Genomic DNA, 56,746 nt, shown 5'->3' with positions numbered 1-56,746 from the left:
CGGGCGACGGCGGCGGTGAGGCGGCCTTCGAGCTGAAGTCCTCCGTGGAGTCGCCGCACCTGGGCTGCGGGGCCCGCAGGACGGCGTCCGGGGCGGTCAAGCCGTGCTGGCTGGTGGCGGTGCCGCGCGGCTCGCACCACCCCGACGGCCGCGTCGTGGAGGGCTCCGGCCACCCCGTCTCGTCCCTCTCGCGGACCAACTGGGACCAGCGCCTCGCCTTCCGCCTCGACTTCCTGCCCGTCGGCGACAACTGCGCGGCGGACAAGGCCGAGCGCCGCACCATCGGCTCGGAGCTGGTCACCGACGCGATGACGTCCTGGCAGAGCGCGCTGTGCCGCGGCGGCACGCACCGCTTCACGTTCACGCAGTCCGGCGAGGGCGAGGCGCGCTCCGCGGTCACCTCGCCGGGCGGCAGCTCGCCGGGGCTCGCCTTCACCGTGGACCCGGTGCGCGCCGAGGAGGGCGCGGCGCCCGTGGTGCAGGCGCCGGTGGCGATCAGCGGGCTTACGGTCGGGATGTTCTGGATGTACGAGGACAAGGACGCGCAGGGCGCGCCGCGCCCGTACCAACTGCACGGCGTGCGCCTGAACCAGCGGCTCCTGGCGAAGGCCCTCACGCAGTCGTACGTCGACAGCGTCCGGTATCTGCGCCAGGGCGTCGACGAACCGGCGAGCGTCAAGGGAAATCCCCGGAAGATCGGCCTCGACCCAGAATTCCAGAAGCTCAACCCGGACCTCAAGGCGCTCGCCAACTGGACGCAGGCGCCTCTCGGTCTCCTCGTCTCCACGGAGAATTCGGACGCGACCCGGTTGCTCTGGCGCTATCTCGCGCAGAACAAGGACGCCCGTGAATTCCTCCAGGGAAAGCCCGACCCCTGGGGAATGAAGGTGAATTCCCACTATCCGGAACTCGGCCTGGACAGACAGCCGGCGGACTTCTACCCGAAGGCCGACGCGACGGTCTCCCGGGCGCCGTGCGGCGACGGCAGCCAGAGCCTGCCGTACGGCGGGCAGGACATCGTCCCGTACGCCACGGACATGCACAGCGCGGCCCTCAAGATCCGCCGCGGCTTCGGCGGCGAGGCCTACTTCTGCGTCCAGGGCAGCAACTCCCCGCCCAAGCTGTCCAACGACCGCCCGTCGTCCGACCAGTCCAAGCAGTACGGCATCGTCGACAACGCCTCCGCCGTCCGCTACCAGCTCGACATCGCGTCCCTGCCCAACGCCGACGGCCAGTACGTGAAGCCCACCACCGACGCCCTCCTGAAGGCGGTCGCGCGGATGCCCGGTTCGGGCGTCGCGGGCGTCAAGGCGCCCGACCCCGCGAAGGCGAGGGCGGGCGCGTATCCGCTGACGGCGGTGGTGTACGCCGCGTCGTCCACGGACCAGCCGAAGGACCTGCGTACGGACTACGCGAAGGTCATCCGGTACGCGGCCGGGGCCGGGCAGAAGCAGGGGCCTGAGGTGGGTCAACTTCCGTATGGGTACGCGCCGTTGCCCGCGGGGATGCGGGCGCAGGCGTTGGGGGCGGCCAGTGCGTTGGAGCGGGGTGTGGCGGCTGGGCCGCCCGGTGGGGAGGCCGACGGTGGTGGCGGTGGAGGTGGTCCGGGCGGGGGTGCGGATGGTGGCGGGGCCGGTGGGGTCGGGGGTGCCGGTGGGGACGCGGGCGGCGGCGCGGGGAGTGGGGCGGCCGGTGGTGCGGGCGGCTCCGGTTCCGCCGGGCCCGGCGGGGCCGACCCGGACTCCGCCGACACGGCCACGCCCACCGCGCCGAGCAGCGACGACCCCGGCAAGGAGACCGTCGCCAAGTCCGGCGGCCTGACGCCCTCTGCGGTGCTCGGGCTCGTCCGGTGGGTGCTGCTCGGGGTGCTGATCGCCGGGGGCGTCGCGGCGCTCGCGGGGCCGGTGCTGCTGCGGATGTCCGCGCGGCGGGCAGCGGCGGACGGGGGCGGTTGAATTCCGTAGGAGTCGCCTCGGTCAGGATCCATTAACCAAAGCAGCGGCCGAAATTGGTGGCCCGCGCGATCCCCGGTAGGCAATCGTAATGACTGCCGGTCGACGGGCCGGTGAGAGAGCAGTTCAGTCCCGGATCTGAATTCCGCATTCTGCTTGGCCGTCCATCATCTCCACTCTCTTGCTTGTTCCGTTTCCACGGAGGAGAAAGAAATGAACGTCAAGTCCCGTGTTCGTATCGGTGCAGTCGTCGGTGCCGCCGCCCTCGGCCTCGGTGTGCTGACCGCGCCGTCCGCCATGGCCGACCCGACCGGCTTCCCGACCCTGGCCGGCACCGGCTCCGACACCACCCAGGACGTCACCAACGCCATCGCGACCCGCGTCGGCGGCAGCCCGCAGCTCATCGGCTCCTGGGACGCGACCGGCACCTCGCCGATCAAGACCCGCGCCACGGGTTGTTCCCTGCCCCGCCCCAACGGTTCGTCCGCGGGCATCGACGCGCTCCGCGCCGACCTGGACGCGAACACCAAGTGCCTTGACTTCGCCCGCTCTTCCAGAGGCCCCGCCGACCGCACCAGCACCCGCCTCACCTGGGTGCCGTTCGCCAAGGACGCCGTCACCTTCGCCGTCCGCTCGGACTCGGCCCTGCGCACCGCCGACCTCACCCCGGCCCAGCTCAAGTCCGTCTTCAACTGCACCACGAAGACCCTGAACGGCGTCACCCTCACCCCGCTCCTGCCGCAGGCCCAGTCCGGCTCCCGCACCTTCTTCCTCGGCCAGATCGGCCTGCCCGAGGCGGAGGTCGGCTCCTGCGTCGGCTCCATGCAGGAGCACGACGGGCGCGCCCTCGACAGCGCCGGGGACATCGCGCCGTACTCGGTGGCGCAGTGGATCGCGCAGACCAACGAGGTCGTGCCCGACATCCACGGCGTCACCGTGCTCAACAAGGTCGGCGGGGTCGCCCCGACCACCGCCGGCAAGCTCAACCCCGCCTTCCCGTTCGCCCGCGACGTCTTCAACGTCGTCCCGACCGCCAAGCTCAACGACGCCACGGTCAAGGACGTGTTCGTCGGCTCCACGTCCAAGGTCTGCGCCCAGAACTCCACCATCGAGACGTACGGCTTCGGCAGCCTCGGCACCGGCTGCGGCGCCACGTCGGACCCCGCCCTGAAGGGCGAGCGCTGATCAGCGCCACCACCTCACCGCACACAGCCGGGCACCCGCGGGGTGCCCGGCCCTGCGGCGTACCCGTCCACCACCACATTTCCCCGGGGGGAAGAACCCGATGAAACGCCTCGCACCACTCAGATCACCGGCGTCGCTCCTGCTGTGCTGCGCCCTCGTCCTCGGCGCGCTCGCCGCCGCCCTCGCCCTGAGCCCCCCGGCACACGCCGCCGGCCAGATCGGCAAACTGTCGCTCGGGAAGACCAGCGGAAGCACCAAAGACACCCCGATCACCCCGAAGGTGACCGGTGACGCGCCCTGCCCGGCCGAACAGAAGGACGCCGTACGGCTCGTCGTCGTCAACCCCGCGACCGGGGCGGCCCTCAGCCTCGGGCAGTCGGCCGCCGGTGACTACTCCTCCGGTCCCGTCTCCGCGGACCTGCCCGACTCGTTCTCGCTGGAGGACCGGCTGGCGTCCTGGGCGGAGCCCGGGCAGCGCGACGGGACGTACCCCCTGCAGCTCCGCTGCGTGAATCTCGAGGACCCCACCCTGCCCGCCACCTACTTCGGTCTCGCGATCACGGTCAAGGGCGAAACCTGGGAGGTGCCGCAGGCGCAGGCCACGTCCCTCGCGCTCACCGCCTCTCCCGGCAACCACCCGGTCGCCGGGAGCGAGGTGAAGTTCACCGCGTCGGTGACGCCCGCGGACGCCCGCGGCAAGGTGACCTTCTCCACGACCCGGGGTGACGCCACCAAGGAACTCGGGCAGTCGGTCGTGAGCGACGGCAAGGCCGAGGTCAAGACCAACGCCCTTGACCAGGGCGACCAGCGCATCGTGGCCACGTTCACGCCGGACGACGCGGGGGCGCACACGCCTGCCACCGGCACGATTCCGACATACACCGTCGATCCCTCGGGCAGCAGCACGCCGCCGCCGTCGTCCCCCGGGCCCGATCCCTCCTCGCCCGCCGAGCTCGAAGTCGTCGACGCCGACGGGAATCCGCTCGAACCCAATCCGAAGCTGGAGCCCGAGCAGACTGTGAAGATCACCGCGCGCGGTTACGCCAAGGACGCGGAGGTCAAGGTCACTCTTGCCGGGAGTGAGGCGAAGTTCGACGGGGCGAAGGCCGGGGGTGACGGGGTCGTCAAGGAGTACGCCTTCACCGTGCCCAAGGGGATCAAGGACGGGGACCATACGTTGGCGCTGGCCTCCGGCGGCGAAGGTGGGCACCGGGTTGAGTTCCCGTTCACCGTCGGGGAGGAGCCTGGGCCCGGCGGGCCTTCGGGGGATCCGAGTGGTGAGCCCACTGGGCCCGGTGGGGGTGCCGGGGGCGGCGGGGACGGTGGTGACACCGGTGGTGGCGGTGCCGGAGCCGGTGGCGGTGACGGTGACGTGGGTGGTGCCGGAGGTTCCGGTGACGGGGCCGGGGGTGGTGGGTCCATGGCCTCCACCGGGGCGCAGGTCGGGGCCCTGGGGCTTGGGGCGCTTGCCCTCGTCAGCGCTGGGGCCGCGCTTGTCTTCCACGTGCGGAGGAAGGGGTTGCTCGCCTTTGGCGGGGGTGCCTCGCGGCACGGCTGATCCCCGGGTCGGCGACAGTCGGCCTTCGGCCTCGTCCTCAATCGCCGGACGGGCTCAAATACCTGCCCCCGGAGGCTGATTGCCCCGGAAGAGGAGCGCCCTCATGACCGTGCTCGCCCCACCACCCCCCGACCCGGGAGCCGTCGAGTCGCCACCCCCGCCGGACGTCCCGGTGCCCCCGGGCGGCACCGGTGAGCGGCCCTCCCCGGCCCGGCCGGGGGTCGCCCTCGCCGGGGTCGCGTGCTGCGTACTCGCCGCCCTCCTCTTCGGCTTCGCCGCCAACCTCACCGTCGTCGGGCATCTGAAGCACGCCCGGGATCAGCAGACCGCCTACGACGAGCTGCGCAAGCAACTCGCCCTCGGTACCGCCCCGGTGGGCCAGCGCACCTTCGACGGGAAGGCGCTGAAGCCGGGCGCGCCCGTCGCGCTGCTGCGCATTCCCGCCCTTGATGTGAAGGAGGTCGTCGCCGAAGGGACCAGCTCCAGCGTTCTCATGTCCGGGCCTGGCCACCGCCGCGACACCCCGCTGCCCGGCCAGGCCGGCACCGTCGTCCTCATGGGGCGCCAGTGGGGCTACGGCAGCCCCTTCAACAAGCTGCACAACCTCCCCGTACAGACCCGCTTCGAACTCACCACGGGGCAGGGCAAGTCCGTGTACGAGGTCACAGGGCTGCGGCGCGCCGGCGACGACCTGCCCGCGCCCCTCGGGCAGGGCCAGGGCCGCCTCACCCTCATCACCGCCACCGGCGGCCCCTACACCCCCGCCGGCATCCTCCGCCTCGACGCCAAGCTCCTCACGCCCGTCCAGCCCAGCCCGCCCCGCGAGATCCGCTCCGGCTGGATCCCCGAGTCCGAGGAAGCCCTCGGCACCGAGGACGACGCCTGGCTCGCCGTCTTCCTGTGGACCCAGGCCCTGCTCGCCGCCGCCCTCCTCGCCGTGTGGGTGCGGCGCTCCTGGGGGCGGTGGCAGACCTGGATCTGCGCCCTCCCTGTACTCGGCGCCCTCGGCCTCGCCGACGCCCAGGCCCTCACCGCCCTGCTCCCCAACCTCCTCTGACGCCGGCAGTAAATGTTCTCGTACGCAATGGAGTTGAGCCCCATGGCCACGTCCGCCTACACCACCCCTGCCGCCCGCCCCCGCGTCCTGCGCACTCCCGCCCCCGCCACCCTCGAAGCCGAGGACGTCTCCGCCTGGTTCGCCGCCCACAAGGTCCTCGACCGGGTCTCCCTCACCATGCCCGCCCGTCAGGTCACCGCCCTCATCGGGCCCTCCGGCTGCGGCAAGTCGACCTTCCTGCGCATCCTCAACCGCATGCACGAGCTGATCGGCTCCGCCGCGCTCGCCGGGCGCGTACTGCTCGACGGCGAGGACATCTACGACCGCGGCCGCCGCATCACCCACGCCCGCCGCAGCATCGGCATGGTCTTCCAGAAGCCCAACCCCTTCCCCGCCATGTCCCTGTACGACAACGTCCTCGCGGGCCTGAAACTCAACGCCATCAAGGCCACCCGCGCCGGCAAGGACGACCTCGTCGAGGAGTGCCTCACCAAGGCCGGGCTGTGGAAGGAAGTGAAGGACCGGCTGCGTCAGCCCGGCGGCGCGCTCTCCGGCGGCCAGCAGCAACGCCTGTGCATCGCCCGCTCGTTGGCCGTCCGCCCCCGCGTCCTCCTCATGGACGAACCCTGCTCCGCCCTCGACCCCACCTCCACCCGCCGCATCGAGGAGACCATCGACGAACTCAAGGACGAGGTCACCATCGTCATCGTCACCCACAACATGCAGCAGGCCGCCCGCGTCTCCGACACCTGCGCCTTCTTCCTCGCCTCCCACGGCACCCCGGGCGTCATCGTCGAACACGGCCCCACCGACATGATGTTCAACGCCCCGGAGGACCCCCGCACTTCGGACTACGTGAACGGGCGGTTCGGGTGAGGGGGGTGTGGCATTCCAGTTCGGCGGCTGTCGCCGCCGTGGCCGTGTTCCTGGCGCTGGCCGCGTGTGCGCCTGATGGAGGGGGCGGCAGTCGTACGAGAGCCGGGGAGGCCGCCGCCAACTCTCCTGTGGATACGTTCACTTCGGCGCCGGAGGTGGATGGTTCGGCGATCCCTGACCGGCCCGCCTCCACCGCGTCGCCCAGCCGTCCGCGCGACGCGCCCCCGCCCCGGCCACGTACCCCTGGACGCCTCACTCCCGCCCCGTCCCCCGACAGCCGCGTCAAGGGCCCCGACCTGTCCCGCCCGGCCCCGGCAGGCACCCCCAGGCCGCAGGCCCCGACGCGCCCCCCGATCGAGGACCGACCCAAAGCATCCAAGGACTCCGGCCCGGAACCCGCCCCGGGACGCCCCGTGTTGCGCATCGGCGACTGGTCGTCCGCTGTCGCCCGCGGCGGGCAGGGCGACGTCGACGCCTGCGAGCACGCCGTGCAGTGGGCGGGGCCGGACATCGGCAAGGAGAACGGGTACCGGATGCGGACGGTCGTCATCGTCGGGCACGACTACTGCCGCGGCTTCGACCGGTTCGCGCTGCTGCGGGTCGGATCCACCGTCAGCCTGGAGACGGCGCGCGGGACTTGGACGTACAAGGTGTACGCGAACCACGTCACGCCGGGCCGCGGCGCGCCCGCAGCCGGGCTCTACTGGGGCGACCTGACGCTCCAGTCGTGCGTAGGACCGGACACGGGATTCAGCTACCTGATGCGGGTCTGACGCGGCGCCAGGAGCGTCGCCCGAACCGCACACGCAGCGTCGGCCGTGCCCGGCCCGTGCGGCGCCCGCGCGAGGGGGGTCGGCGGAGCGCCAAGGTGCCGTCGCGCTCCCCAAGGGGGGCGAGGGGAGCGACAGGCAGCGCTTCCATAGTGACGTACAGAGGTTCGAGTGCGGAAGCCGGGGGGCGTGCGGCGCCCCAACTCCCCGTGAATCAGCTCCCATTGGCTCCGAGCGGGAGCGGTGTTCGCGCAGGTCACGGTGGGCCGAGCCAGACCAGGAGCATGTGGCCGCCGAACGCCGCGGATGTCAGTGCCGCGCCTGACAGCACCGCGACCGTCACTCGCGTACGTACCCGTGCGAGGGCGAGGGCGAGGGGAAGCAGGAGGGGGAAGGCGGGGAGCAGGAAGCGGGCGCGTGGGAAGTAGACGCCGCTGGAGCCCAGCACGATCGCGGCCAGCAGGCCCGCGTACACCAGGAGCGGCAGCGGCTGCCCGCCCCCGGCCAGCGACATCGCGAACAACACCAGCGCGCTAAATAGAACGATCGTTACAATCACCAGGAACAGTTGCGGGCGCTCCACCAGGAACAGCTGCTTCATCCAGCGCAGGGTGCCGATGCCGCCGTCCCACTCGTTGTGCCACAGCCTCTGCACGGCGAAGTAGCCGTCCCAGCGGCCGAGTCGGGCGCCCACCCAGCCGACGTACGCGAGCCAGCCGAGCGGCGCGAGCACCGCGCCCGCCAGGACGCGGGGCTCGAAGCCGCGGCGCAGGGCGAGCAGCGCGGTGATCGACACGGCGGCCGCGACCGCCACCCCGGTCGGGCGCGTCAGGCCCGCGAGCGCGGCCAGCGCCCCCGCCCACAGCCAGCGGCCGGTGAGCACCGCGTACAGCGACCAGGCCGCGAGGGCCGTGAACAGCGACTCCGTGTAGCCCATCCACTGCACGAGCGACACCGGCAGACACGCCCACAGCACCACGAGGAGCACGCCCGCGCGCCGCCCGTGCAGCCGGTCGCCGATCTTGAAGATCCCCCACGCCGCGAGGAACGAACACCCCACCGCGATCGCCAGGCCCACCCCGCCGCGCGGCGCCGGAAGCAGCGCGTCGCCCGCCCGGATCAGCAGCGGGAACAGCGGGAAGAACGCCAGGTTGTTGGTGTCGAAGGCATCCCCGAGCGTGTCCGCGTACCCGTTCGCGGCGATCTTCAAGTACCAGTCGCAGTCCCAGGATTCGGCCAGCAGATGCCACAGCCCGCGGTGCTCGCGGTGCGCCCAGACGGCGAGCACGAGGACGCCCAGGGCGCGCACGGCCGCGTACGCGAGGAGGGCGGGCGCCGCGTGCCGCAGCGCGGAGAGCAGTCGCCGCCGCGTGGCCGAGGGCCGCGCCGCCGAGCGGGAGCGGCGCGAGGCGGGGACGCGGGACGGCGCGGCGGGCGTGGCTGCGGAAGGGGCGGAGAGGGGTCCGTACGGCACTGCGGCTCCCGGTACGTGAGGGTGCGCTACCGGTCGAACCTTCCTGAGGGACCGGCAGCGCACCGGGGAGCTGCGTCAGTTGTCGTACGGGAACCACCCGATCGGGTGGGTCGGAGGGGCGGGAATCGCGGAGCCACTCGTACGGGTGGCTCCGCCCGTCCGTGGCGCGGACGGCCGCGGGTCAGATGCCCGCTGCCGCCGCGAGGTCCCGCTTCAGGGCCGCGAGCAGCTCCGCCGCCCGCTCGTGGGCCTGGGGCAGCCCGGACCGGTCACCGACCGGCACCACGACCTCCAGGTAGCACTTGAGCTTCGGCTCGGTGCCGCTGGGGCGGACGATGACGCGGGCGCCGTCGAGCGTGTACCGCAGCCCGTCCGTGGGCGGCAGCGTCTCCGTGCCCTTGGTGAGGTCCTCGGCGCGCGTCACCGCGAGGCCCGCGAGGCGCTCCGGCTGCCGCTCGCGCAGCCGCCGCATCGCGGCCGCGATCAGCGACAGGTCCTCCACGCGCACCGAGAGCTGGTCCGTGGCGTGCAGCCCGTGCTCGACGGCCAGGTCGTCCAGGAGGTCGAGCAGCGTCAGGCCTGCCTCCTTGAGCTCCGAGGCCAGCTCCGTGATCAGCAGCGCCGCCGTGATCCCGTCCTTGTCGCGTACGCCCTCGGGGTCGACGCAGTAGCCGAGCGCCTCCTCGTAGCCGTACCGCAGGCCCTCGACGCGGGCGATCCACTTGAAGCCGGTCAGCGTCTCCTCGTACGGCAGGCCCGCCGCCTCGGCGATCCGGCCGAGCAGCGACGACGACACGATCGACTCGGCGAAGGTGCCCGTCGCGCCCCGGCGGACCAGGTGTGCGGCGAGCAGCGCGCCCACCTCGTCGCCGCGCAGCATCCGCCAGCCGCCGTCGCCCGCCGGGACGGCCACCGCGCAGCGGTCCGCGTCCGGGTCGTTGGCGATCACCAGGTCGGGGCGCGCCTCGCGGGCCGTCGCGAAGGACAGGTCCATCGCGCCCGGCTCCTCCGGGTTCGGGAACGCGACCGTGGGGAAGTCCGGGTCGGGCTCCGCCTGTTCCGCGACGAGCACGGGCTCGGGGAAGCCGGCCCGCGCGAACGCCGCGAGGAGCGTGTCCTTGCCGACGCCGTGCATCGCCGTGTAGACGGTGCGGGCGGTCCGGGGGGAGCCGGATGCCAGGACGGCGTCCGTACGCGCCAGATAGGCCTCCAGGACGTCCTCGCCGAGGGTCTGCCGGCCGCCGTCGGGCCGCGGTACGTCGTGCAGGCTGCGCACCGCGTCGATCTCGGCGGCGATCTCGCCGTCGGCCGGGGGCACGATCTGCGAGCCGTCGCCCAGGTAGACCTTGTAGCCGTTGTCGCGCGGCGGGTTGTGGCTCGCGGTGACCTCCACGCCCGCGACCGCGCCCAGATGCCGTATGGCGAAGGCGAGGACGGGGGTGGGCAGGGGGCGCGGCAGGACGGCGGCGCGCAGGCCCGCGCCGGTCATCACGGCGGCCGTGTCCCGCGCGAAGTCCGCCGACTTGTGGCGCGCGTCGTAGCCGATCACGACGAGGCCGTTCGTGTGGCCCTTGGCCTTCAGGTACGCGGCCAGGCCGGCCGCCGCGCGGATGACCACGGAGCGGTTCATCCGCATGGGGCCCGCGCCCAGCTCGCCGCGGAGGCCCGCGGTGCCGAACTGGAGGGTGCCCGCGAAGCGGGCCGCCAGGTCGTCGGCGGCCGCCGGGTCGCCGGGCGCCGCGGCGAGCAGCTTCGCCAGCTCCTCGCGGGTCTCCTGGTCCGGGTCCTCGTCGAGCCAGGCCTGCGCCCGCGTGATGAGTTCTCCGTGGTCCTGCACGTGTGGTCAGCCTCTCCGTGAGGTTCTCGCTGTTCCGGCTACTGGCGGCTTACCCGACCGTCAGATGCGGCCGAGCACCTGGCCCAGGAGCTCACCCATCCGCGTGGCGGAGTCGCGGCCCGCCTGGAGGACCTCCTCGTGGTTGAGGGGCTCGCCCGTCATGCCCGCGGCGAGGTTCGTCACCAGGGAGATGCCGAGCACCTCGGCGCCCGCCTCGCGGGCCGCGATGGCCTCGAGGACGGTCGACATGCCGACGAGGTCCGCGCCGATGGTGCGGGCCATGCGGATCTCGGCCGGGGTCTCGTAGTGCGGGCCGGGGAACTGCGCGTACACGCCCTCTTCGAGGGAGGGGTCGATCTCCTTGCACAGCGCGCGCAGGCGCGGCGAGTACAGGTCCGTGAGGTCCACGAAGTTCGCGCCGACGATCGGCGACGTCGCGGTCAGGTTCAGGTGGTCGCTGATCAGCACGGGCTGGCCGGGGCGCATGCCCTCGCGCAGGCCGCCGCAGCCGTTGGTCAGCACGATCGTCTTGCAGCCCGCGGCGACGGCGGTCCGCACGCCGTGCGCGACGGCGGCCACGCCACGGCCCTCGTAGTAGTGCGTGCGGCCCAGGAAGACCAGGGCGCGCTTGGCACCGACCTTGAAGGAGCGGATCCGCCCGCCGTGGCCCGCGACGGCCGGCGGCGGGAAGCCGGGCAGCTCGGTGACCGGGAACTCGGCCTCGGGGGCGCCGAGCGCCTCGACGGCCGGCGCCCAGCCGGAGCCCATCACGAGGGCGACGTCGTGGGTCTCGGCGCCCGTCAGCTCGCGCAGGCGCGCGGCGGCGGCGTCGGCGGCGGCGTACGGGTCGCCCTGGATGTCGTCCGGAATAACTGAAGCGTTCACGCCGACGAGGGTAGCCGGTTACGCCCTACGCGCGTAGATGACGATGCCCACGGGATCCAGATCGTTGCCTTGTCGTTTCCGACAAACGGCCGCGTGTGCCCTCGCGGGACGCCCCAGTCCCGCCCCTTTCCCGAAACCAGGGGCTGCCGCCCCTGGACCCCGCTGATCGGCGCTCCGCGCCTCGTCCTCAATCGCCGGACGGGCTAGAAGGCGACTGGGCTGGGCGGCAGCCCAAGAAGGGCGGGTGGGTGGGGAAAAAGCCCGCCCGGCGTTTGAGGGCGAGGCGCGGAGCGCCGAAAAGGCAGGGGGAGAGGGGGCGCAGCCCCCATGGGGTGGGCGTCAGCAGGGGCGCTTGCGGAGCCCCATGACGTAGTCGTGGGGCGCCCCCGCCGATTCGGCGGCATCCGCGATCTCCCCGAGGTAGCGAGCGGACGGCAACCCACCCTCGTAACCATTGAGGACATACACCCAGGCCGCCTCCTCGCCCTCGAGGGTGTGCACACGAACCCGCATACGCCGGTAAATGTCGAGTCCGACACCTTCCCACCGGTCCATGGAGTCCTCGTCCATCGGAGCGATGTCGTACAGCGCGACGAACACCTGCGACCGAGGCGCCTCGACGATCGTCGCGAGCGCACCCTCCCAGCCCATGTGCTCGCCCCCGAACGTCAGCCGCCAGTCGTTGAGCCAGCCGGTCGCGCGCAGCGGCGAGTGTGGTGCGCGGCGCGTCATCAGCCGCGCGTCGAGAGTGCCGGCGTACGCGGCGTAGAGCGACATGGAGTCGAGGGTACGGCAGCCGGGTGTACCCCTCTCGCCGCAGTCGTCACTCCCGTGGTCACCGGCACGGCCGCCGCCACGGAGGGCCCCGGGGGTACGGGCCGCCCTGCCGTACGGGACAATGGAGTACGTGACTCGGATCGTGATCATTGGTGGCGGACCCGGCGGATACGAGGCGGCCCTGGTGGCAGCCCAGCTCGGCGCGGAGGTGACCGTCGTCGACTGCGACGGTCTGGGCGGAGCGTCGGTGCTGACCGACTGCGTGCCGTCGAAGACCCTGATCGCGACGGCCGAGGTGATGACGACCTTCGACTCCTCGTACGAGGAGCTGGGCATCATCGTCGAGGACGACACCCCGCACATCGACCAGGCGGCCCGCGTCGTCGGCGTCGACCTGGGCAAGGTCAACCGGCGTGTGAAGCGGCTCGCGCTCGCGCAGTCGCACGACATCACGGCGTCCGTGACGCGGGCCGGCGCCCGCGTGATGCGCGGCCGCGGCCGCCTGGAGGGCCAGCAGGCCATGGACGGCTCCCGCAAGGTCGTCGTCCGCGCCGCCGACGGCACCGAGGAGACCCTCGTCGCCGACGCCGTCCTGATCGCGACCGGCGGCCACCCGCGCGAGCTGCCCGACGCCCAGCCCGACGGCGAGCGCATCTTCAACTGGACGCAGGTGTACGACCTCGACGAGCTGCCCGAGGAGCTCATCGTGGTCGGGTCCGGCGTGACCGGCGCCGAGTTCGCCGGTGCCTACCAGGCGCTCGGCTCACGGGTCACGCTCGTGTCGTCCCGCGACCGCGTGCTGCCCGGTGAGGACCCGGACGCCGCCGCCGTCCTGGAGGACGTCTTCCGGCGTCGCGGCATGAACGTGATGGGCCGCACCCGCGCCGCCTCCGCCAAGCGCGTCGGCGACCGCGTCGAGGTCACCCTCGCCGACGGCCGCGTCATCTCCGGCTCGCACTGCCTGATGGCCGTCGGTGCCATCCCCAACAGCGACGGGATGGGCCTGGAGGAGGCCGGGGTCAAGGTCAAGGAGTCCGGGCACATCTGGACCGACCGGGTGTCCAGGACCTCCGCCCCCGGTGTGTACGCGGCCGGTGACGTCACCGGCATCTTCGCCCTCGCGTCGGTCGCCGCCATGCAGGGCCGCATCGCGATGTACCACTTCCTGGGCGACGCGGTGACCCCGCTGAACCTGAAGACGGTCTCGTCGAACGTCTTCACCGACCCCGAGATCGCGACCGTCGGCTACAGCCAGGCCGACGTCGACGCCGGCAAGATCGACGCCCGCGTCGTCAAGCTCCCGCTGCTGCGCAACCCGCGCGCGAAGATGCAGGGCATCCGCGACGGCTTCGTCAAGATCTTCTGCCGTCCCGGTACGGGCATCGTGGTCGGCGGTGTCGTCGTCGCGCCGCGCGCCTCGGAACTGATCCACCCCATCTCGATCGCGGTCGACAACAATCTGACGGTGGAGCAGATCGCCAACGCCTTCACCGTGTACCCCTCGCTTTCCGGCTCGATCGCCGAAGTGGCGCGCCAGCTGCACACCCGAAAGGTCAACGGCGAGGCCTGATCCAGGCGGTCGCTCACCCGGCGCAGGTCACAGCCTGTTGCCGCCCATTCGCGCGGCATAGTCGGGGAGAGTAACCCCTATACCACTTTCACCCCTGCCGTGCGAACAACTTCTGTAATTCGGCGCAAACTGCTGAAAGCAGACGGTCGTTGGGGTTACTGTCAGTTTCGTGTTCGCTGCAGAACGTCGCCAATTGATCCTCGAAATGGTGCGGGCCAACGGAGCGGTGTCGCTCCGTGAGCTCGCCCGCGTCGTCCAGACCTCCGAAGTGACCGTACGGCGGGACGTGCGCGCGCTGGAGGCAGAAGGACTCCTCGACCGCCGGCATGGCGGTGCGGTATTGCCGGGCGGATTCACGCGGGAGTCCGGCTTTCCGCAGAAATCACATCTCGCGTCCGCCGAGAAGACGGCCATCGCCGATCTCGCGGCGGGTCTCGTCGAAGAGGGCGAAGCCATCGTCGTCGGGGCGGGTACGACCACGCAGGAGCTGGCCCGCCGGCTCGCGCGGGTGCCCGGCCTGACCGTCGTCACCAACTCCCTGCTGGTGGCACAGGCCCTGGCACACGCCAACCGGGTGGAGGTCGTCATGACCGGCGGCACCCTGCGCGGCTCCAACTACGCACTCGTGGGCAGCGGCGCCGAGCAGTCCCTACAGGGGCTGAGGGTGTCGCGGGCGTTCCTGTCGGGCAGCGGCCTGACCGCCGAACGCGGCCTTTCCACCTCCAACATGCTGTCGGCGAGCGTGGACCGCGCGCTCGTACAGGCCGCCGCGGAGGTGGTGGTCCTCGCCGACCACACCAAACTCGGCACCGACACGATGTTCCAGACGGTGCCGACGGACGTCATCACGCGTCTGGTCACGGACGAGCCGCCCGCGCACGACGACCGCGCGGCGACCGAACTGCAGGCACTGGCGGACCAGGGCGTGCAGATCGCGGTCGCCGGAGCGTCGGCGGGCCCCGGCCAGACCCCCGGAGTCGACTCCGTCCCAGCGGGCCGGCAGGCACGGCGGGACGTGCCGCTGCCCGGCCAGCGGCGGGGACACGGGGGCCATGGCGCGGGGCCCGGCACCGGGCCCCAGCTCCGCAGCGCGTCCGTACTCGGCGAGCAGCCGGCCGGGGAGCGGGCGGCACGGGTGGCGGATCTGCGCCGCCGTTAGTCCCGGTACGCGGCTGTCGAAGAGTCCGCCTTCAGGCCGCGCAGTGTCAACGTCAGGAGGCGGTCCGCCAGTTCGGGGTCGTCAGGGGACTCCTCGGCCGCGAGCGCGATCGCGTTCGTGAGCTGCATCAGGTCCTCGATCGACACGCCCCGGCGTACGGCGCCCGCCTCCTGCGCGCGTGCCAGGAGCCGGGTGCCTGCCTCCCGCATCGGGCGGCTGCACCTGGCAAGGGCGGAACTGTCGTCCCGCGACGCCGACATGAGGGCTCTCGCGAGGCCCCGGTACTCGCCCGCGTGCGTGATGATCGCCCGTAGCCACTCCACCAGGGCCGTGCACGGCTGTGGGGCGTCCAGGAGGGCGTGGGAGCGGGTGAGCAGGTCGCTCACCGCGTCCTCGAAGACGGCGCTCAGCAGCGCGTGACGGGTGGGGAAGTGGCGGTACAGCGTGCCGATGCCCACGCCTGCGCGGCGGGCGACGTCCTCCAGGGAGGTGTCCGTGCCGTGCTCCGCGAAGGCGGCTCGCGCCTCGCACAGAAGCCGCTGGTAGTTGCGGCGGGCGTCAGCACGCATGTGGTCGTCTCCTCGCGGGGCGCCCCGGTCCCGCCCTTTCCCGAAACTGGGGCTCCGCCCCAGACCCCGCTCCTCAATCGTCGGAGAGGCTGAATCCTCGCCGGTGCGGCTGGGTTTTAGCCCGTCCGGCGTTTGAGGACGAGCCGCGAAGCGGCGATGAGCGGGGGTCCAGGGGGCGGCAGCCCCATGGTTTCGGGAAGGGGCGGGATTGGGGAATGTCTCAGTCCTTGATCTCGCAGATGACGGCGCCGGACGTCAAGGACGCCCCCACCTCCGCGAGGAGGCCCTTGACCGTGCCGGAACGGTGGGCGTTCAGGGGCTGCTCCATCTTCATGGCCTCGAGGACGACGATGAGATCGCCCTCGTTGACCTCCTGGCCCTCCTCGACGGCGACCTTGACGATCGTGCCCTGCATGGGCGAGGCGAGGGTGTCCCCGGACGCCGCGGGCCCGGACTTCTTCGCCGCACGCCGCTTCGGCTTGGCGCCCGCCGAAAGCCCCGTACGCGCGAGGGACATGCCCATACCGGCCGGCAGGGAGACCTCGAGCCGCTTGCCGCCGACCTCGACGACGATCGTCTCGCGGTCGCCGTCCTCCTCCTCGGCGTCGCCGCCGACGGGGGCGAACGGCGGGATGTCGTTGACGAACTCGGTCTCGATCCACCGGGTGAAGACCGTGAACGGCTCGTCGGAGCCGGTCAGTTCGGGCGCGAACGCCGGGTCGGCGACCACCTTGCGGTGGAACGGGATGGCGGTGGCCATGCCCTCGACGTCGAACTCGGCAAGGGCGCGCGCGGCCCGCTCCAGGGCCTCCTTGCGTGTGCGGCCCGTGACGATCAGCTTGGCGAGCAGCGAGTCCCAGGCCGGGCCGATGACCGAGCCGGACTCGACACCCGCGTCGAGGCGGACACCGGGACCGGACGGGCCCTCGAACTTGGTGACGGTGCCGGGCGCGGGCAGGAAGCCCCGGCCCGGGTCCTCGCCGTTGATGCGGAACTCGATGGAGTGACCGCGCAACTGCGGGTCGCCGTAGCCCAGTTCCTCGCCGTCGGCGATCCGGAACATCTCCCGGACCAGGTCGATCCCGGCGACCTCCTCGGTGACCGGGTGCTCCACCTGGAGGCGGGTGTTGACCTCCAGGAAGGAGATCGTGCCGTCCACGCCGACGAGGAACTCCACGGTGCCCGCGCCGACGTAGCCCGCCTCGCGCAGGATCGCCTTGGACGCGCGGTACAGCTCCGCGTTCTGCGCCTCGGAGAGGAACGGCGCCGGGGCCTCCTCGACGAGCTTCTGGTGGCGGCGCTGCAGCGAGCAGTCACGGGTGGACACGACGACCACGTTGCCGTGGCTGTCGGCCAGGCACTGGGTCTCCACGTGCCGCGGCTTGTCCAGGTAGCGCTCCACGAAGCACTCGCCGCGCCCGAAGGCCGCGACGGCCTCACGCACGGCGGAGTCGTACAGCTCCGGCACCTCTTCGAGGGTGCGGGCCACCTTCAGACCGCGGCCGCCACCGCCGAACGCCGCCTTGATCGCGATGGGCAGGCCGTTCTCCTCGGCGAACGCCACCACCTCGTCGGCGCCCGAGACCGGGTCCGGCGTGCCCGCGACCAGCGGCGCGCCCGCGCGCTGCGCGATGTGCCGGGCGGCGACCTTGTCGCCCAGGTCCCGGATCGCCTGCGGCGGCGGGCCGATCCAGATCAGTCCGGCGTCCAGGACGGCCTGGGCGAACTCCGCGTTCTCGGAAAGGAATCCGTAGCCCGGATGGACCGCGTCCGCCCCGGAGTCCTTGGCCGCGGCGAGGACCTTCGCCATGTCCAGATAACTGGTGGCCGGAGTGTCACCGCCAAGGGCGAACGCCTCGTCTGCGGCCCGCACATGCAGTGCGTCCCGGTCGGGGTCCGCGTAAACGGCAACGCTCGCGATCCCGGCATCCCGGCACGCCCGGGCGACCCGGACAGCGATTTCGCCACGGTTGGCGATGAGCACCTTGCGCACGATGGCTCCCTCCTTGAAACAAGCCGAGTTTAGGGACTGCCGACACGACCTCACGACCCGTCCCCAATGGTGAGCTTGCCCACACGGAGCGTGATTCGAGGTCGACTCGTTCCCCGAAATCCCTTGTCGCACCGTGGTACGCAGGGTCCCTTCCCGGCAGCGTAGCCCTCCGGTGTGGTCAAGGTCTCTGTGAGGCCGCGCTGCGGCACGCGGCCATTCTTTGTGGAGTCCCTACGAATGGCCCAATGATTCTTTGCCCTCGGTACGACCCTTGTCCCGCGGTTTACCCGTTAGTAGCGTGCCCGTGTCTAGTACGTACTAGGGGTAACAGCCGTCAGTGGAGAGTGGGTGGACGCCGTGGCGCGCAGGCCGGTGGCGTGGGTGGGCGCGGTCGTGCTCTGGGCGGAGGCGGTCGGGATCGCGCTTCTCAACTGGTTCCTCGGCCTCGTCGTCGACAAGCAGGACATGTCGATGGGCGGGCTCGACCCGCGTGCGATGAGCGTCGGCGCGTGGGTCGCGGGCGGCCTCTTCGGGCTCTACCTCGCGCTGTGCGGCCTCGCGCTCGCCCGCACCGCCGTCCGCGACCGGGCGCCCGGCAGGTTCGCGAAGATCCTGCTGATCAGCGCCGCCGTCGTGCACGGCCTGCTCGGCGCGTTCGCCGTCGGCCTGGTGGGCTGGGTCGCGTTCCTCTTCATGATGGTGGTGCTCGGGCTCATCGTGCTGACGCTGATGGCGTACGACAAGCAGGAGGCCGAGGGCGGCGGCGGGACCGTGCTCTCTACTTCGCCCACAACTCCGTGATGCCGACGCCCAGTTCCGCGAGGAGGCGGCGCAGCATCGGCAGGGACAGGCCGATGACGTTGCCGTGATCGCCGTCGATGCCGTCGATGAACGGTGCCGAACGGCCGTCCAGGGTGAACGCGCCCGCCACGTGCAGGGGTTCGCCGCTCGCCACGTACGCCGCGATCTCCGCGTCGGACGGCTCGCCGAAGCGCACCACCGTCGACGCCGTCGCCGCCACGTGCTTGCCGGACAGCGTGTCGTATACGCAGTGTCCGGTCTGCAGGACGCCCGCGCGGCCCCGCATGTCCTTCCAGCGGGCCGTCGCCTCCTCCGCGTCCGCGGGCTTGCCCAGCGCCTGGCCGTCCAGCTCCAGGACCGAGTCGCAGCCCACGACCAGGGCGCCCTTGGTGTCCGGCCGTGCCGCCACCACTGACGCCTTCGCCACCGCGAGCGCCTTCGCGAGCTCCGCGGGGGTCGGCGCGCTCACCGCGTCCTCGTCCACACCGCTGACGATCACCTCGGGCGCGAGTCCCGCTTGCCGCAGGAGGCCGAGCCGGGCGGGGGACTGGGAGGCCAGGACGAGACGCCGGGTGGGGTGATCAGTCATGCGGTCAGGGTAGCCGCGGGCCCTGCCGGGGGCTCAACGGACGCCGGCAGGGCGCCGCGCCTCAGATCACGCCCAGGATCACCATCGCGACGACCATCGCCAGGGCGAGCAGGACTCCTGCGCGGCGCATCTTCGCCTGCATGTCCCGCATGTCCTTGGGCGGGTCGTTCTCCGGGTCGGACCACAGCATGCCTTCGATGGTGCGGTCGCGCCGGAGCGCGCGCCTGAGTACGCGTACTCAACTTCCGGCGTGGGGCATTCCGGTTCTGCCCCTTCCGGTATGCCTCGTACCGGTACCGCTCAGCCGGGCCAGTACGTGCGGCCCCACGCCGCCGGGCCCGGCGCGGGCATCCGCTCCCGGGCCACCCGGGCCGGGTCGGCCCACGCGTCCGGGAGCCGGGGCGCGCCGGACGGCGTGTTCGCGGCCGCCGCGGCGCGCGCCTGGACCACCGCCAGGGCGGCGGCCAGCTCCTCTGGGGTCGGGTTGCCTCGTACGACCTTGATCACGAAGTGGCTCCTCGGGGGGACTGCCCGGGCTAGAGGGGGATGTTGCCGTGCTTCTTCGGCGGCAGGGACTCCCGCTTCGTACGCAGCTGACGCAGGCCCCGCACCAGGTGCGAGCGCGTCTCCGACGGCAGGATCACCGCGTCGATGTACCCGCGCTCCGCCGCCGTGTACGGGTTCAGGAGCGTGTCCTCGTACTCCTGGATCAGGCGGGCGCGCGCGGCCTCCTGGGCCTCCGGCTCGCCCGCCGCGGCGATCGTGCGGCGGTGCAGGATGTTCACCGCGCCCTGCGCGCCCATCACCGCGATCTGCGCCGTCGGCCAGGCGAGGTTGAGGTCGGCGCCCAGGTGCTTGGAGCCCATCACGTCGTACGCCCCGCCGAACGCCTTGCGGGTGATGACCGTGATGAGGGGGACGGTGGCCTCGGCGTAGGCGTAGATGAGCTTGGCGCCGCGGCGGATGATGCCCGTGTGCTCCTGGTCCACGCCCGGCAGGAAGCCCGGCACGTCCACGAACGTGATCACCGGCACGTTGAACGCGTCGCAGGTGCGCACGAAGCGGGCCGCCTTCTCGGACGCGTCGATGTCCAGGCAGCCCGCGAACTGCATCGGCTGGTTCGCCACGATGCCCACCGGGCGGCCCTCGACGCGGCCGAAGCCGGTCAGGATGTTCGGCGCGAACAGCGGCTGCGTCTCGAAGAACTCCGCGTCGTCCAGGACGTGTTCGATCACCGTGTGCATGTCGTACGGCTGGTTCGCGCTGTCCGGTACGAGGGTGTCCAGCTCGCGGTCCTCGGGCGTCGGCTCCAGGTCCGCCTCCTCCGGGAACGCGGGGGGCTCGCTCAGGTTGTTCGACGGGAGGTACGACAGGAGCGACTTGACGTACTCGATCGCGTCCTTCTCGTCGCCCGCCATGTGGTGCGCCACGCCCGACGTCGCGTTGTGCGTGCGCGCGCCGCCCAGCTCCTCGAAGCCGACGTCCTCGCCCGTGACCGTCTTGATGACGTCCGGGCCCGTGATGAACATGTGCGACGTCTGGTCCACCATCACCGTGAAGTCCGTGATCGCCGGGGAGTAGACCGCGCCGCCCGCGCACGGGCCCACGACCAGGCTGATCTGGGGGATCACGCCGGACGCGTGCGTGTTGCGGCGGAAGATCTCCCCGTACATCCCCAGGGCCATCACGCCCTCCTGGATGCGCGCGCCGCCCGAGTCGTTGATGCCGACCACCGGACAGCCCGTCTTCAGCGCGAAGTCCATCACCTTCACGATCTTCTGGCCGAAGACCTCGCCGAGGGCACCGCCGAACACCGTGAAGTCCTGCGAGAACACCGCCACCGGGCGGCCGTCCACCGTGCCGTAGCCGGTGACCACGCCGTCTCCGTACGGGCGGTTGTTCTCCAGGCCGAAGTTCGTCGAGCGGTGCCTCGCGAACTCGTCCAGCTCCACGAAGGAGCCCTCGTCCAGGAGCAGCTCGACCCGCTCCCTCGCGGTCAACTTCCCCTTCGCGTGCTGCTTTTCGACCGCCCGCTCACTGCCCGCGTGCTTCGCCTCGTCGATACGGCGCCGCAGGTCGGCCAGCTTTCCGGCCGTCGTGTGGATGTCGATCCCGGAGGGCTGGGGTTCCGGATGCTGCTGGGGCTGCGCTGACTGCTTGTTGGGCTCTTGCGGCTCGGACATCGGGGCGCGGCTCCCTGCCTGCTCAGAGGGGACGGTGACGGCTCACGGCTGCTGGCTACTGACTCGTAGCGTATCGGCGTGGATACGCCTGTGCAGTGCGGCGTTTACCACACCTAGGGTGGCTTGCATGACGCCGCCCAATGACTCATCCGACTCATCGCCCGACGTACCCAAGGACTCGGCCGCGGGCTCCGGTGACGCTTCCAGCCGGTGGTCCGACCTAGACCGGCCCCCCCTCGACGCCGGCGCCCTGCGTCGCGCCCTGATCCGCGAGGGGGGCCTGTGGACCTCCCTCGACGTCGTCCCCGACACCGGCTCCACCAACACCGACCTCGCCGCCCGCGCGGACTCGCTGCCCGAGGGTGCCGTCCTCGTCGCCGAGCAGCAGAGCGCCGGGCGCGGGCGGCTCGACCGGCGCTGGAGCGCGCCCCCGCGCTCCGGGCTCTTCTTCTCCGTCCTCCTCAAGCCGGACGACGTGCCCGTCGAACGGTGGGGGTGGCTGCCGCTGCTCACCGGTGTCGCCGTCGCCGCCGGTATCTCCCGCACCGCCGGTGTCGACACCGCCCTGAAGTGGCCCAACGACCTCCTCGTCACCGTCGGCGGCGACGAGCGCAAGGCCGGCGGCATCCTCGCCGAGCGCGCCGGGTCCGTGGGCGGCGGCGGGGTCGTCGTCGGCATCGGCGTCAACGTCACGCTGCGCGCGGACGAGCTGCCGGTGCCCGGGGCGGGGTCGCTGGCGCTGGCCGGGGCGGTGAGTACGGATCGGGATCCGGTGCTGCGGGCCGTGCTGCGGGAGCTGGAGCGGTGGTACGGGGTGTGGCGGGCCGCCGGGGGTGACCCGGGGGTCGCTCGGCTTCAGGAGGCTTACGCGGCGGGGTGTGCGACGTTGGGGCGGGTCGTGCGGGCGGAGTTGCCCGGGGGGCGGGACGTCACCGGGGAGGCGGTGGCCGTCGACGGGGACGGGCGCTTGATCCTGGCCACGGAGGAAGGTGTCCGGGAACCGGTGAGCGCAGGCGACGTGGTCCACCTGCGCCCCGCCGGGGGCTGAGGCCGACTGCCGCCCTCGCCCCTTGCCGGGTGGTCCGCCTTCCCCCCCGGCCGGGTGGTTCGCCTCCCCTCCTCGGCCGGGTGGTCCGTCTCCCGCCCGGTGGGTGGTTCGCCTTCCGCCCGGCTGTGGGGCGGGGCCGCGCCGGTATGTCCGTGCTCGCGCGTGGGGTGCCGGAGGCGTTGTCCTGTGCGTACGGCGTGGTGGGGCGGCTGCGCGCGGACATACCGGCACGTCCCCTCTGGTTGGTTGGCGGCTTTCCCTCCGGTGGGGGTTGCGCCGCCTGTGGTTCGGTTGTGGGGCGGGGCCGCGCCGGTATGTCCGTGCTCGCGCTGGGGCGCCCTAGACATTGCCTGTGCGTACGGCGTGGTCGGGCGGGCTGCGCGCGGACATACCGGCACGTCCCCTCCGGTTCGTTGGCGGCTGCGCCTCCGGTGGGGGTTGCGCGTCCGGCGTTCGGTCCTGTCCGCCGTCCCACGCCGCGGCTGGGGCGGGTTCGCCTCTCCCGGGGTCCGTTTCCCGCTGTGGGCACAGCCCAGGTCGGCGGGGGGATGTGAGGGGAAGAGGTGGGCATTGCCCTGGGCCGGCAGGGAGTTTGAGGGGTGCGGTCGGGTGGGGGTCAGCGCGCCGGACGGAGTCGGGAGTGAGCTGCGGCACACCTGCCGTAAAGTTGGCGCCGGTCGATATCTGACCGCGGCAGATCGGAAGGGCAGCAGGCGTGACCGTCGACGACACCGGCTCCGGCCAGGGCGCACACCCCGCCCCCGACGGTGACCCCCGCCCCGCGACAGCGGGCACCCCTCGTTCCACGGAATCCGGCGTCCCCGGTGCGGGGGAATCCGGCGTCCCCGGTGTTGGGGAGTCCGGAGTCCCTGGTGTTGGGGGATCCAGCGTTCCCCGTGTTGGGGGATCCGGCGTTCCCGGTGCCGGGCAATCCGGCGCCCCCGGCCCGGTGGGATCCGGTGCTTCCGGCTCGGAGGGAGCCGGTGCTTCTGGCTCAGAGGGATCCGGCGCCCCCCGCCCCGCGGGATCCCGCACCTCCGGCTACGTGGAATCCAGCCACCCCGGCCCGGAGGGCCCCGGCTCCGAGAAGCCCGACGATCCCGAGCTCGGGGAAGACAGCAATCCCCTCGCCCTCCGCCTGGAGCAGTTGATCCTCGGCGCGGACCGGCGCTACACCCCCTTCCAGGCGGCCCGCAGTGCCGGTGTCTCCATGGAGCTCGCCTCCCGCTTCTGGCGGGCCATGGGCTTCCCCGACATCGGGCAGGCCAAGGCCCTGACGGAGGCGGACGTGCTCGCGCTGCGCCGCCTCGCAGGCCTCGTGGAGGCGGGGCTGCTCAGCGAGGCCATGGCCGTGCAGGTGGCCCGGTCCACCGGGCAGACCACCGCCCGGCTGGCCGAATGGCAGATCGATTCGTTCCTGGAGGGGCTGACCGAGCCTCCGGAGCCGGGCATGACCCGTACGGAAGTGACGTATCCGCTGGTCGAGCTGCTGCTGCCGGAGCTCGAGGAGTTCCTTGTGTACGTGTGGCGGCGGCAGCTCGCCGCGGCCACCGGGCGGGTTGTTCAGGCCGCTGATGATGAAGAGATGGTTGATCGGCGGCTTGCTGTCGGGTTCGCCGACCTTGTCGGTTTTACGCGGCTCACTCGACGTATGGAGGAAGAGGAGCTCGGCGAGCTTGTCGAGGCCTTTGAGACCACTGCGGCGGATCTGGTTGCGGCGCATGGCGGGCGGCTCATCAAGACCCTCGGCGACGAAGTCCTGTACGCCGCCGACGACGCCGGCACCGCCGCGGAAATCGCCCTGCGCCTCATCGAGACCATGGCCAACGACGAGACCATGCCCGAGCTGCGCGTCGGCATCGCCTTCGGGACGGTCACCACGCGCATGGGCGACGTGTTCGGCACGACCGTGAACCTCGCGTCGCGGCTCACCTCGATAGCGCCCCGCGACGCCGTCCTCGTCGACGGAGCGCTCGCGGAGGAGCTCGTGCGGACCGGCGACGCGCCCGCCTCCGAGACCGAGGCCGCCGCCCTCGCCGAGAAGGCCGAGAAGGAGGGCGAGGAGCCGCCCGCGTACCGCTTCGCGCTGCAGCCCATGTGGCAGCGGCCCGTCCGCGGGCTCGGCATCGTCGAACCCTGGCTGCTCGCCCGCCGCGGCTGACGCGGCGGGTACCCATCGGCCCGCGCGGCTGACATGATCGCCGGGTAACGGTCGTTAACCGGAGGTGGAGGGGTCATGGGCGAGCGTCGGTACGGGGACTTCGTGGAGGTGCGGCGGCACGGGTACGTGGCCGAGCTCGCGCTGGACCGGCCCAAGGCCATGAACGCCGTGTCCAGCGCCATGGCCCGGTCCATCGGCGAGGCCTGCGCCGCGCTCGCCGATGACCGCGACGTACGCGTCGTCGTGCTCACCTCCACGCACGAGCGGGCCTTCTGCGTGGGCGCCGACCTCAAGGAGCGGAACTCCTTCACGGACGCGGAGTTGGTGCGGCAGCGGCCCGTCGCACGCGGTGCCTACACGGGCGTGCTCGAACTGCCGATGCCCACCATCGCCGCCGTGCACGGCTTCGCGCTGGGCGGGGGCTTTGAGCTGGCTCTGTCCTGCGACGTCATCGTCGCGGATCCGACCGCAGTGGTCGGGCTGCCCGAGGTGTCCGTCGGGGTCATTCCCGGTGGCGGCGGTACGCAGTTGCTGCCTCGGCGGGTCGGGACCGCCCGCGCCGCCGAGCTGATCTTCTCCGCGCGGCGCGTGGAGGCCGCCGAGGCCAAGGAGTTGGGCCTCGTGGACGTGGTGGCGGGGGCCGGTGAGGACCGGGACGAGGCGCTCGCGCTCGCCGCGCGCATGGCCGCCAACTCGCCCGTCGGGCTGCGCGCCGCCAAGCGCGCGCTGCGGCTCGGGCACGGGCTCGACCTGCGCGCGGGCCTTGAGGTCGAGGACGCGGCCTGGCGGTCGGTGGCCTTCTCCGGGGACCGGGCGGAGGGCGTCGCCGCGTTCAACGAGAAGCGGAAGCCGGAGTGGCCCGGGGAGTAGTCGGGCCCGCGGCGACGGGGGCGGGAGCCCCGTGACCTCGGGGTTTTCCGCCCCTGCATCTCGCTTTGCGTGAAATGTCCGTAACCTGGAGCAATGGGTGAGGACGTCCGGCTGCGCGCCGTCGTGGCCCTGGCGCAGGGCATGGCCGCCGCGCACACTCCGCGCGAGTCCTGGCGGGCCGCCGCCCAGGGTGCGCTGATCGCCCTGGGCGGGAGCTTCGCCGCGCTGTCCGTGTGGGAGCGCGAGCGGGGGCGGCTGCGGGTGCTCGCGAACGTGGGTGAACGGGCCGCCGGGGAGGAGGAGTTCCCCGAGAACGAGGCGTACCCCGTGAACCAGTTCCCGGAGATCACCGAGTTCCTGCACGAGCGGTGGGCGGGGGGCGGGGAGCCGCACGCGTGGGTCGAGACGGCGGGTGGGCCGGGGCCCGGGCCCGGTGACGGGGGGCGTGCGGGGTACTGCCATCAGCGGGTGGCCGCGCTGCGGCGGCGTGGGCGCGGGTGCTGTGTGGTGGCGCCGATCGTGCTGCACGGGCGGGCCTGGGGTGAGCTGTACGTGGCCCGGCCCGTGGGGGAGCCCGTTTTCGAGCGGGCGGACGCGGATTTCGCCTCCGTGCTCGTCGCGGTGGTCGCGGCGGGTATCGCCCAGACCGAGCGCCTCGAGGAGGCGCGGCGGCTCGCCTTCACGGACTCCCTGACGGGTCTCGCCAACCGGCGCGCGGTGGACCTGCGGCTCGACGAGGCCGTGGAGCGGCACCGGGCCGAGGGGGCCGTGGTGAGCCTCGTCGTGTGCGACCTCAACGGCCTCAAGCGGGTCAACGACAGCCTCGGCCACGCGGTCGGCGACCGCCTCCTCGAACGCTTCGGGTCGGTCCTTTCGCTGTGCGGGGCGATGCTGCCGGGCGCGCTGGCCGCGCGCCTGGGCGGTGACGAGTTCTGTCTCCTCTCCGTGGGTCCCTCGTCGGACGAGGTGGTACGGGTCGCCGATGAACTGTGCCTGCGGGCGGGCGAGTTGGAGCTCGGCGACGGAGTCGCGTGCGGGGTGGCGTCCACGGGCGACCCGATCGGCGCCGTACGCTCCGCCCGCCGCCTGTTCCGCCTCGCCGACGCGGCCCAGTACCGCGCCAAGGCAGCGCGCGCCCGGGTCCCCGTGATCGCCGGCCGTGAGGGCGCCGACGACCCGGTGATCCGCCTCGCGGACTCGGCCCGCCCGACGGGGGCGGGGGAGCGCCGCCGGTTCCGGGGCCGGTAGCCGCCGGAGTGCCGGAAACGGGCGGGCGGGTGGGAGAGCGGTGCCGCGCAGTGGCGGGGGAAACAGAGGGGCAGACGGACTCGTGACACGAGGCGATTCAGTGCGTAGGCTCCCTGAATATGGATATGCAGACCGTGGTGCTGGGAACCACCGGCACAACCGCAGAGGACGTCGTAGCCGTCGCAAGACACAACGCCCGCGTCGAACTCGGCGAGGACGCCGTGACCGCCCTCGCCGCGGCCCGCGAGATCGTGGACGCGCTCGCGGCCAAGCCGGAGCCCGTCTACGGCGTCAGCACCGGCTTCGGCGCCCTCGCCACCCGGCACATCGGCCCGGACCTCCGCGCCGCGCTGCAGCGCAACATCGTCCGCTCGCACGCGGCGGGAATGGGCCCGCGCGTGGAGCGCGAGGTCGTGCGCGCGCTGATGTTCCTGCGCCTGAAGACCGTCTGTTCGGGCCACACCGGCGTACGCCCTGAGGTCGCGCAGACCATGGCCGATGTGTTGAACGCCGGCATCACGCCGGTCGTCCACGAGTACGGCTCCCTCGGCTGCTCCGGCGACCTCGCCCCCCTGAGCCACTGCGCGCTGACGCTGATGGGCGAAGGCGAGGCCGAGGGCCCGGACGGAGAGCTGAAGCCCGCCGGGGAACTGCTCGCCGCGCACGGCATCACCCCGGTCGAGCTCCGCGAGAAGGAGGGCCTCGCCCTCCTCAACGGCACCGACGGCATGCTCGGCATGCTGGTCATGGCCCTCGCCGACCTCGACACCCTTTACAAGTCCGCCGACATCACCGCCGCCCTCAGCCTGGAGGCGCTCCTCGGCACCGCCAAGGTGCTCGCCCCCGAGCTGCACGCCATCCGCCCGCACCCGGGCCAGGCCGCCTCCGCCGCCAACATGCTCGCCGTGCTTGCCGGTTCGGGCCTGACGGGCCATCACCAGGACGACGCGCCCCGCGTGCAGGACGCGTACTCGGTGCGCTGCGCCCCGCAGGTCGCGGGGGCGGGCCGGGACACGCTCAGCCACGCCCGCACCGTCGCCGAGCGCGAACTCGCCTCCGCCGTCGACAACCCCGTCGTGCTGCCCGACGGCCGCGTCGAGTCGAACGGCAACTTCCACGGCGCCCCCGTGGCGTACGTACTCGACTTCCTGGCCATCGCCGCCGCCGACCTCGGCTCGATCGCCGAGCGCCGCACCGACCGGCTGCTCGACAAGAACCGGTCGCACGGCCTGCCGCCGTTCCTCGCGGACGACGCGGGCGTCGACTCGGGCCTGATGATCGCCCAGTACACGCAGGCGGCGCTGGTGAGCGAGATGAAGCGCCTCGCCGTGCCCGCCTCGGCCGACTCCATCCCCTCCTCCGCGATGCAGGAGGACCACGTGTCCATGGGGTGGTCGGCCGCGCGCAAACTGCGTACGGCCGTGGGCAATCTGGGGCGGATCATCGCTGTTGAGTTGTACGCCGCCACACGCGCGATCGAGCTGCGCGAGGGCCTGACCCCGGCCCCCGCGAGCCGCGCCGTCATCGAGGCCGTCCGCAAGGCCGGCGTCGAGGGCCCCGGCCCGGACCGCTACCTCGCGCCCGACCTCGCGGCCGCGGACACCTTCGTACGCGAGGGTCGGCTGGTCGCAGCCGTGGAGCCGGTCACCGGGCCCCTGGCCTAGGGCCCCACTCCTCAGGCGCGCGGCACCGGCTCCGGCTCCGGTTCGTCCGGAGCCGGGCCGCCGCCGGGCCCCTCCTCCGCCGCCAAGTACTCCTCGCTGATCTCCCGCGGCCCGAACGGCCACACCTTCTCCCGGCGGGCCCACACCAGGAACGCCACGCAGCCGAGCGCGACCCAGGCCAGGGACCACTCGATGGGGTGGCGGCCCGGGGAGTTCTTGTCGGCGTAGCCGTAGATGACCAGCCAGCCCGCCAGGGCGATCAGGCTCGGGAGCGGGTAGAGCCACATGCGGTAGGGGCGGCGCAGGTTCGGCTGGCGGCGGCGCAGGACGGTCAGGGCGAGGATCTGGGCAAGGGCCTGCACCAGGACCATCACCGCCGTGAGGAGTTGGATCAGGGTCGCCAGGTCCGTGTGGCGGCCGAGCAGGAAGCCCGCCGACGTCACCACGCCCATCGTCGCGAGGCCGAGGGTGGGGAAGCGGTGGCGGGGGTGGAGCCTGGCGTACGGGCGGAAGAAGACGCGGTCGCGCGCCGCGTCGTACGGCACCCGGGAGCCACCGAGCAGGCCCGCGAAGACCGACGCGAACGCCGTGATCAGGATGAGGACCGTGATCACGTTCGCGGGGCCCTTGCCCCAGGTCTCCTCAAGTACCGCCGACGCCACGGACGTTGAGGCGATGTCGCCGGGGTCCGTCATGCGGTGCCAGTCGATGACGCCGAGCGTGCCGATCTGGAGCAGGAGGTAGATCGTCATGATGCCGAGGATCGAGAAGACGATCGCGCGGGGGAGTGTGCGGCCGGGGTTCTTGATCTCGGCGCCCATGTAGGCGGCCGTGTTGTAGCCGAGGTAGTCGTAGATGCCGATGGTCAGGCCGCCCGCGAAGCCGATCCAGAAGTGGTTGCTCGTCAGCTCGAAGGCGTCCGAGGGGTACGTGAACGCCATGTCCGCGTCGAAGTGCGTGAGCGAGGCGAGGATGACAAGGCCGACCGAGACGATCATGACGACCCACATCACCGCCGTGATGCGCGCGATGTGCTCGATGCCGCGCCACAGCAGCGCGATGACCAGGGCGATGACACCGAGCCCGATCAGGTCGCCGGTGGTCCGGCCCATGTCGGGCGCCAGATAGCCCAGGTACTGCACGAAGCCGACGATGCCCGTGGACATGCCGATGGGGATGAAGAGCATCGCCGTCCACACGAAGAGGAACGGCATCAGCCGGCCCGTGCGGTACTGGAACGCCTGCCGCAGATAGACGTAACTGCCGCCCGAGCCCGGCATCGCGGCGCTCAGCTCCGCCCAGACGAGCCCGTCCGCGAGCGCGAGCAGCGCGCCCGCCACGAACCCGGTCACGGCCTGCGGCCCGCCGAACGCCGCCACCATCAGCGGGATCGTCACGAACGGGCCGATGCCGCACATCTGGCTCATGTTGATGGCGGTGGCCTGGAAGGGGCCTACCCGGCGGACGAAGCCCCCTTCGGGAGAACCTTTGGGGGAAGGCGAGTTGGGCGGTGGGCGGTCTGCGGGCGGTGCTCCGGACATGGGGCCTCCTCCTCGACGTGGGCGATATAGTTAAGGAGGCTTACTTAGTGCGTCAAGGGGCCCGCCGGGAAAGGTTCGGTAAGGGGATCGGCATGGGGAACGGTCCGGTGTTCGGTCGTCTGCGGGAGGATGGCGGCATGCCCGTCCGACATGTGGGCGAGGTGTCCGCCGAGGGCCCCGCGCCGACCTGGAACCGCTCGCGCCTGCGCGCGGCCAACGAACGCCTGCTGCTCGACCGCCTGCGCGCCGGCGGCGCCGCCTCGCGCGCCCAGCTCGCCCGCGAGACCGGCCTTTCCAAGCCCACCGTCTCCAGCGCGCTCGCCGCCCTGGCGGAGTCCGGCCTGGTCCGCGAGGCGGGCACGCGCGCGCCCGAGCGCGGGCGGACGGCGGTGTTGTACGTCGCCGACCCCACCGCCGGACACGTCCTCGGCGTCGACGTCGGGCGCGGCTGGCTCCGCGTCGCCCTCGCCGACCTCGACGGCACGGTGGTGGAGCGCGCCGACGTACGCAACCGGGCCCGCAGCTCCGGCGCGCTCGTCGACCTGATCGCGGCCACCTGCCGCGAGGCCGTGGCCGGTTCGGGCGTCGGGGACGCGGCGGTCGTGCACGCGGTGCTCGGCACGCCGGGGGTGTACGACGCCGAGCGGCGCCGCGTTCGCTTTGCCAACCACCTGCCCGGCTGGGGCCGCGCGGGCCTCATCGACGGACTGCGCGCCCAGTTGGGCGGCGTACCGCTCGACGTCCACAACGACGCCAACCTCGCCGCCCTTGGCGAGTACACGTTCGGCGTCGGCGCGGGGAGCCGCCTCTTCGCGTACATCATGATCGGTACGGGCCTCGGCATGGGCGTGGTGAGCGAGGGGCGGCTGTTCACCGGGGCGCGCGGGGGTGCGGGTGAGATCGGCTTCCTGCCGTGGCCGGGGCGGCAGAAGCCGGACACGCTGGAGGACGCGGTGTCCGGGGTGGCCGTCGTCGAGGCGGCCCGGCGCTTCGGCATGACCGGCCAGCTCTCCGCGAAGATCGTCTTCGACGCGGCCCGAGCCGGAACTCCCGCCGCTCGCAAGGCGGTTGGCCTGGAGGTCGAACGCGTTGCCTACACGATCGCCGCGGCGGCCGCCGTCCTCGACCCCGACCTGGTCGTCCTCGGCGGCGGCGTGGGCCAGGGCCTGGATCTGGTCCTGGAACCGGTCCAGGAGACCCTGCGCACCTTGACCCCGCTACGCCCACGCATCGCGGCGAGCGCCCTCGGGGAGGACGCGGTGGTGCTCGGCGCGGTGGCCACGGCGCTGGGGCCGGCGCGGGGTGTGGTGTTTTCGCGGCGGGGTGGGGGCTAGTTCAGCTGGTTCGGCGCAGGGCGGTTATGAGGGCTTGGAGTTGGCGGGGGCCGGTGGTGAGGGTGACGTCCGGGGCGTCGCTTTCGCGGAGGTGGATGGTGCCGTCGGGGGAGGCGGCGACGTAAACGCAGTTCGAGGAGTCCGGGCTGTAGGTGGACTTCTGCCACTGGAGGTCGGTCATGGGGGCCTCGTCAGGTGCTCTGGGCGATGCGGTGGATGTGGTCGCGTGACTCCGCGGGGTCGAGTGCGCCGTCTTCCATGCGGTCGATCACCGAGCGGTACTTGCTCAACTGGGCGGACGCGTCCAGGAATTCGCAGCCATGATGCGTGTCCAGTTGAACCGTGTCGAGCTGCGGAACCGGCCCCTTGACGTAGTCGATGGGTTGTCCCGTGCCCGGGAAGCAGCCTTTGCCGAACGGGATGACCCGCACGGTGACGTGTTTCAGCTCGCTCATGTCGATGATGTGCTGGAGCTGATCGCGGATCACGGCAGGACCGCCGTATCCCATGCGCAGGGCCGACTCGTGGATGACGGCGCTGTAAGGGGGCGGGCTGTCGCGGTGCAGAATGCCCTGCCGTTTGACCCGGTGCGTGACGCGGTGCTCGATCTCGTACGGCCGCAGGGGCGGGACCGCCTGCTGGAAGAGGGCGCGGGCGTGGTCCGTGGTCTGTAGCAGCGCTGGAATGTGGACCACGAGGGCGGCGCGCAGGCCGACAGCATGGTGCTCCAGCTCGGCGAGGTCGATGAGCCCCACCGGCAGGTGCTCCCGGTACTCGTCCCACCATCCGCGCTTGCGGCCACCGGTCATCGCGGCCAGGGCGTCCACGAGTTCGTCGTCCCCGCAGCTGTAACTGCGTGCGAAGGTGCGCACCCGATCGGCGCTGACGGGGTACCGGCCCGTCTCGATGCTGCTGATCTGCCCCTGCTTGAGGCCCAGGCGGGCCGCCGCGGCCGTCGCCGTCAGGCCCGCGTGCTCGCGGAGCTTGCGCAGTTCGCTCCCCAAGCGCTGCTGCCGCAGCGTGGGGCTGGTGCTGGGCGGCACGTGTGCCCTCTCTCCTGGACCTGCCTCGCGGTCACTCACACGAGGGAAAAATGAAGCGTCACGTCAGTTCGGTATCAAGTATCACATCAACTGCCCTACGGTGGTGCCCACTTCGCTCAACCAGCCCCCGGCGTCAGCCGGATGAGCACCGTGCCCCCACCTCCCAGGAGCCAGCCATGGCCACCGTATCCCCGCCGCAACCCCCAACTCCCGCCCCCGCATGGACGTACGCCCTCCACCTCCCCCACGACCCCCGGTCGCCCCGCATCGCCCGAGCCACCCTCCGTACCGTCCTCTCCGCCCACGGCCTCTCCGTACTCAACGACGTCGCCGAGCTGCTGACATCGGAACTGGTCACCAACGCCTACCGGCACAGCCGCGGCCCCGCCGCCCTGCGGCTGCGCGAGCTGGACGGCGGGCGCGGCCTGCGCGTCACGGTGTGGGACACCGACGCGCACATCCCGCCACCGTTCGACCGGGGCGAGCGGGGCCGGTGCGGGGCCCTACGGCCGGTCCCGCCCACCCCGGCAGGGGAGGCCGACGGCGGCCGGGGTCTGTTCCTCGTGTGTCACTACGCGCACGCGTGGGGCGGCTACCTGCTCGGGGACGACCTCTTCGGCCGGGGCGGAAAGCTGCTCTGGTTCGAGCTGGGGGCCGGTCGGCCCGGCGAATGGGCGGTCGCGGCGTGAGCGCAGTGATCCAGCCCTCCCCGGGCGAAGCCTTCGAGGACATGCTTCGCCTCGTCGAGGAACTCAATACACCTGACGGCTACAAGGCCGAGCTCATCCGGGGGAAGATCGTCGTGTCGCCGTGGTCCAGGTTGTGCTGCAGGAAGCCGATACAAGCTTGATACGTACGGGCGTGTGGTGCCCGTCTACCTCGTCCTCGACATGCAGGCGGAGGAGATCACGGCCTTCTGGGGCCCGTCGCCGAAGGGGTACCGGTCCCGCACCACGGTGCGGTTCGGGGACACGCTGCACATTCCCGAGCCCTTCGCCTTCGACCTGGACACGGCCGACTTCGCCGCCCCGGCCACCGGGGCAACGGCCCCCCAGTAGCCGCCCCCGGCTACCCCTCCGCCCCATCCCGTCGTACCGAGTACAGAACGAACCCCGCCCCCAGCCCGAGGAACGCCGTCCCCCCGGCCACGTACGGAGTCGTGTCGGTGTCCGCGCCCGAGTCGGGCAGGTGGGTGGCGGTGGCCGTCTCGTGGGGCGGGGCGGCCGCGAGGTGGGAGGGGGCGGCTGAGGTGTGGGAGGGGGCGGTCGAGGTGTGGGAGGGCGCGCCGGCCGGGGCCGGCGATGCTGTTGCCTTGGCGGAGGGGACGAACCACAGGGCGCCGAGCAGGGCCCCGGCTGTGGCTGCGGTCAACAGCGTGCGACGTGCGGTCATCGGGAAACGGATCCCCCTTGTGGAGCTGGCGAATTGGCCGTCTGGGGCGAGCCTAGTGAAAGGCGCGGGTCGCGGGAAAGCTGCGGCGGGAGGGCGCCGTACGCTCCGGCTTATGAGTGCAGACGAGACATCACGCTTTGTGCGCCTCCGCGTCGAATTGGTGGTCGAGGTCGACGGCTCCGAGGAGTTGCGCGGCACCGCCCTGGCCCGCATCGCGGAGGACACCCACATGCCCGACGACGAGCGCGCCCACGCCCGCGCCGCCGTGCGGGAGGACGACGCGGAGGCCCTCGCCTACCTCGTCGACCCCGTCGATCTGATCGGGGACGTGCCCGGAGTCGAGCTGACTCAGGCCTCATGGAGCAGCGAAGTGATCGATTACGATCCCGATTCGCCGGATTGGGACCCGGACGAGGATGATGGCGCCGAGGACGACGACATGCACGGCGCCGCCGAGTACGAGGAGGTCGGCGCCAAGCCCTAGTCGCGGTGGCGCCGACAGCGTCCCGGGAAGCTCCATAGGAATTCAGGGGCCCCGGGCGGCAACCGCCGCCCGGGGCTCAGTCGTCTCCTGGATGCGCGGTCGTCCCGGCCGTACCGCCGACGTGGCGTTCCCCACATCTTCGGCGGAAATGGAACGGGACGCACCGGCAAGGCGTTAGGCGGGGATGCGGGGGGACCCGCGGGGTCTTGGGGATTCGGCGACGATGGAGAAGCGTGTAATGACGGACAGTAAGCGGCGCAGGGGTCTGATGGCCGTGTCCGCCCTGGTCGGCGGGGTGCTTGTGCTCTCCGCCTGTAGCGACGACGGCGGCGACAAGGACGGCTCGGGCAGCGGCAAGAAGTCGCAGAACCAGGTCGACGAGGCAGCGGCGGAGAAGACCTCCGAAGCCAAGATCGCGATCGCGCCGAAGAACGGCTCCGACAACGCGGGCATCAACAAGGACGCCAAGGTCACCGTGAGTGAGGGCACGCTCACGAGTGTCGTCATGAAGGCGGAGGGCGGCGCCGCCGTCGCGGGCGACATATCCGCGGACAAGAAGAGCTGGCAGCCCGGCGGCCAGCTGGAGCGCGCCACCACGTACAAGATCGCGGTGACGGCGAAGGACTCCGAGGGCCGCAAGGCGCACGAGAACTCCTCGTTCACCACCGTCTCGAAGGCCAACAGCTTCATCGGCAGCTTCACGCCCGAGGACGGCTCCAAGGTCGGCGTGGGCATGCCGGTGTCGATCAACTTCGACAAGGCGATCAGCAACAAGAAGGACGTGCAGTCCAAGATCCAGGTTTCGTCCAGTAGTGGTCAGGAAGTCGTCGGGCACTGGTTCGGGGGCAACCGGCTCGACTTCCGGCCCCAGGACTACTGGAAGGGCAACTCCACGATCACGCTGAAGCTCAACCTGGACGGCGTCGAGGGTGCCGACGGGGTCTATGGGGTTCAGCAGAAGACCGTCCAGTTCAAGATCGGCCGCAACCAGGTCTCCGTCGTCGACGCCAAGACCAAGCAGATGAAGATCATGCGGGACGGGAAGGTCGTGAAGACCATTCCGATCTCCGCCGGCGCGCCGGACAACAAGACGTACAACGGCAAGATGGTGATCTCCGAGATGTTCAAGGAGACCCGGATGAACGGCGCCACCGTCGGCTTCACGGACAGCGACGGCAAGGGTGAGTACGACATCAAGGACGTGCCGCACGCCATGCGCCTGTCCAGCTCCGGCACCTTCATCCACGGCAACTACTGGGGCTCGTCGTCGATCTTCGGCAACGTGAACACGAGCCACGGCTGCATCGGCCTGCGGGACGCCAAGGGCGCGAACGACAAGTCGACGCCGGGCTCCTGGTTCTTCGAGAACTCGATCACCGGTGACGTCGTGGACGTACGCAACACCGGCGACAAGGTCATCGCCCCGGACAACGGCCTGAACGGCTGGAACATGAGCTGGGCCGAGTGGAAGGCGGGCTCGGAGGTCTGACCGGCGAGCGCCTCTGGCCTGTGTGAAGTGGCCCGTACCCCACAGGGGTGCGGGCCACTGCCGTGTCCGCTGTGTTGCGGCACCATGTTGAACCGGCCAACAACACCAACTCTGCACTTCCGTCCCATAGTTGAACAGATATCGTCCCCTTCGACATGCTGCGTGACTCAGAGCTTTCACCTGAGGGGGAAACTTGCTCGGACAAGTGCGGAAAGCCCAAAGACCGGTCACCGCGCGGCGCGCGGCCGCGGCCGGTGTCGCCACCGCCGCCGCCGTGGCGCTCGCGGCGGGCATGACCAGCCCGGCGCAGGCGGACCCGGACCCCGTCCGCCCGTCCGGCGCGAACGCGGACGAGGTCAGGGTGCCGGTGCGCCACCACATCACCCTGCTCACCGGCGACCGCGTCACGGTCGGCGCCTTGGGGCGGGTCACCGCGTTCGACCCCGCCAAGGGCCGTGAACGCATACCCGTGCGGACCAGCAACCGCGACGGGCACACGCTCGTCATACCCGCCGACGCCCAGCGCCTGATCGCCGACGGCACGCTCGACCAGCGGCTCTTCGACGTCACGGAGCTGAGCAAGAAGGACAACCGCACCGCGCAGAAGCAGGGCCTGAAGGTGATCGTCGCCTACAAGGGCGCGGCCGCCGGAGCCAAGGCCGAGGTGCGCGACGCGGGCGGCACCGACGTACGCCGCACCCTCAAGACCCTCAACGCCGACGCGGTGACCACCCCCAAGCGGGACGCCGCCAAGCTGTGGCAGGCCCTCACCGCCGAGCGGGCCGGGGCGCGCACCACCGCCTCCGGTATCAGCCGCGTCTGGCTGGACGGCGTGCGCAAGGCCACCCTCGACAAGAGCGTGAAGCAGATCGGCGCGCCGAAGGCCTGGGAGTCCGGGTACGACGGCAAGGGCGTGAAGATCGCCGTCCTGGACACCGGCGTCGACGCCACCCACCCCGACCTCAAGGACCAGGTCGTCGCGGCGGAGGACTTCACGCCCTCGCCCGACACCAAGGACCGCGTCGGGCACGGCACGCACGTCGCCTCGACCGCGGCGGGCACCGGCGCCAAGAACGCCGCGTACAAGGGCGTCGCGCCCGGCGCCAAGATCCTCAACGGCAAGGTGCTCGGCGACACCGGCTCCGGCGACGACTCCGGGATCATCGCGGGCATCGACTGGGCCGCCGCCCAGGGCGCCGACGTGGTGAACCTGAGCCTCGGCGGCGGCGACACCCCCGGCGCCGACCCGCTGGAGGCGGCCGTCGACAAGGTCTCGGCGGAGAAGGGCATCCTCTTCGCCATCTCCGCGGGCAACTCCGGCTCGCCCGGCTCCATCGGCTCGCCCGGCAGCGCGGACTCGGCGCTCACCGTCGGCGCGGTCGACGACAACGACAAGCTCGCGGACTTCTCCAGCGAGGGCCCGCGCGTCGGCGACGGCGCGATCAAGCCCGACGTGACGGCGCCCGGCGTCGACATCACGGCGGCCGCCGCGCCCGGCAGCGAGATCGAGAAGGAGGTCGGCCAGAACCCCGAGGGCTATCTGACGATCTCCGGTACGTCGATGGCGGCCCCGCACGCCGCCGGCGCCGCGGCGCTGCTCAAGCAGCAGCACCCGGACTGGAAGCAGCCCGAGCTGAAGGGCGCGCTCACCGCGTCCACGAAGGCGGGCAAGTACACGGCGTTCCAGCAGGGTTCGGGCCGTATCGCCGTCGATCAGGCCATCAAGCAGACCGTGATCGCCGACCCGGTGTCGGTGAGCTTCGGCACCCAGCTGTGGCCGCACACCGACGACAAGCCCGTCACCAAGAAGGTCACCTACAAGAACCTCGGCAAGGAAGAGGTCACCCTCGACCTCACCGCCGAGGCCAGCGACCCGACGGGCAAGCCCGCCCCCGAGGGCTTCTTCACCCTCGCCGCCAAGAAGGTGACCGTCCCCGCGGGCGGCACCGCCTCCGTCGACCTCACTGCCGACACGCGCCTGGGCGGCGCGGTCGACGGCGCCTACTCCGCGTACGTCGTCGCGAGCGGCGGCGGCCAGAGCGTCCGCACGGCCGCCGCGGTCGACCGCGAGGTCGAGTCGTACGACCTGACGGTCAAGCACATCGGCCGTGACGGGCAGCCGGCGAAGTACTACAGCACGGGCCTGTTCGGCATCTCCGGGCTCGGCGCGGAGCAGTCCATCCCGGTGCAGGACCCGTCCGGCACCGCCAAGGTCCGTGTCCCCAAGGGCGGTTACGTCCTCGACTCCGGCGTGTACGTCGACCCGCAGGACATCACCAAGGGCGCCGACTGGATCTCGCAGCCGAAGCTGGACGTCACCAAGGCGGCCACGGTGACGGTGGACGCGCGCACCGCCAAGCCGATCGACATCTCCGTGCCGTCCTCGGCCGTCAAGTCCGAGTTCGCCGCGCCGTCGTACGAGGTCACCGCGGGCGACGACGCCTACGGCTTCGGCTGGTGGCTGGACGCGTACACCGGGCTGCGCAGCGCGCACCTCGGCCCGCAGGTCACCGACGGCTCGCTGCTCCAGAAGTTCGAGGGCCACTGGTCGCGCGGCGAGAAGGCGGAGTACAGCACCGTCGCGGGCGGCGTCGTCAAGAAGCTCGCGACCGGCTACACCAAGGACTACAAGGAAGCCGACCTCGCCACCGTGAAGGCGGGCCTCGGCGCGTCCTCCAGCGGCAAGACCGCCGCGATCGCCGCGTTCGGCAGGCTGCCCGGCAGCTTCAGCTCCACCGGCATCACCGTGCCGCAGAAGGCGCCGAGCACCCGCACTCTGTACGTCTCCACGGCCGACAAGGTCACCTGGAGCCTGGAGTACGAGCAGCGCGCCGGCACCGACCCGGACGGCTGGCCGATCGTCGACGCCTCGTACACGCTCGGCAAGCCGCAGGCGTTCACCGGCGGCAAGACGTACACGAAGACGTTCAACACGGCCGTCATCGGCCCGCGTATCGGCGGCGACTACGGGGTGGTGCGCGAGGGCAACAAGATCGCGGGCTTCCTGCCGGTCTTCGCCGACGGCCAGACGCACGCGGGCGGCTCGACGACCACCTCGGTGAAGACGACGCTGGCCCGCAACGGCACCCAGATCGGCGAGAACGACGACCCGCTGACCGGCGACAAGCCGTTCACGGTCCCCGCCGGTGACGCCGAGTACAAGCTGGCCACGTCCGTGAAGCGCAGCGTCGCCGTGTCCGCGGCCTCCACGCGGGTCGACGCGAGCTGGACGTTCCGCTCCAAGAAGACGGACGCCGCCACGAAGCTCCCGGTCTCCGGGGTGCGCATCAACGCGGCCGTCGGCCTCGACAGCCGGGCCCCCGCGGGCAAGAAGCAGTCCGTGCCGGTGACGGTGCAGGGCGCGGCGGCGGGCGCCAACCTGAAGTCGCTCTACGTGTACGCCAGTTACGACTACGGCCAGCACTGGGGAGAGCCGCTGAAGGTGACGAACGGCAAGGTCGAGGTCACCAACCCGGACAAGGGCAAGGCGATCTCGTTCCACGCCAAGATCACGGACAAGAAGGGCAACAAGTCCACGGTCTCGATCTACAACGCGTATTACGGGAAGTGACCTTCCCTCCGCGGGAACTGCGCCTGTTCCTGCGGACAGTTGAAGGAGTGTGAGGAGCGGCTCCCGAGGCCTGACGGGCTTCGGGAGCCGCTTCTTGTGTACGCGACTCGCATGCGAGGCAAGGCACACACTTCGACTGCAGGGGGAAATCTTGCGTCAGCACAGGAAGAAGGCGTACGCGGTGGCGGTTGCCGTCGCGCTGGGGGCGGGGGTGGTCGGGCCCGCGTCGGCGGGGACGGACGGCGGGGCGGACTCCCGGGGCCCCGGACGGGCGCCCGCGCAGGCCGGGTCCCCGCACCGCGCACAGCTCGGCCCCGCGCACCGCCTCACCCTCGTCACCGGCGACCGCGTCACCGTCGACTCCAAGGGCCGCATGATCGGCTTCACGCCCGCCAAGGGGCGCGAGCGGATACCCGTGAGCACCCGGACCGTGCGCGGGCACGCGCTGGTCCTGCCGTACGACGCCGAGCGGCTCATCGCCGAGGGCAAGGTCGACCAACGGCTCTTCGACGTCACGGAGTTGACGAGCAAGGCGAACCGGAAGGCCCAGGGGAAGGGTCTGAAGCTGATCGTCGGTTACAAGGGCACCGCGCGCGGCGCCAAGGCCGGTGTCCGCGCGGCCGGTGACACGGCGGTCCGCCGCACCTTCTCGTCCCTGAACGCGGACGCCGTGACCACGCCCAGGAAGGACGCGGCGGCGCTCTGGAAGACCATCACAGGCGGCAAGCGGGGCAATCGCGGCATCGCGTCCGGCGTCAGCCACGTCTGGCTGGACGGGACACGGAAGGCGAGCCTCGACAAGAGCGTCAAGCAGATCGGGGCGCCGAAGGCCTGGCAGGCCGGGCTCGACGGCAAGGGCGTGCGGATCGCCGTCCTTGACTCGGGCGTCGATGCCACCCACCCGGACCTGAAGGGCCGGATCGCCGACGAGAAGAACTTCACCGCGTCCCCCGACGCCAAGGACCGCGTGGGGCACGGCACGCACGTCGCGTCGACCGCGGCCGGCACGGGCGCGAAGTCGGGCGGCAGGTTCAAGGGCGTGGCCCCCGGAGCCGAGGTCCTGAGCGGCAAGGTCCTCGGCGACGACGGCTACGGCAGCGACTCCCAGGTCATCGCGGGCATGGAGTGGGCGGCCGCGCAGGGCGCCGACGTCGTCAACCTCAGCCTCGGCGGCGACGACTCCGTCGGCGTCGACCCGCTGGAGGACGCCGTCAACAAGCTCTCCGCCGACAAGGGCGTCCTGTTCGCCGTCGCGGCGGGCAACGAAGGCCATCGGGGCTCCGTCGGCTCGCCGGGCAGCGCGGACGCCGCGCTCACGGTCGGCGCCGTCGACGGCAAGGACAAGCTCGCGGACTTCTCCAGCGAGGGCCCGCGCGTCGGCGACGGCGCGGTCAAGCCGGACGTGACGGCGCCCGGCGTCGACATCACGGCCGCCGCCGCGCCCGGCAGCGAGATGGAGAAGGAGCTCGGGCAGAAGCCCGAGGGCTATCTGACGGCGTCCGGTACGTCGATGGCGACCCCGCACGTCGCGGGCGCCGCCGCCCTGCTCAAGCAGCGCCACCCGGACTGGAAGGCGGCCGAGCTCAAGCGGGCCCTGACGTCGTCCGCGAAGGCGAGCAAGTACACGCCGTACCAGCAGGGTTCGGGGCGTATCGCCGTGGACAAGGCCGTCGATCAGACGGTGGTCGCCGACCCGGTGTCGCTGAACTTCGGCGCGCCTAAGTGGCCGCACACCGACGACAAGCCGGTCGCCAGGAAGGTGACGTACAGGAATCTCGGCACGAAGGACGTCACCCTCGACCTGTCGGTGACCGCCACGGACCCGAAGGGGCGCCCGGCTCCGGACGGCTTCTACACGCTCGGCGCGAAGAAGGTGACGGTGCCCGCGGGCGGGCGCGCGACGGTCGGCCTGACGGCGCACACCAGGCTCGGGGGCTCGGGGCGCGGTACGTACTCCGCGTACGTCGTGGCGAAGGGCGGCGGCCAGACCGTGCGCACGGGGGCCGTGGTGCAGCGGGACGGGGAGTCGTACGACGTGACGTTGAAGTACGTCGGGCGGGACGGCAGGCCCGCGAAGTACTTCTCGTCCGGCCTCTTCGGCCTGACGGGGCCCGCCGCCGAGGAGCTCTTCTTCCTCAGCGACGTGTCCGGCACGGTCAAGATCCGGGTGCCCAAGGGCGGTTACTACCTCGATACGCAGATCTACGGGGACCCCGACGACACCGCCAAGGGCGTCGACTGGCTCGCCCGGCCGAGGCTGAACGTCACCAAGGACATGACGCTGAAGCTGGACGCGCGGGTGGCGAAGCCGGTGGACATCACGGTGCCCGACAAGGACGCCAAGCAGGTCCTCGCCTATCCCCAGTACGTGGTGCGGGAAGGCTTGCAAGAGGGTGTGTTCGTCGAGTCCTACGCCCATCTGCGCACCGCACACCTCGGGCCCGAGGTCACGGACGGCTCGCTGGTTCAGCAGTGGTCCGGGTCCTGGGTCAAGGGCGACGACGAGCAGTACGACATCCTCGTCGGCGGCAAGGTCGAACGGCTCGCGACCGGCTACGCCAAGCACTTCAAGGACAGCGAACTCGCCACGGTGAACGCCCGGCTCGGGGCGTCGGCCGACGGCAAGAAGGCCGTGGCGACACCCACGGGATGGCTGCCCGACGGCAGCGGCCGCGGCTCCGGCTGGTCCGTCCCGCAGCAGGCCCTCAGCACGCGCAAGTTCCACCTGTCGACGGCCGACAAGGTGCAGTGGGACACGGACGTCGACCAGGTGATGGAGGATGAGGACGGTGGGCTGACCTCCGAAGCGACGTACTTGGTCCACCCGCCGGCGACGTACAAGGCGGGCAGGACCTACACCAGGACGTTCAACACGGCCGTGTTCGGACCGCGCATAGGCGGTGACCTGGGTATCTACCGCGAGGGCAACGACATCACCGGCTCCCTGCCGGTGGTCGCCGACGGTGACGGGCACGAGGGGGAGTCGGACTTCTCCTCGGTGCGGACGACCCTGCACCGCGACGGCCGCAAGATCGGCGAGAACAAGGACCCGCTGACCGGTGGCGAGTCCTTCAAGGTCCCTGCGGCGGACGCCGAATACCGCCTGTCCACGTCGGTGCGGCGTGACCCGCGCGTGGCGCCCGTCTCGTCCCGCGTCGACGCGAGCTGGACGTTCCGCTCCAAGAAGGTGCGGAAGGAGACCCTGCTGCCCGCGTCGACCGTCCGCTTCACGCCGAAGGTGGGCCTGGACAGCCGGGCGCCCGCGGGGGCGACCCGGTCCGTGCCGGTGACGGTGCAGGGCGCCGCCGCGGGCGAGAACCTCAAGTCCCTTTCCGCGTACGTCTCCTACGACAAGGGCCGCACCTGGAAGAAGGCCGCGGTGCGCGACGGGAAGATCTCCGTGACGAACCCGGCGAAGGGCAAGTCGGTCTCGTTCCGGGCGAAGGTCGAGGACAAGAAGGGGAACAGGGCGACGGTGGCGATCTACGACGCGTACTTCGGGAAGTAGCCGTTCCTAATCGTTCCCGCGCCCGGCGCCGAAGGGACTGTCGATCACATAGCGCCAGTACCCGTCGGCGCCGCGGCGTCCGGCTCGTACAGCTCGCGTACGGCGTCCGCGTCGCCGCTGTTGAAGCGTTCGGCGAACGCCGACGGGACGTCCTCGGGGCGCTGGGGCAGGATGAAAGTGCTCATGAACGGCACAGTAGGAGGAGCGCTCGTGGCTCACCGAACGGTAAGGAACGTGCTCGCGGCCCCGCGGGAGCCGCACCCTGGCCTGCCCGACGACCCCCGTGCCCGTGTCACCGCGCCGAGTCCCGACTGCCCCGTCGAGGTCACCTTGGCGGCACTGCGGGGGCGCTGGACGACGCTGGTGGTGCGCGAACTGCTCGCGAGTGACGTGTACGCGTACAGCGAACTGGCCTCCGCGCTACCGCAGTTGTCCGACAAGGTACTTGCGGAGCGACTGACGCAGCTGACCGCCGCCGGGGTGATCCGGCGCAAGCGTACGCCCGGCTGGCCGCCCACCGTCACCTATGAACTCACCCCGCACGGCAGGGAGCTGGGTCCGGTGCTCCAGGCTCTCTGGGACTGGGGCACGGCCGCTGCCGCCGCGACGACCGAGGAAGCCGGCACCCCATGAGCAACCACACAGTGGAGTACATCCGCTACCGCGTCCCCGCCGACCGCTCCGCGGAGTTCCTGGCCGCGTACACCCGCGCCGCCGTGCCGCTGGCCGCGGCCCCGCAGTGCGTGGACTACGAACTCACGCGCTGCGAGGAGGACTTCGAGCACTTCATCCTGCGCATCACCTGGACGTCCACGAAGGACCACCTGGAGGGCTTCAGATCGTCGGAGCACTTCAGGGACTTCTTCGCGCACATCCGCCCGTACGTCGAGAACATCGAGGAGATGCGGCACTACACGCCCACCTCGGTGCGCGGCTCCGGGGCCGCCACGCCGACGCTGTACGCGTGGGCGGGCGGCGAGGAGCCCTTCGCGCGCCTGACGGAGGTCTTCTACGAGAAGGTCCTCGCGGACGACCTCCTCGCCCCGGTCTTCGCGGGCCTCGCCCCCGAGCACGCGGCGCACGTCGCCCAGTGGCTCGGCGAGGTCTTCGGCGGCCCGGCGGTCTACTCCGAGGAACACGGCGGCGACGACGGCTCCGGCGCCCACGCCCACATGGTCGCCAAACACTTCGGCAAGGGCATCACCGAGCCCCAGCGCCGCCGCTGGGTCAACCTCATCCAGGACGCGGCGGACGAGGCGGGCCTGCCCACGGACGCCGAATTCCGCTCGGCGTTCGTGGCCTACATCGAATGGGGCACCCGCCTCGCCCTCTACTTCTCGGGCCCGAACGCCGCCCGCCCCACCGGCCAGCCGGTACCGCTGTGGAACTGGGGGGCGGCGCCGCCGTACCAGCCCTGATCCCCGGCTAGGACACCCCGTGCCGTGCGGAGTCCGCGGCGTCCGCACCCCAGCTCGCCAGGAGGCGCAGGCCCTCCGACGACGGGGAGCCCGGCTCCGCGTGGTATGTCACCAGGGACTGTTCCGAGTTGTCCTGGAGGCGCATCGTCTCGAAGGAGAGGGTCAGTTCGCCGACGAGGGGGTGACGGAGGTGCTTCACTCCGTGGCCCTTCTCGCGGACGTCGTGGGTGGCCCACAGGCGCCTGAACTCCTCGCTCTTCACGGAGAGTTCGCCGACCAGGGCGGAAAGGAGCGGGTCGTTGGGGTAGCAGCCCGCGTCCATGCGCAGGAAGCTGACGATGTCCGACGACTTCTGCTCCCAGGTGTCGGCGAACAGCTCCCGCATGTGGTCGTCGAGGAAGACGAGCCGCGCCCAGTTCCGCTCCTCGGCCGGCAGCCGCCCCCAGTCGCCGAACAGCGCGGCCGCCATCCGGTTCCAGCCGAGGATGTCGGACCGCCGCCCCACCACGTACGCGGGCACGCCGTCCATCGCGTCCAGGAGCTGCGCCACCGCGGGCCGCAGCTTCTGGGCGCGCGGGACCCGCTTCTTCTTGTGCGCGGCAGGCTTCGCCAGGTGCATCAGGTGCGCGTGCTCGGCGTCGGTCAGGCGCAGGGCGCGCGCGATGGCGTCCAGGACCTCCGCGGACACGTTCCGGCCGTTGCCCTGTTCCAGCCGGGTGTAGTACGCCACGGACACCCCGGCGAGCTGCGCCAGCTCCTCGCGGCGCAGGCCCGGCACCCTGCGGTGCCTGCCGTAGCTGGGCAGGCCCACGTCGTGCGGCTGCAGGCGGGCCCTGCGGGTGCGCAGGAACTCGCTCAGCTCGGCACGGCGGTCCAGGCCCTCCGGGGGCGGCTCCGGGGGCTGCGGGCCCCGCGGGGCGTTCTCGTCCATGCGTTCCAGTATTCAGGGTCGTACGCGGATGAGCCTGATACCAGTGGTGGTAGGACCGCCCGACGTAGGCACAACGGAGGGCTGGGTGGCCCTTTCCGCAGGTGACAGCCTCGTGGACATGACCGCACAGACCCAGAATGTCCCCGCGTACGCCGCGGCCTCGGCCAAGGCCCCGCTGGAGCGCACCACCATCGAGCGCCGCCCCGTCGGCGCCTCCGACGTACTGATCGACGTCAAGTACGCCGGCATCTGCCACTCCGACATCCACCAGGCCCGCGACGGCTGGGGCGAGGGCATCTTCCCGATGGTGCCCGGCCACGAGATCGCCGGAGTCGTGGCGGAGGTCGGCGCGGACGTCACCAAGTTCAAGGTCGGCGACCGCGTCGGCGTCGGCTGCATGGTCGACTCGTGCCGTGAGTGCGAGAACTGCGAGGCGGGCCTGGAGCAGTACTGCCTCAAGGGCAACATCCAGACGTACAACGCCCTCGACAAGAACGGCGAGCCCACCTACGGCGGCTACTCCACCCGCATCGTCGTCGACGAGGCCTTCACCCTCCGCATCCCCGACGGCCTCTCCCTGGACGTCGCCGCGCCGCTGCTGTGCGCGGGCGTCACCACGTACTCCCCGCTGGCCCACTGGAACGCGGGCCCCGGCAAGAAGGTCGCCGTCGTCGGCCTCGGCGGTCTCGGCCACATGGCCGTCAAGATCGCGCACGCCATGGGCGCCGAGGTGACCGTCCTGTCGCAGTCCCTGCGCAAGAAGGACGACGGCCTGAAGCTGGGCGCCGACCACTACTACGCGACCAGCGACGACGCCACCTTCGCGCAGCTCGCCGGCAGCCTCGACCTGATCGTCTCCACCGTCTCGGCGCCGCTGCCCCTCGACAAGTACCTGGGCCTGCTGAAGACGGACGGCGCGTTCGTCAACGTGGGCGCCCCCGAGGAGCCCGTATCCCTGAACCTCTTCTCCCTGATCGCCGGCCGCAAGACCCTCGCGGGCTCCGGCATCGGCGGCATCCAGGAGACCCAGGAGATGCTGGACTTCTGCGCCGAGCACGGCCTGGGCGCGGAGATCGAGCTGATCCCGGCCTCGCAGATCAATTCGGCGTACGAGCGTGTCCTCGCGAGCGACGTGCGCTACCGCTTCGTGATCGACGCGGCGACGATCTGATCGCAGGCCCGTTCCGGGTGTCCGGAAATCGCCTGGGACCAGCGGCCTAGGGCGCAAAGCGCACGGCCGCAGGGCCCGGTGACCGATGTCGGTGCGGGGCGCACGGATCTAACGTTCTCGGTGTCGGACAGAGCGGCCGGTCACCACCGGCCGGACATGTCACCAGGCCAGACACCGAGGAGGTCCGCACGATGACCATCGAGCTGAACCACACGATCGTCGCAGCCGCCGACAAGAAGGCGTCCGCGCAGTTCCTCGCCGACATCCTGGGCCTCGAAGTCGGCCCGCAGTACGGCCCGTTCATCCCCGTGACCATCCCCAACGGCGTCACCCTCGACTACTTCGAGGGCGACGGCGGCCCGATCGCGCCGCAGCACTACGCGTTCCTCGTCTCCGAGGCGGAGTTCGACGCGATCTTCGGCCGCATCAAGGACCGGGGCCTCACCTACTGGGCGGACCCGTACCACAAGCGGGAAAACGAGATCAACACCAACGACGGCGGCCGCGGGGTGTACTGGAACGACCCGGACGGCCACAACCTGGAGATCATCACGCGGCCGTACGGGGGCTGAGGGTCCGTACGGGGGCCGAGTGCTAGGCCCGCAGGAACTTGAGCACCAGCGGTGTCGCGACGTCCGCGAACTCCTCGAAGTACGCGTGCCGGGCGCCCGGCACGAGCCGCGCCCGTGCGTCCGGGATGCGTCCGGCGAGGAGCGGGGCGTTGGCGGCCGGGTTGAACGTGTCGTCGCCGCCGTGCACGACGAGCGTCGGCGCGGCGATCCGGGGCAGCGCGTCCCACGCGTCGTGCCGGGCGCTGGCCCGCAGATGCCGGCGGCGGGCGTACGCGGGCATCGAGGGATCCCCGAGCGTGTGGAACTCCGTACGCCCGGTCGCCTCCTGCGCGGCGATCCACCCGGGTGTGTACATCAGCTCCATCAGCGCCCGCCGCGCCGCCCCCGGATCCCCCTGCGCGAGCGCCCGCCGCACCTCGGGCCCCCGCTCGACCCCGTGCGGCGCCCCCGGCGACGTACACCCGAGCACGAGCCGCTCGACCCGCTCCGGATACTCGGCGGCAAGCCACTGCGCGACCCGCCCGCCCATGGACGTCCCGTACACATGGGCCCGCCCGATCCCCGCGTGATCGAGCACGGCCGCGACATCGTCGGCGAACCCGCGCGTGCTGTACGTGTCCGTATCGGGCCGACCGCTCTCCCCGACCCCACGCCAGTCGACGGTCACGACCGTGTACGCGGCGGCGAAGTCCCCGACGACCGGGTCCCACCACCGCATGCTGTTGGACTGCCCGCTCAACAGCACCAACGGCTCGCCGGAGCCTTGCAGTTGGTAGTGGAGGGCGGTGCCGTCGGGGGCCTGGGCGTGGGGCACGGGGGTTCTTCCGGTCGGGGGTCGGCCTTAGTTGGTGGTTTCCGGTGCGGGCGCGATGCCCGTGGGGCAGGCGCGGCCCCAGTTCGTCTCCGACGGGTGGCTCAGTTCCACGCCCGTGCCGCCGATGCCGCAGTAGCCGTCCGGGTTCTTGTCCAGGTACTGCTGGTGGTAGGGCTCGGCCGGCCAGAAGGTGCGGGTGTCGGCGGGGAGGACGGTGGTGGTGATGGTGCCGTGGCCCGCGTGGGTGAGGACCTGCTGGTAGGCGTCCCGGGAGGCGGTGGCCGCGGCTTCCTGGGTGGGGTTGTGGGTGTAGATCGCGGAGCGGTACTGGGTGCCCACGTCGTTGCCCTGGCGGAAGCCCTGGGTGGGGTTGTGGGACTCCCAGAAGAGCTTCAGGAGCTCCGCGTACGTGACCTTGCTCGGGTCGAAGACGACGCGCACGGCCTCCGTGTGGCCGGTCAGGCCGGAGCAGACCTCTTCGTAGGAGGGGTTCTGGGTGAAGCCGCCCTGGTAGCCGACGAGGGTCGTCCAGACGCCGTCGGTCTGCCAGAACTTGCGCTCCGCGCCCCAGAAGCAGCCAAGGCCGAAGTCCGCGACCTCCAGGCCCTCGGGGTAGGGGCCCAGCAGCGCGTTGCCGAGCACCGTGTGCCGCGAGGGGACCTCGAACTCGGGCGTCTCGCGGCCCTTGAGGGCCTCCTCGGGGGTGGGGAGGACGGGCGTGCGGCCGAAGATCATGGGGTTTCACTCCTTGTGGCGGGCCTGGGCGGCGGCAAGTAGCTAGAACGCCGGGGCGGGGCCCGGCATTCCTGCCGGTCAGGTCAGTGCGGCAGTGTCGCCGGGCTGCCGCCGTTCGCCTCGTAGCCCGCGACCGCCAGGGCGCGGTAGACCGCGTAGTCCGCGGCGGGGTCGGGGGACAGGGTCCAGGGGAGGGCGCCGACGTGGCCGTCGACGTGCACGATCTGGTTCATCGCCTCGCCCCAGCGCTCGCAGCGGACCAGGAAGAAGACCAGGAGGTGGCGGACGTGGGCCAGCATCGGGTCGTCCGGGCGTGCGGAGTGCACCGCGAACTGGGCGCCCTCGATCGCCTTGGTCACGACCTCGCTCTGGTAGAACCCGCGCACCAGGTTCACCTCGGGCAGGTGCTCGTACACCGCGAACAGCGGCAGCGCCGAGAGCAGCGAGCCCTTGGGGGCGCGGGCGGCGGCGGCCTCCGCGAAGGCGTACGCCTCCTCGCGGGTTCCGTGCCACTTCTCGCACCAGTAGTGCAGCGCCGCCAGATGCGCGCCCATGTGCGCGGGCGCGCGGTCCAGGATCTTCAGCCATAGCTGCTCGAACTCCGCGCGCTGATAGGCGAGGCCGCGGGCGATCGACAGCTCCACGATGTACGGAATGGGGTCGCCGGGGGAGAGGAGGGCCGCCTGCGAGCAGGCCTCCTTCGCCTCCTCCAGGATGATCCGGAACTCGTCCGTCCCCGCCGTCGCCGATCGCCAGGCCTGCTGCACCAGGAACTCCGCGTGCACCGCCGCGCCGCCCGCGTCCTTCGGCGCCTCCGCCCGCCACACCCGCAGCCACTGCCCGCCAGGCGTATCGCTCACGCCGCCCGGCCGCTGCTGCAGCTCCAGGGACGCGGCGCCCGCGAAGGCCTGCACGCGCTGCCAGCGCTGCTCGCCGTGCACCTCCGTCCCGGCGAGCAGCTGCGACGCGGCGCGCCAGTCCTGCGTGCGCTGCACCAGGTCGAGGACCTCCAGGAGGTCGGCGTCCGGGCCCGGCATGCGGATGTCCAGCTCCTCCTGGAGCGCGAAGCCGTAGTTCGCCGGGTCCGCCGCGTCCGGGGCGCCCGGGTGCACCTGCCGGATTCCGCCGCGCCTGCGCAGCAGGTACGGCCCGAGCACCGCCCCGATCATCACCACTGCCATCAGGACCCAGAGAATCTCCATACGTACAAGCGAACCAGACGCCTGTGACAATTGGCCAACCTGGCCGCCTCGGCCGGTCAACCTGCCCGCGCCCGCCCGCGCCCACCGCTCCCCGCCCGGCCCCCGCCGCCGTCCCCCATTACGCTCAGGCCGCATGAGTGACTCGCACAGCAGCCAGAGCTTCGAGACCGTCGCCATCCACGCGGGCAACACCGCCGACCCGCTGACCGGCGCCGTCGTCCCGCCCATCTACCAGGTGTCCACGTACAAGCAGGACGGAGTCGGCGGACTGCGCGGCGGCTACGAATACAGCCGCAGCGCCAACCCGACGCGCACCGCGCTCGAGGAGAACCTCGCCGCCCTCGAAGGCGGCCGCCGCGGCCTCGCCTTCGCCTCCGGCCTCGCCGCCGAGGACTGCCTGCTGCGTACGCTGCTCGGTCCCGGTGACCATGTCGTCATCCCCAATGACGCCTACGGCGGTACGTTCCGTCTGTTCGACAAGGTCGTCTCCCGGTGGGGCGTCGAGTGGTCGGTCGCCGACACCTCCGACCCGGCGTCGGTGCGGGCCGCGATCACGCCGCGCACGAAGGCCGTGTGGGTGGAGACGCCCTCCAACCCGCTGCTCGGCATCACCGACATCGAGGCCACCGCCCAGATCGCCCGTGAGGCGGGCGCGCGGCTCGTCGTCGACAACACCTTCGCCAGCCCCTACCTCCAGCAGCCGCTCGCCCTCGGGGCGGACGTCGTCGTGCACTCCCTCACGAAGTACATGGGCGGGCACTCCGACGTCGTCGGCGGCGCGCTCGTCGTCGACGACGCCGATCTCGGTGAGGAGCTGGCGTACCACCAGAACGCGATGGGGGCCGTGGCCGGCCCGTTCGACTCCTGGCTGGTGCTGCGCGGCGTGAAGACGCTCGCCGTACGCATGGACCGGCACAGCGAGAACGCCACGCGGATCGCCGACATGCTCACGCGCCACCCGCGCGTGACGAAGGTTCTCTACCCCGGACTCGAATCCCACCCGGGCCACGAGATCGCCGCGAAGCAGATGAAGGCGTTCGGCGGCATGGTGTCCTTCCAGGTGGAGGGCGGCGAGGCGGCGGCCGTCGCGGTCTGCGACCGCGCCAAGCTGTTCACCCTGGGCGAGTCCCTCGGCGGCGTCGAGTCCCTCATCGAACACCCCGGCCGCATGACCCACGCCTCCACCGCGGGCTCCGCCCTGGAGGTCCCCGCCGACCTGGTCCGCCTCTCCGTAGGCATCGAGTCGGCGGACGACCTCCTGGCGGACCTGCAGCAGGCACTGGGCTAAGCGCGCCCTGCGCTGAACGGTTCGGGCAGCCCAGGCTGATCCCTCCTCCCGCCGGTGTCACCGCCGTCCGGAAGGCCATGGTCGGCCTGGGCTGCCTTCATGGGTCACCAGCGAGTGAGCGGTGGCGTGGTGCGGGACGGTGGCTCCACCCAGGGCTGGGCCTCCGCGGCCCAGATGGTGAAGGCCACCACGGCGGCGAGCAGCACCACCCACAGCAGCCGCCGCGCCAGCGTCCGCCGCCGCAGCATGCGGCTTCCGCGCCGCACGGCGTCCCCGTGCAGCTCGGGCGGCACGGAGGACGGCCCCCCGGCGTCGAGGAGCTGTCGTACAACGGCTTCGCGGCGTTCCTGCTGGCTCACGACGAAGCCGCCTTCCCGAGCGCCCCGGGCGGCACAGGGGGAGCCGAGGAGGAGGGAGCAGGCCCCCGAGGGGGGTGGAGCACGGCGGTGACGGCCCGCGCGCACATCGTGCGCACCCGCTCCACGGGCAACCCGAGCAGCGCCGCGGTCTGCTCCTCGGCCACGCCTTCGTACAACCGAAGGACCAGCACGATCCGCTCCTGCGGCGCGAGCCGGGAGAGCAGCCCCCCGTCCCCGCGGCCCCGCCGCCACGCCCCGCGCGCGTAGCGGACGACGAGGACGGTACGGGTGCGGTCGTACGGGTCCTCGCCCCGCAGCCGGTCCCATGAGGCGTACGTGGCCGCGAGAGCGGCCGTGAGCAGCGCCCGCGCGCGCGGATTGGCGTCGGCCCGCTCACCGGTCAGCAGCGTGGCGGCATGCAGAAGACGCCCTGCCGCGCCCGCGACGAACGCCTGGAACTCCCGGGCGCGGCGGGCCTGTTGATCGGCCTGCCGCTCTCGCACCGCGCCTCCCGCCCTACGGCATAGAGGGACCCGGTTTCATCTGAGGCCAGGCACGGCGCCCAGGTCAAGAGCCCTGCGCGAGCGGACACCCTCGCTCGGGGTCCGCCCGTCGCCCGGCCGCGGCAGTCGGCGGACCGCGGCCGGGCTGTCAGGAGTCGGCCGGAGCGACGGACTCCGGCACCCCCTGGGCGGACTGCCGCGCCGAGAGCGCGGTGTTGAAGCGGGTGAGGAGCGCGGTGAAGCTCTCGCGTTCGGCGGGAGCCCAGTCGTGCGTGAGCTCCGCCATGAGTTCGCGGCGCGAGGAGCGGACCTCGTCCAGGCGGGCCTGCCCGCGCGGCGAGAGCTGGAGCACGACCGCGCGGCCGTCCTCGGGGTGCGAGGTGCGCTTGACCAGGCCGGTGTCGACGAGGGGCGCGACCTGCCGGGTGACGGTCGACGAGTCGATGCCCATGCTCGCCGCGAGCGCCTTGACGCCCATCGGACCTTCCTTGTCGAGGCGGTTGAGCAGCAGATACGCGGCGCGGTCCATGGAGTTGCGGACCTGTCCGACGCCGCCGAGGCGCGTCTGCTCGGCACGCCGGGCGAACACCGCTACCTGGTGCTGCAACGTATCGAGGAGGCCGGGATCGCTGGCGGTCGTCATGTCCGGAGTTGTGGGCATGGCCGGGGGCTCACTTCATGGGAAGGGTGATGGATTGGGGGACAGGGTACGCGGCCCGGGCGCTACCCGTACCGGCGCTGCGCAAACCCGTCTCGCCGCTTGGTCACATCAAGAGGAGACGCGCGTGAACTGCGAGACTGCGGTCATGAGCTACCGCACGACTCGCTCCTTTCCGACGGTGACGCTCGACGACGTACGCGGCGCGCAGAAGATGCTCCTCGGGGTCTCCCGGGTCACCGCCATGGAGGGCAGCAGGCACCTGTCGCGGCTCGTCGGCGCGCCGGTGCACCTCAAGTGCGAGAACCTCCAGCGGACGGGCTCCTTCAAGCTCCGCGGCGCCTACGTGCGCATCGCGGGGCTCCTCCCCGAGGAGCGCGCGGCGGGCGTCGTCGCGGCCAGCGCGGGCAACCACGCGCAGGGCGTCGCGCTCGCGTCCTCGCTGCTCGGCGTCCGCTCCACGGTGTTCATGCCGGTCGGCGCCCCGCTGCCGAAGGTCGCGGCGACCCGCGACTACGGCGCGGAGGTCCGGCTGCGCGGCCAGGTCGTCGACGAGACGCTGGCGGCCGCGCAGGACTACGCGCGCGAGACGGGCGCGGTCTTCATCCACCCCTTCGACCACCCCGACGTCGTCGCCGGACAGGGCACCGTCGGCCTGGAGATCCTGGAGCAGTGCCCGGAGGTGCGCACGATCGTCGTCGGCGTGGGCGGCGGCGGCCTGGCCGCGGGCATCGCCGTCGCGGTGAAGTCGCTGCGCCCGGACGTGCGCCTGGTGGGAGTGCAGGCGGCGGGTTCGGCGGCGTACGTGCCCTCGCTGGCCGCGGGCCGCCCGGTGTCGATCGACCACCCGGCGACGATGGCGGACGGCATCAAGGTGGGGCGCCCCGGCGACGTACCGTTCCCGATCATCGAGGAGCTCGTGGACCGGATCGTGACGGTCTCCGAGGACGATCTGTCGAGTGCCTTGCTGCTGTGCCTGGAGCGGGCCAAGATGGTCGTCGAACCCGCGGGCGCGAGCCCGGTGGCGGCGCTGCTGAGCGATCCGCGCGCCTTCGAGGGCCCGGTCGTCGCGCTGCTCTCCGGCGGCAACGTGGACCCGCTCCTGACGCAGCGCATCCTGCGCCACGGCATGGCGGCGGCGGGCCGCTATCTGTCGCTGCGGCTGCGCCTGACGGACCGGCCGGGCGCCCTGGCCACGCTCCTCGGGGTGCTCTCGGAGGTCGACGCCAACGTCCTCGACGTGCGCCACGTGCGTACGGATCCCCGGCTCGGGCTCACGGAGGCGGAGGTGGAGCTGCAGCTGGAGACGAAGGGTCCCGAGCACTGCGCGGAGGTCGGCGCGGCCCTGCGGGACGCGGGCTACACGGTCATCGGCTGACCGACAGGGGGGGCGCGCGACGAGGCGGCGCGCTCCGTCGGTTCTCCCCGAGCCGCACAAATCCATTGAGTGACGCGATGTATCGCGTTACAGTGTGACTCGCGCCACTGAGTGAACTGGGAGAGCCGGGCGACCGGAGCCCGGCAAATCTAAGCTTTTCGCTAGGAAACCACCCAAAACATGGGAGACCCCCTATGCCAGGCGCCATCTACGCCGAAGGTCTGGTCAAGACCTTCGGTGACGTAAAGGCTCTGGACGGCGTCGATCTCGATGTCCCGGAAGGCACCGTCCTCGGCCTCCTCGGGCCGAACGGCGCGGGAAAGACGACGGCGGTCCGCTGTCTGACCACGCTGCTCACCCCCGACAGCGGCCGGGCGTTCGTCGCCGGGATCGACGTCCTGAAGCATCCGAACGAAGTGCGGCGCTCCATCGGCCTGTCCGGCCAATTCGCCGCCGTGGACGAGTATCTGACGGGCCGTGAGAATCTCCAGATGGTCGGCCAGCTCTATGAGATGCGGGCCAAGGAGGCCAAGGCCAGGGCGGGCGAGCTCCTGGAGCGCTTCCATCTCACGGACGCCGCGGACCGCCCCTCCAAGACGTATTCGGGCGGCATGCGCCGCCGCCTCGACCTCGCCGCGGCCCTGGTCGTCTCGCCGCCGGTGATGTTCATGGACGAGCCGACGACGGGCCTGGACCCGCGCAACCGCCAGGGCCTGTGGGAGGTCATCCAGGAGCTGGTCGCAGGCGGCACCACCCTGCTGCTCACCACGCAGTATCTGGAGGAGGCCGACCACCTGGCGCACGACATCTGCGTCGTCGACCACGGCCGCGTCATCGCGCGCGGCACCGCCGACCAGCTCAAGGCCCAGACCGGCGGTGAGCGCGTCGAGGTCGTGGTGCACGAGCGGGACCACATCGCGACCGCCCGCGAGGTGCTTTCCGGCTTCGGCAAGGGCGAGGCGGCCGTCGAGCGGCACACGCGCAAGCTGACCGTCCCCGTCACGGGCGGCGCCAAGCTCCTCGCGGAGGTCATCCGCGAACTGGACACCCGGGGCATCGAGATCGACGACATCGGCCTGCGCCGCCCCACCCTCGACGACGTCTTCATCTCCCTGACGGGCCACATGGCCGAGGTCAGAGAGGAAGAGGCGGAAGTGGAAAAGGAGGACGCCTCATGAGTGCCGTCACCCGCACCACACCCGCGCCCACCCCCGCAGGCGGCATCGGCAAGTCGGTCCGTGACTCCTTGGTCATCGCCCGGCGGAACCTGATTCGGATGTCCCGGATTCCCGAGATGATCCTCTTCGGGCTGATCCAGCCGGTGATGTTCGTGGTCCTGTTCACGTACGTCTTCGGCGGGTCCATCCAGGTCGGCGGCTCGCTCTCGTCGCAGGACTACCGCGAGTTCCTGATGGCGGGCATCTTCGCGCAGACCGTCACGTTCGCCACGGCCGGCGCGGGAGCCGGTATCGCGGACGACATGCACAAGGGCCTCATCGACCGCTTCCGCTCCCTGCCCATGGCGCGCGGAGCGGTCCTCACCGGGCGCACCGTGGCGGACCTGGTGCAGACCGCGCTCACCCTGGTCGTACTCGCCCTGGTGGCGCTCCTCATCGGCTGGCGGGCCCATGAGAACTTCGGCAAGATCCTCGCGGGCTTCGGCCTGCTGCTTCTGCTCGGCTACGCCTTCTCGTGGATCGGCGCCCTGATCGGTCTTTCGGTGCGCACACCGGAGGCGGCGACGTCGGGCGGGCTGATCTGGCTGTTCCCGCTGACGTTCATCTCGAATGCCTTCGTGGACTCCAACAACCTGCCGACGTTCTTCCGGCACATCGCCGAGTGGAACCCGTTCAGCACCACCGTGCAGGCGTGCCGCGAGCTGTTCGGCAACCTGCCGCCCGGCTTCAAGACCCCGGACGCCTGGCCGATGCAGCACCCCGTGCTCGCCTCGGTGCTCTGGTCGGTGGTGATCCTGGTGGTCTTCCGCACGCTGGCGGTGCGCAAGTACCGCTCCGCGTCGGCCTGATGCGGCATCGCGGGGCCTGAAGAGGCAGTGCGTGGCCCGAAGAGGCGCACTGCGGGGCAGCGGCCGGGCGCGGTCACCCGCAGACGGCGGGTACCTGGCGGGGCGGGGGCGCGGGCACCGGGTCCTTGCGGGCGGGCGGCACCCGGCCGCCGCCCGTCCGCCGTCCGGTGAGCCCCGCCTGCCAGGCGACCCGGGCCGCCTGCAGCCGGCCCCGGATGCCGAGCTTGCCGTAGATGTTGTGCAGATGCTCCTTGGCGGTGTCGCAGCTGATGGTGAGGGCCGCGGCGACCTGCGGGTTCGACAGGCCCTCGCCGACGAGTTCGAGCACTTCGAGCTCGCGCGTGGACAGGGCGGCGAGGAGCGCCCGCGCCTCGTCCCGCGCCGACGGGGCGCAGCCCGCGCCGGGACAGTTTCCGGCCACCACGCCGATCAGCTCGGGGCCGAGGACCGGGCCGCCCGCGGCCGCCGCCGGGACCGCCCACGGCAGTTGGGCCGCCGCCGCGGCCCGGTGCAGCACGCCCGCCGGACGGCACGCCAGGATCCGGTGCAGCCCGCCGCAGGTGAACCGGTTGGCGAGCAGTAAAACGGCCACCGGCGCGGGCGCGGCGGCGAGCCGGTGCAGTGCGGTGAGCGCCGAGTCCTCGTCGCTCTGACTGACCACGAGCACGCGTGGCGAAGTGCGGCGCACCAGCGCGACCTCCCGCCCCGGCTCGTCCTCGTCGGAGACGCGGTGACGCCCCTCCGCCTCCAGAGCGGCGCGCAGCTCCGCCCGTTCCGGTCCACCGCGCGCGATGACACCGACCGATATCACAGTTGTCCCCCGTGCCTCACTGCTTCCCCGTGGTGAGCGTGCGCAGCAGTGGTCCATCACGGCAGTGACTACGTGATCAGGCTGCGTACGCCCACGATGGTGCGACGCGGAAGGTGAACCTTGAGTGACATGGACATGAATGTTTCGCCGGGCGTGGCGCAAAAGATCCCCTGGGCGGGGGGTACTGCCGGGGCGCGTGGGGCTGGAAGCTACAGGCGCCGAGAACGTCCGGCGGGCAGTGCGCCCCGGCCGACTCCGGCCGACCGGGCACAGCCGAACGAACCGAGCACAG

Annotated in this window: 52 protein-coding genes (1 of these 52 cut by a window edge); 29 read left to right on the top strand and 23 right to left on the bottom strand. The window is 71.8% G+C overall.

Features of this window, described 5'->3' with window-relative positions; genetic code table 11:
* The 6 genes from IEY91_RS02635 to IEY91_RS02610 all read left to right on the top strand — a co-directional run.
* On the top strand, positions 1-1,955 hold the 3' portion of the coding sequence (locus tag IEY91_RS02635; protein ID WP_189172634.1) for a hypothetical protein. The gene continues 553 nt to the left of window position 1, outside the view; the window shows 1,955 of its 2,508 coding nt (coding positions 554-2,508); its start codon lies beyond the left edge, outside the window; the stop codon is at positions 1,953-1,955.
* A 210-nt stretch (positions 1,956-2,165) separates the two neighbouring features.
* Positions 2,166-3,137 carry a type 2 periplasmic-binding domain-containing protein gene (locus IEY91_RS02630; protein WP_189172633.1) on the top strand — a complete coding sequence of 324 codons (972 nt, stop codon included), beginning with the start codon at positions 2,166-2,168 and terminating at the stop codon, positions 3,135-3,137.
* Between the two features lie 100 nt (positions 3,138-3,237).
* Positions 3,238-4,695 carry an Ig-like domain-containing protein gene (locus IEY91_RS02625; protein WP_189172632.1) on the top strand — a complete coding sequence of 486 codons (1,458 nt, stop codon included), beginning with the start codon at positions 3,238-3,240 and terminating at the stop codon, positions 4,693-4,695.
* A 103-nt stretch (positions 4,696-4,798) separates the two neighbouring features.
* Positions 4,799-5,752 (top strand): sortase, encoded by a 954-nt coding sequence (locus IEY91_RS02620; protein ID WP_189172631.1) that lies wholly within the window; start codon positions 4,799-4,801, stop codon positions 5,750-5,752.
* Between the two features lie 42 nt (positions 5,753-5,794).
* Entirely contained in the window at positions 5,795-6,628 is an 834-nt protein-coding gene (locus IEY91_RS02615) for a phosphate ABC transporter ATP-binding protein (RefSeq protein WP_189172630.1), read from the top strand.
* 413 nt (positions 6,629-7,041) lie between these two features.
* Complete coding sequence (locus IEY91_RS02610; protein WP_164321337.1) at positions 7,042-7,401, top strand: sortase family protein; 360 nt, start codon at positions 7,042-7,044, stop codon at positions 7,399-7,401.
* A 253-nt stretch (positions 7,402-7,654) separates the two neighbouring features.
* On the opposite strand, the gene IEY91_RS02605 is transcribed toward IEY91_RS02610, so the two are convergent.
* The 4 genes from IEY91_RS02605 to IEY91_RS02590 form a co-directional block, all read right to left on the bottom strand.
* Positions 7,655-8,872 (bottom strand): glycosyltransferase family 39 protein, encoded by a 1,218-nt coding sequence (locus tag IEY91_RS02605; RefSeq protein WP_229696637.1) that lies wholly within the window; start codon positions 8,870-8,872, stop codon positions 7,655-7,657.
* Positions 8,873-9,053: 181 nt separating this feature from the next.
* Positions 9,054-10,709 (bottom strand): phospho-sugar mutase, encoded by a 1,656-nt coding sequence (locus IEY91_RS02600; RefSeq protein WP_189172629.1) that lies wholly within the window; start codon positions 10,707-10,709, stop codon positions 9,054-9,056.
* Positions 10,710-10,769: 60 nt separating this feature from the next.
* Positions 10,770-11,594, bottom strand: a complete 825-nt coding sequence (locus tag IEY91_RS02595) for a purine-nucleoside phosphorylase (protein ID WP_164321331.1) — start codon at positions 11,592-11,594, stop codon at positions 10,770-10,772.
* A gap of 339 nt (positions 11,595-11,933) precedes the next feature.
* Positions 11,934-12,371 (bottom strand): gamma-glutamylcyclotransferase family protein, encoded by a 438-nt coding sequence (locus IEY91_RS02590; RefSeq protein ID WP_189172628.1) that lies wholly within the window; start codon positions 12,369-12,371, stop codon positions 11,934-11,936.
* Positions 12,372-12,492: 121 nt separating this feature from the next.
* Between IEY91_RS02590 and IEY91_RS02585 the strand changes: the two genes are divergently transcribed.
* Both IEY91_RS02585 and IEY91_RS02580 read left to right on the top strand, forming a co-directional pair.
* Positions 12,493-13,941 carry an NAD(P)H-quinone dehydrogenase gene (locus tag IEY91_RS02585; RefSeq protein ID WP_164321327.1) on the top strand — a complete coding sequence of 483 codons (1,449 nt, stop codon included), beginning with the start codon at positions 12,493-12,495 and terminating at the stop codon, positions 13,939-13,941.
* A 169-nt stretch (positions 13,942-14,110) separates the two neighbouring features.
* The gene (locus IEY91_RS02580) at positions 14,111-15,100 is read left to right on the top strand and encodes a DeoR/GlpR family DNA-binding transcription regulator (protein ID WP_164321325.1); all 990 of its coding nucleotides are present in this window, start codon (positions 14,111-14,113) and stop codon (positions 15,098-15,100) included.
* Here the strand turns inward: IEY91_RS02580 and IEY91_RS02575 are convergent.
* Both IEY91_RS02575 and IEY91_RS02570 read right to left on the bottom strand, forming a co-directional pair.
* Positions 15,097-15,669 (bottom strand): TetR/AcrR family transcriptional regulator, encoded by a 573-nt coding sequence (locus IEY91_RS02575; protein ID WP_164321323.1) that lies wholly within the window; start codon positions 15,667-15,669, stop codon positions 15,097-15,099. The genes IEY91_RS02580 and IEY91_RS02575 overlap by 4 nt on opposite strands.
* Positions 15,670-15,889: 220 nt before the next feature.
* Positions 15,890-17,662, bottom strand: coding sequence for an acetyl/propionyl/methylcrotonyl-CoA carboxylase subunit alpha (locus tag IEY91_RS02570; protein WP_189172627.1), 1,773 nt, complete (start codon positions 17,660-17,662; stop codon positions 15,890-15,892).
* Between the two features lie 348 nt (positions 17,663-18,010).
* On the opposite strand from IEY91_RS02570, the gene IEY91_RS02565 reads away from it, so the two are divergent.
* Complete coding sequence (locus IEY91_RS02565) at positions 18,011-18,463, top strand: hypothetical protein (RefSeq protein ID WP_164321320.1); 453 nt, start codon at positions 18,011-18,013, stop codon at positions 18,461-18,463.
* Here the strand turns inward: IEY91_RS02565 and IEY91_RS02560 are convergent.
* The 4 genes from IEY91_RS02560 to IEY91_RS02550 all read right to left on the bottom strand — a co-directional run bounded on the left by IEY91_RS02560 (position 18,441) and on the right by IEY91_RS02550 (position 21,235).
* The gene (locus IEY91_RS02560; RefSeq protein ID WP_189172626.1) at positions 18,441-19,052 is read right to left on the bottom strand and encodes a nucleoside triphosphate pyrophosphatase; all 612 of its coding nucleotides are present in this window, start codon (positions 19,050-19,052) and stop codon (positions 18,441-18,443) included. The two genes, IEY91_RS02565 and IEY91_RS02560, sit on opposite strands and share 23 nt — an antisense overlap.
* Positions 19,053-19,113: 61 nt before the next feature.
* A complete protein-coding gene (mmpB, locus tag IEY91_RS42270; protein WP_268240844.1) occupies positions 19,114-19,242 on the bottom strand; it encodes a morphogenic membrane protein MmpB in 129 nt (42 codons plus the stop codon).
* 110 nt (positions 19,243-19,352) lie between these two features.
* Positions 19,353-19,559 carry an acyl-CoA carboxylase epsilon subunit gene (locus IEY91_RS02555; RefSeq protein ID WP_164321316.1) on the bottom strand — a complete coding sequence of 69 codons (207 nt, stop codon included), beginning with the start codon at positions 19,557-19,559 and terminating at the stop codon, positions 19,353-19,355.
* 29 nt (positions 19,560-19,588) lie between these two features.
* Positions 19,589-21,235: an acyl-CoA carboxylase subunit beta gene (locus IEY91_RS02550; protein ID WP_229696636.1), complete on the bottom strand. Its 1,647-nt coding sequence runs from the start codon at positions 21,233-21,235 to the stop codon at positions 19,589-19,591.
* 127 nt (positions 21,236-21,362) lie between these two features.
* Here IEY91_RS02550 and IEY91_RS02545 point away from each other — a divergent pair, with 127 nt between their 5' ends.
* The 5 genes from IEY91_RS02545 (at position 21,363) to hutH (ending at position 28,226) form a co-directional block, all read left to right on the top strand.
* On the top strand, positions 21,363-22,283 hold the full coding sequence (locus tag IEY91_RS02545) for a biotin--[acetyl-CoA-carboxylase] ligase (RefSeq protein ID WP_189172625.1): 921 nt from the start codon (positions 21,363-21,365) through the stop codon (positions 22,281-22,283).
* A 949-nt stretch (positions 22,284-23,232) separates the two neighbouring features.
* On the top strand, positions 23,233-24,444 hold the full coding sequence (locus IEY91_RS02540; RefSeq protein ID WP_189172624.1) for an adenylate/guanylate cyclase domain-containing protein: 1,212 nt from the start codon (positions 23,233-23,235) through the stop codon (positions 24,442-24,444).
* Between the two features lie 75 nt (positions 24,445-24,519).
* A complete protein-coding gene (locus IEY91_RS02535) occupies positions 24,520-25,314 on the top strand; it encodes an enoyl-CoA hydratase/isomerase family protein (RefSeq protein WP_189172623.1) in 795 nt (264 codons plus the stop codon).
* A gap of 93 nt (positions 25,315-25,407) precedes the next feature.
* Complete coding sequence (locus IEY91_RS02530) at positions 25,408-26,562, top strand: GGDEF domain-containing protein (RefSeq protein WP_189172622.1); 1,155 nt, start codon at positions 25,408-25,410, stop codon at positions 26,560-26,562.
* 125 nt (positions 26,563-26,687) lie between these two features.
* A complete protein-coding gene (gene hutH, locus IEY91_RS02525; RefSeq protein ID WP_189172786.1) occupies positions 26,688-28,226 on the top strand; it encodes a histidine ammonia-lyase in 1,539 nt (512 codons plus the stop codon).
* Positions 28,227-28,237: 11 nt separating this feature from the next.
* Here hutH and IEY91_RS02520 read toward each other — a convergent pair whose 3' ends face one another.
* Entirely contained in the window at positions 28,238-29,767 is a 1,530-nt protein-coding gene (locus tag IEY91_RS02520; protein WP_164321308.1) for an APC family permease, read from the bottom strand.
* A gap of 137 nt (positions 29,768-29,904) precedes the next feature.
* Between IEY91_RS02520 and IEY91_RS02515 the strand changes: the two genes are divergently transcribed.
* Positions 29,905-31,101: an ROK family transcriptional regulator gene (locus IEY91_RS02515; protein WP_189172621.1), complete on the top strand. Its 1,197-nt coding sequence runs from the start codon at positions 29,905-29,907 to the stop codon at positions 31,099-31,101.
* 1 nt (position 31,102) lies between these two features.
* Here IEY91_RS02515 and IEY91_RS02510 read toward each other — a convergent pair whose 3' ends face one another.
* On the bottom strand, positions 31,103-31,282 hold the full coding sequence (locus IEY91_RS02510; RefSeq protein ID WP_189172620.1) for a DUF397 domain-containing protein: 180 nt from the start codon (positions 31,280-31,282) through the stop codon (positions 31,103-31,105).
* 10 nt (positions 31,283-31,292) lie between these two features.
* The gene (locus IEY91_RS02505; RefSeq protein ID WP_189172619.1) at positions 31,293-32,144 is read right to left on the bottom strand and encodes a DUF5753 domain-containing protein; all 852 of its coding nucleotides are present in this window, start codon (positions 32,142-32,144) and stop codon (positions 31,293-31,295) included.
* A 176-nt stretch (positions 32,145-32,320) separates the two neighbouring features.
* Between IEY91_RS02505 and IEY91_RS02500 the strand changes: the two genes are divergently transcribed.
* Both IEY91_RS02500 and IEY91_RS41515 read left to right on the top strand, forming a co-directional pair.
* A complete protein-coding gene (locus IEY91_RS02500) occupies positions 32,321-32,833 on the top strand; it encodes an ATP-binding protein (RefSeq protein ID WP_189172618.1) in 513 nt (170 codons plus the stop codon).
* A gap of 177 nt (positions 32,834-33,010) precedes the next feature.
* Complete coding sequence (locus tag IEY91_RS41515; RefSeq protein ID WP_229696634.1) at positions 33,011-33,202, top strand: hypothetical protein; 192 nt, start codon at positions 33,011-33,013, stop codon at positions 33,200-33,202.
* A gap of 10 nt (positions 33,203-33,212) precedes the next feature.
* Here the strand turns inward: IEY91_RS41515 and IEY91_RS02490 are convergent, their stop codons facing one another.
* Complete coding sequence (locus IEY91_RS02490) at positions 33,213-33,536, bottom strand: LPXTG cell wall anchor domain-containing protein (protein WP_189172617.1); 324 nt, start codon at positions 33,534-33,536, stop codon at positions 33,213-33,215.
* A gap of 112 nt (positions 33,537-33,648) precedes the next feature.
* Between IEY91_RS02490 and IEY91_RS02485 the strand changes: the two genes are divergently transcribed.
* The 4 genes from IEY91_RS02485 (at position 33,649) to IEY91_RS02470 (ending at position 42,588) form a co-directional block, all read left to right on the top strand.
* Positions 33,649-34,020, top strand: a complete 372-nt coding sequence (locus tag IEY91_RS02485) for a hypothetical protein (RefSeq protein ID WP_189172616.1) — start codon at positions 33,649-33,651, stop codon at positions 34,018-34,020.
* Positions 34,021-34,258: 238 nt separating this feature from the next.
* On the top strand, positions 34,259-35,509 hold the full coding sequence (locus IEY91_RS02480) for a L,D-transpeptidase (RefSeq protein WP_189172615.1): 1,251 nt from the start codon (positions 34,259-34,261) through the stop codon (positions 35,507-35,509).
* Between the two features lie 205 nt (positions 35,510-35,714).
* On the top strand, positions 35,715-39,080 hold the full coding sequence (locus IEY91_RS02475; RefSeq protein ID WP_189172614.1) for a S8 family serine peptidase: 3,366 nt from the start codon (positions 35,715-35,717) through the stop codon (positions 39,078-39,080).
* Between the two features lie 151 nt (positions 39,081-39,231).
* A complete protein-coding gene (locus tag IEY91_RS02470) occupies positions 39,232-42,588 on the top strand; it encodes a S8 family peptidase (RefSeq protein WP_189172613.1) in 3,357 nt (1,118 codons plus the stop codon).
* Positions 42,589-42,632: 44 nt separating this feature from the next.
* On the opposite strand, the gene IEY91_RS02465 is transcribed toward IEY91_RS02470, so the two are convergent.
* Positions 42,633-42,773 (bottom strand): Cif family virulence factor, encoded by a 141-nt coding sequence (locus IEY91_RS02465; RefSeq protein ID WP_204328012.1) that lies wholly within the window; start codon positions 42,771-42,773, stop codon positions 42,633-42,635.
* A 25-nt stretch (positions 42,774-42,798) separates the two neighbouring features.
* Here IEY91_RS02465 and IEY91_RS02460 point away from each other — a divergent pair, with 25 nt between their 5' ends.
* On the top strand, positions 42,799-43,221 hold the full coding sequence (locus tag IEY91_RS02460) for a winged helix-turn-helix transcriptional regulator (RefSeq protein WP_164321289.1): 423 nt from the start codon (positions 42,799-42,801) through the stop codon (positions 43,219-43,221).
* Positions 43,218-44,006, top strand: a complete 789-nt coding sequence (locus tag IEY91_RS02455) for a group II truncated hemoglobin (RefSeq protein ID WP_189172611.1) — start codon at positions 43,218-43,220, stop codon at positions 44,004-44,006. The genes IEY91_RS02460 and IEY91_RS02455 overlap by 4 nt, the downstream gene beginning before the upstream one ends.
* A 7-nt stretch (positions 44,007-44,013) precedes the next feature.
* Here IEY91_RS02455 and IEY91_RS02450 read toward each other — a convergent pair whose 3' ends face one another.
* Entirely contained in the window at positions 44,014-44,937 is a 924-nt protein-coding gene (locus tag IEY91_RS02450) for a helix-turn-helix domain-containing protein (protein ID WP_189172610.1), read from the bottom strand.
* Positions 44,938-45,055: 118 nt separating this feature from the next.
* On the opposite strand from IEY91_RS02450, the gene IEY91_RS02445 reads away from it, so the two are divergent.
* Together IEY91_RS02445 and IEY91_RS02440 are read left to right on the top strand one after the other, a co-directional pair.
* The gene (locus IEY91_RS02445; RefSeq protein WP_189172609.1) at positions 45,056-46,108 is read left to right on the top strand and encodes an NAD(P)-dependent alcohol dehydrogenase; all 1,053 of its coding nucleotides are present in this window, start codon (positions 45,056-45,058) and stop codon (positions 46,106-46,108) included.
* Positions 46,109-46,299: 191 nt separating this feature from the next.
* The gene (locus tag IEY91_RS02440; RefSeq protein ID WP_164321281.1) at positions 46,300-46,680 is read left to right on the top strand and encodes a VOC family protein; all 381 of its coding nucleotides are present in this window, start codon (positions 46,300-46,302) and stop codon (positions 46,678-46,680) included.
* A gap of 22 nt (positions 46,681-46,702) precedes the next feature.
* On the opposite strand, the gene IEY91_RS02435 is transcribed toward IEY91_RS02440, so the two are convergent.
* The 3 genes from IEY91_RS02435 to IEY91_RS02425 all read right to left on the bottom strand — a co-directional run bounded on the left by IEY91_RS02435 (position 46,703) and on the right by IEY91_RS02425 (position 49,431).
* Entirely contained in the window at positions 46,703-47,494 is a 792-nt protein-coding gene (locus IEY91_RS02435) for an alpha/beta fold hydrolase (RefSeq protein WP_189172608.1), read from the bottom strand.
* Positions 47,495-47,521: 27 nt separating this feature from the next.
* Positions 47,522-48,229 carry a peptide-methionine (S)-S-oxide reductase MsrA gene (gene msrA / locus IEY91_RS02430; protein WP_189172607.1) on the bottom strand — a complete coding sequence of 236 codons (708 nt, stop codon included), beginning with the start codon at positions 48,227-48,229 and terminating at the stop codon, positions 47,522-47,524.
* Positions 48,230-48,312: 83 nt separating this feature from the next.
* Positions 48,313-49,431: a hypothetical protein gene (locus IEY91_RS02425; RefSeq protein ID WP_189172606.1), complete on the bottom strand. Its 1,119-nt coding sequence runs from the start codon at positions 49,429-49,431 to the stop codon at positions 48,313-48,315.
* A 133-nt stretch (positions 49,432-49,564) separates the two neighbouring features.
* Here IEY91_RS02425 and IEY91_RS02420 point away from each other — a divergent pair, with 133 nt between their 5' ends.
* Complete coding sequence (locus IEY91_RS02420; protein ID WP_164321272.1) at positions 49,565-50,719, top strand: cystathionine gamma-synthase; 1,155 nt, start codon at positions 49,565-49,567, stop codon at positions 50,717-50,719.
* Positions 50,720-50,823: 104 nt separating this feature from the next.
* On the opposite strand, the gene IEY91_RS02415 is transcribed toward IEY91_RS02420, so the two are convergent.
* From IEY91_RS02415 to IEY91_RS02405, 3 genes are all read right to left on the bottom strand, one after another.
* Complete coding sequence (locus tag IEY91_RS02415; protein WP_164321269.1) at positions 50,824-51,078, bottom strand: hypothetical protein; 255 nt, start codon at positions 51,076-51,078, stop codon at positions 50,824-50,826.
* Complete coding sequence (locus IEY91_RS02410) at positions 51,075-51,581, bottom strand: sigma factor-like helix-turn-helix DNA-binding protein (RefSeq protein WP_189172605.1); 507 nt, start codon at positions 51,579-51,581, stop codon at positions 51,075-51,077. Before IEY91_RS02410 ends, IEY91_RS02415 begins: the two co-directional genes overlap by 4 nt.
* A 148-nt stretch (positions 51,582-51,729) precedes the next feature.
* On the bottom strand, positions 51,730-52,242 hold the full coding sequence (locus IEY91_RS02405) for a MarR family winged helix-turn-helix transcriptional regulator (RefSeq protein ID WP_164321265.1): 513 nt from the start codon (positions 52,240-52,242) through the stop codon (positions 51,730-51,732).
* Positions 52,243-52,387: 145 nt separating this feature from the next.
* Between IEY91_RS02405 and ilvA the strand changes: the two genes are divergently transcribed.
* The 3 genes from ilvA (at position 52,388) to IEY91_RS02390 (ending at position 55,643) form a co-directional block, all read left to right on the top strand.
* A complete protein-coding gene (gene ilvA, locus IEY91_RS02400) occupies positions 52,388-53,617 on the top strand; it encodes a threonine ammonia-lyase (protein ID WP_164328227.1) in 1,230 nt (409 codons plus the stop codon).
* A 194-nt stretch (positions 53,618-53,811) separates the two neighbouring features.
* On the top strand, positions 53,812-54,795 hold the full coding sequence (locus IEY91_RS02395; protein ID WP_164321263.1) for an ATP-binding cassette domain-containing protein: 984 nt from the start codon (positions 53,812-53,814) through the stop codon (positions 54,793-54,795).
* Positions 54,792-55,643 carry an ABC transporter permease gene (locus IEY91_RS02390; protein ID WP_164321261.1) on the top strand — a complete coding sequence of 284 codons (852 nt, stop codon included), beginning with the start codon at positions 54,792-54,794 and terminating at the stop codon, positions 55,641-55,643. The genes IEY91_RS02395 and IEY91_RS02390 overlap by 4 nt, the downstream gene beginning before the upstream one ends.
* Positions 55,644-55,716: 73 nt before the next feature.
* Here IEY91_RS02390 and IEY91_RS02385 read toward each other — a convergent pair whose 3' ends face one another.
* A complete protein-coding gene (locus IEY91_RS02385; protein ID WP_164321259.1) occupies positions 55,717-56,454 on the bottom strand; it encodes a helix-turn-helix domain-containing protein in 738 nt (245 codons plus the stop codon).
* Positions 56,455-56,746: the final 292 nt, after the last annotated feature.

The organism is Streptomyces lasiicapitis, from assembly GCF_014646335.1.
GTDB classification, from domain to species: domain Bacteria; phylum Actinomycetota; class Actinomycetes; order Streptomycetales; family Streptomycetaceae; genus Streptomyces; species Streptomyces lasiicapitis.
This window is presented reverse-complemented; position numbering and strand designations above follow the sequence as displayed.

Bases quoted from the DNA above. Each gene is read 5' to 3' on its own strand.
- IEY91_RS02515 (WP_189172621.1), top strand. From the start codon at position 29,905: ATGCCCGTCCGACATGTGGGCGAGGTGTCCGCCGAGGGCCCCGCGCCG.
- IEY91_RS02390 (WP_164321261.1), top strand. From the start codon at position 54,792: ATGAGTGCCGTCACCCGCACCACACCCGCGCCCACCCCCGCAGGCGGC.
- IEY91_RS02395 (WP_164321263.1), top strand. From the start codon at position 53,812: ATGCCAGGCGCCATCTACGCCGAAGGTCTGGTCAAGACCTTCGGTGAC.
- IEY91_RS02455 (WP_189172611.1), top strand. From the start codon at position 43,218: ATGAGCAACCACACAGTGGAGTACATCCGCTACCGCGTCCCCGCCGAC.
- IEY91_RS02490 (WP_189172617.1), bottom strand. From the start codon at position 33,536: ATGACCGCACGTCGCACGCTGTTGACCGCAGCCACAGCCGGGGCCCTG.
- IEY91_RS02510 (WP_189172620.1), bottom strand. From the start codon at position 31,282: ATGACCGACCTCCAGTGGCAGAAGTCCACCTACAGCCCGGACTCCTCG.
- IEY91_RS02425 (WP_189172606.1), bottom strand. From the start codon at position 49,431: ATGGAGATTCTCTGGGTCCTGATGGCAGTGGTGATGATCGGGGCGGTG.
- mmpB (WP_268240844.1), bottom strand. From the start codon at position 19,242: ATGCTGTGGTCCGACCCGGAGAACGACCCGCCCAAGGACATGCGGGAC.
- IEY91_RS02405 (WP_164321265.1), bottom strand. From the start codon at position 52,242: ATGCCCACAACTCCGGACATGACGACCGCCAGCGATCCCGGCCTCCTC.
- IEY91_RS02550 (WP_229696636.1), bottom strand. From the start codon at position 21,235: ATGTCCGAGCCGCAAGAGCCCAACAAGCAGTCAGCGCAGCCCCAGCAG.
- IEY91_RS02625 (WP_189172632.1), top strand. From the start codon at position 3,238: ATGAAACGCCTCGCACCACTCAGATCACCGGCGTCGCTCCTGCTGTGC.
- IEY91_RS02620 (WP_189172631.1), top strand. From the start codon at position 4,799: ATGACCGTGCTCGCCCCACCACCCCCCGACCCGGGAGCCGTCGAGTCG.
- IEY91_RS02480 (WP_189172615.1), top strand. From the start codon at position 34,259: ATGACGGACAGTAAGCGGCGCAGGGGTCTGATGGCCGTGTCCGCCCTG.
- IEY91_RS02440 (WP_164321281.1), top strand. From the start codon at position 46,300: ATGACCATCGAGCTGAACCACACGATCGTCGCAGCCGCCGACAAGAAG.
- IEY91_RS02485 (WP_189172616.1), top strand. From the start codon at position 33,649: ATGAGTGCAGACGAGACATCACGCTTTGTGCGCCTCCGCGTCGAATTG.
- IEY91_RS02585 (WP_164321327.1), top strand. From the start codon at position 12,493: ATGGAGTACGTGACTCGGATCGTGATCATTGGTGGCGGACCCGGCGGA.
- IEY91_RS02575 (WP_164321323.1), bottom strand. From the start codon at position 15,669: ATGCGTGCTGACGCCCGCCGCAACTACCAGCGGCTTCTGTGCGAGGCG.
- IEY91_RS02545 (WP_189172625.1), top strand. From the start codon at position 21,363: ATGACGCCGCCCAATGACTCATCCGACTCATCGCCCGACGTACCCAAG.
- IEY91_RS02420 (WP_164321272.1), top strand. From the start codon at position 49,565: ATGAGTGACTCGCACAGCAGCCAGAGCTTCGAGACCGTCGCCATCCAC.
- IEY91_RS02520 (WP_164321308.1), bottom strand. From the start codon at position 29,767: ATGTCCGGAGCACCGCCCGCAGACCGCCCACCGCCCAACTCGCCTTCC.
- IEY91_RS02445 (WP_189172609.1), top strand. From the start codon at position 45,056: ATGACCGCACAGACCCAGAATGTCCCCGCGTACGCCGCGGCCTCGGCC.
- msrA (WP_189172607.1), bottom strand. From the start codon at position 48,229: ATGATCTTCGGCCGCACGCCCGTCCTCCCCACCCCCGAGGAGGCCCTC.
- IEY91_RS02590 (WP_189172628.1), bottom strand. From the start codon at position 12,371: ATGTCGCTCTACGCCGCGTACGCCGGCACTCTCGACGCGCGGCTGATG.
- IEY91_RS02500 (WP_189172618.1), top strand. From the start codon at position 32,321: ATGGCCACCGTATCCCCGCCGCAACCCCCAACTCCCGCCCCCGCATGG.
- IEY91_RS02630 (WP_189172633.1), top strand. From the start codon at position 2,166: ATGAACGTCAAGTCCCGTGTTCGTATCGGTGCAGTCGTCGGTGCCGCC.
- IEY91_RS02615 (WP_189172630.1), top strand. From the start codon at position 5,795: ATGGCCACGTCCGCCTACACCACCCCTGCCGCCCGCCCCCGCGTCCTG.
- IEY91_RS02465 (WP_204328012.1), bottom strand. From the start codon at position 42,773: ATGAGCACTTTCATCCTGCCCCAGCGCCCCGAGGACGTCCCGTCGGCG.
- IEY91_RS02535 (WP_189172623.1), top strand. From the start codon at position 24,520: ATGGGCGAGCGTCGGTACGGGGACTTCGTGGAGGTGCGGCGGCACGGG.
- ilvA (WP_164328227.1), top strand. From the start codon at position 52,388: ATGAGCTACCGCACGACTCGCTCCTTTCCGACGGTGACGCTCGACGAC.
- IEY91_RS02560 (WP_189172626.1), bottom strand. From the start codon at position 19,052: ATGACTGATCACCCCACCCGGCGTCTCGTCCTGGCCTCCCAGTCCCCC.
- hutH (WP_189172786.1), top strand. From the start codon at position 26,688: ATGCAGACCGTGGTGCTGGGAACCACCGGCACAACCGCAGAGGACGTC.
- IEY91_RS02450 (WP_189172610.1), bottom strand. From the start codon at position 44,937: ATGGACGAGAACGCCCCGCGGGGCCCGCAGCCCCCGGAGCCGCCCCCG.
- IEY91_RS02530 (WP_189172622.1), top strand. From the start codon at position 25,408: ATGGGTGAGGACGTCCGGCTGCGCGCCGTCGTGGCCCTGGCGCAGGGC.